The sequence below is a fragment of the Pseudomonas alkylphenolica genome, from assembly GCF_016009175.1.
Lineage (GTDB): Bacteria > Pseudomonadota > Gammaproteobacteria > Pseudomonadales > Pseudomonadaceae > Aquipseudomonas > Aquipseudomonas alkylphenolica_B.
This window is the reverse complement of the sequence record NZ_JADUCM010000013.1, coordinates 1-54,909: the sequence shown is the minus strand read 5'-3', so window position 1 is coordinate 54,909 and position 54,909 is coordinate 1. Positions and strand designations below refer to the sequence as shown.

57 protein-coding genes and 1 tRNA gene (1 of these 58 only partly in view) are annotated in these 54,909 nt (G+C 59.5%); 25 read left to right on the top strand and 33 right to left on the bottom strand.

Features of this window, described 5'->3' with window-relative positions; translation table 11 throughout:
• From I5S59_RS13555 to I5S59_RS13545, 3 genes are all read left to right on the top strand, one after another.
• A protein-coding gene (locus I5S59_RS13555) for a GDP-mannose 4,6-dehydratase (protein ID WP_197877063.1) crosses the window boundary here: on the top strand, positions 1–546 show its 3' portion. Its footprint begins 405 nt before the window's first position; only the last 546 of its 951 coding nucleotides appear in the window; its start codon lies beyond the left edge, outside the window; its stop codon occupies positions 544–546.
• Positions 543–1,721, top strand: a complete 1,179-nt coding sequence (locus I5S59_RS13550) for a glycosyltransferase family 4 protein (protein WP_197877062.1) — start codon at positions 543–545, stop codon at positions 1,719–1,721. Before I5S59_RS13555 ends, I5S59_RS13550 begins: the two co-directional genes overlap by 4 nt.
• Before the next feature lie 98 nt (positions 1,722–1,819).
• Entirely contained in the window at positions 1,820–2,926 is a 1,107-nt protein-coding gene (locus I5S59_RS13545; protein ID WP_197877061.1) for a glycosyltransferase, read from the top strand.
• Positions 2,927–3,056: 130 nt separating this feature from the next.
• Here I5S59_RS13545 and I5S59_RS13540 read toward each other — a convergent pair whose 3' ends face one another.
• From I5S59_RS13540 to I5S59_RS13500, 9 genes are read right to left on the bottom strand one after another with little or no spacing between them, the layout of a single operon-like run.
• A complete protein-coding gene (locus tag I5S59_RS13540; RefSeq protein WP_232239734.1) occupies positions 3,057–5,339 on the bottom strand; it encodes a DUF7024 domain-containing protein in 2,283 nt (760 codons plus the stop codon).
• A 24-nt stretch (positions 5,340–5,363) separates the two neighbouring features.
• Entirely contained in the window at positions 5,364–6,317 is a 954-nt protein-coding gene (locus I5S59_RS13535; RefSeq protein WP_197877060.1) for a glycosyltransferase family 2 protein, read from the bottom strand.
• Complete coding sequence (locus I5S59_RS13530; protein ID WP_197877059.1) at positions 6,310–6,687, bottom strand: GtrA family protein; 378 nt, start codon at positions 6,685–6,687, stop codon at positions 6,310–6,312. Before I5S59_RS13530 ends, I5S59_RS13535 begins: the two co-directional genes overlap by 8 nt.
• Before the next feature lie 12 nt (positions 6,688–6,699).
• On the bottom strand, positions 6,700–7,635 hold the full coding sequence (locus I5S59_RS13525; protein ID WP_197877058.1) for an NAD-dependent epimerase/dehydratase family protein: 936 nt from the start codon (positions 7,633–7,635) through the stop codon (positions 6,700–6,702).
• Positions 7,632–9,347, bottom strand: a complete 1,716-nt coding sequence (locus I5S59_RS13520) for a thiamine pyrophosphate-binding protein (protein ID WP_197877057.1) — start codon at positions 9,345–9,347, stop codon at positions 7,632–7,634. Before I5S59_RS13520 ends, I5S59_RS13525 begins: the two co-directional genes overlap by 4 nt.
• 3 nt (positions 9,348–9,350) lie before the next feature.
• On the bottom strand, positions 9,351–10,664 hold the full coding sequence (gene rfbH / locus I5S59_RS13515) for a lipopolysaccharide biosynthesis protein RfbH (RefSeq protein ID WP_128325920.1): 1,314 nt from the start codon (positions 10,662–10,664) through the stop codon (positions 9,351–9,353).
• Positions 10,665–10,693: 29 nt separating this feature from the next.
• Complete coding sequence (rfbG, locus tag I5S59_RS13510) at positions 10,694–11,776, bottom strand: CDP-glucose 4,6-dehydratase (RefSeq protein ID WP_197877056.1); 1,083 nt, start codon at positions 11,774–11,776, stop codon at positions 10,694–10,696.
• A gap of 1 nt (position 11,777) precedes the next feature.
• A complete protein-coding gene (gene rfbF, locus I5S59_RS13505) occupies positions 11,778–12,551 on the bottom strand; it encodes a glucose-1-phosphate cytidylyltransferase (protein ID WP_197877055.1) in 774 nt (257 codons plus the stop codon).
• Between the two features lie 12 nt (positions 12,552–12,563).
• On the bottom strand, positions 12,564–13,553 hold the full coding sequence (locus tag I5S59_RS13500) for an FAD-binding oxidoreductase (protein WP_197877054.1): 990 nt from the start codon (positions 13,551–13,553) through the stop codon (positions 12,564–12,566).
• A gap of 977 nt (positions 13,554–14,530) precedes the next feature.
• Here I5S59_RS13500 and I5S59_RS13495 point away from each other — a divergent pair.
• Positions 14,531–14,857 carry a ComEA family DNA-binding protein gene (locus I5S59_RS13495; RefSeq protein ID WP_197877053.1) on the top strand — a complete coding sequence of 109 codons (327 nt, stop codon included), beginning with the start codon at positions 14,531–14,533 and terminating at the stop codon, positions 14,855–14,857.
• Between the two features lie 54 nt (positions 14,858–14,911).
• On the opposite strand, the gene I5S59_RS13490 is transcribed toward I5S59_RS13495, so the two are convergent.
• Positions 14,912–15,079: a DUF2897 family protein gene (locus tag I5S59_RS13490; RefSeq protein WP_128325924.1), complete on the bottom strand. Its 168-nt coding sequence runs from the start codon at positions 15,077–15,079 to the stop codon at positions 14,912–14,914.
• Positions 15,080–15,258: 179 nt separating this feature from the next.
• Here I5S59_RS13490 and pyrF point away from each other — a divergent pair, with 179 nt between their 5' ends.
• Positions 15,259–15,960: an orotidine-5'-phosphate decarboxylase gene (gene pyrF / locus I5S59_RS13485; protein ID WP_197877052.1), complete on the top strand. Its 702-nt coding sequence runs from the start codon at positions 15,259–15,261 to the stop codon at positions 15,958–15,960.
• Here pyrF and I5S59_RS13480 read toward each other — a convergent pair.
• Entirely contained in the window at positions 15,950–16,954 is a 1,005-nt protein-coding gene (locus I5S59_RS13480) for an NADP-dependent oxidoreductase (RefSeq protein WP_197877051.1), read from the bottom strand. The genes pyrF and I5S59_RS13480 overlap by 11 nt on opposite strands.
• A 229-nt stretch (positions 16,955–17,183) precedes the next feature.
• On the opposite strand from I5S59_RS13480, the gene I5S59_RS13475 reads away from it, so the two are divergent.
• Positions 17,184–17,945 carry an SDR family oxidoreductase gene (locus I5S59_RS13475; protein WP_197877050.1) on the top strand — a complete coding sequence of 254 codons (762 nt, stop codon included), beginning with the start codon at positions 17,184–17,186 and terminating at the stop codon, positions 17,943–17,945.
• 1 nt (position 17,946) lies between these two features.
• On the opposite strand, the gene I5S59_RS13470 is transcribed toward I5S59_RS13475, so the two are convergent.
• Both I5S59_RS13470 and I5S59_RS13465 read right to left on the bottom strand, forming a co-directional pair.
• Positions 17,947–18,669 (bottom strand): lipopolysaccharide kinase InaA family protein, encoded by a 723-nt coding sequence (locus I5S59_RS13470; protein ID WP_232239733.1) that lies wholly within the window; start codon positions 18,667–18,669, stop codon positions 17,947–17,949.
• A 200-nt stretch (positions 18,670–18,869) separates the two neighbouring features.
• On the bottom strand, positions 18,870–20,054 hold the full coding sequence (locus I5S59_RS13465) for an MFS transporter (RefSeq protein ID WP_197877048.1): 1,185 nt from the start codon (positions 20,052–20,054) through the stop codon (positions 18,870–18,872).
• Positions 20,055–20,167: 113 nt separating this feature from the next.
• Between I5S59_RS13465 and I5S59_RS13460 the strand changes: the two genes are divergently transcribed.
• The gene (locus I5S59_RS13460) at positions 20,168–21,589 is read left to right on the top strand and encodes a PLP-dependent aminotransferase family protein (RefSeq protein WP_197877047.1); all 1,422 of its coding nucleotides are present in this window, start codon (positions 20,168–20,170) and stop codon (positions 21,587–21,589) included.
• Here the strand turns inward: I5S59_RS13460 and I5S59_RS13455 are convergent.
• Complete coding sequence (locus tag I5S59_RS13455; RefSeq protein WP_197877046.1) at positions 21,554–22,744, bottom strand: benzoate/H(+) symporter BenE family transporter; 1,191 nt, start codon at positions 22,742–22,744, stop codon at positions 21,554–21,556. The genes I5S59_RS13460 and I5S59_RS13455 overlap by 36 nt on opposite strands.
• Positions 22,745–22,890: 146 nt before the next feature.
• Between I5S59_RS13455 and I5S59_RS13450 the strand changes: the two genes are divergently transcribed.
• Entirely contained in the window at positions 22,891–23,493 is a 603-nt protein-coding gene (locus I5S59_RS13450; protein ID WP_197877045.1) for a glutathione S-transferase family protein, read from the top strand.
• 4 nt (positions 23,494–23,497) lie between these two features.
• On the opposite strand, the gene I5S59_RS13445 is transcribed toward I5S59_RS13450, so the two are convergent.
• The 5 genes from I5S59_RS13445 to I5S59_RS13425 all read right to left on the bottom strand — a co-directional run bounded on the left by I5S59_RS13445 (position 23,498) and on the right by I5S59_RS13425 (position 26,138).
• Entirely contained in the window at positions 23,498–23,866 is a 369-nt protein-coding gene (locus I5S59_RS13445; RefSeq protein WP_197877044.1) for a glutathione S-transferase N-terminal domain-containing protein, read from the bottom strand.
• A 58-nt stretch (positions 23,867–23,924) separates the two neighbouring features.
• On the bottom strand, positions 23,925–24,470 hold the full coding sequence (folE, locus tag I5S59_RS13440; protein WP_197877043.1) for a GTP cyclohydrolase I FolE: 546 nt from the start codon (positions 24,468–24,470) through the stop codon (positions 23,925–23,927).
• Positions 24,471–24,540: 70 nt separating this feature from the next.
• Complete coding sequence (locus tag I5S59_RS13435; RefSeq protein ID WP_128325934.1) at positions 24,541–25,098, bottom strand: Smr/MutS family protein; 558 nt, start codon at positions 25,096–25,098, stop codon at positions 24,541–24,543.
• 52 nt (positions 25,099–25,150) lie between these two features.
• Positions 25,151–25,471, bottom strand: a complete 321-nt coding sequence (locus tag I5S59_RS13430; RefSeq protein WP_197877042.1) for a hypothetical protein — start codon at positions 25,469–25,471, stop codon at positions 25,151–25,153.
• Positions 25,472–25,547: 76 nt separating this feature from the next.
• Complete coding sequence (locus I5S59_RS13425) at positions 25,548–26,138, bottom strand: cysteine hydrolase family protein (protein ID WP_128325936.1); 591 nt, start codon at positions 26,136–26,138, stop codon at positions 25,548–25,550.
• Between the two features lie 189 nt (positions 26,139–26,327).
• Between I5S59_RS13425 and prmB the strand changes: the two genes are divergently transcribed.
• Complete coding sequence (prmB, locus tag I5S59_RS13420) at positions 26,328–27,236, top strand: 50S ribosomal protein L3 N(5)-glutamine methyltransferase (RefSeq protein WP_128325937.1); 909 nt, start codon at positions 26,328–26,330, stop codon at positions 27,234–27,236.
• A gap of 56 nt (positions 27,237–27,292) precedes the next feature.
• On the opposite strand, the gene I5S59_RS13415 is transcribed toward prmB, so the two are convergent.
• Positions 27,293–28,084 (bottom strand): hypothetical protein, encoded by a 792-nt coding sequence (locus I5S59_RS13415; protein WP_197877041.1) that lies wholly within the window; start codon positions 28,082–28,084, stop codon positions 27,293–27,295.
• Between the two features lie 106 nt (positions 28,085–28,190).
• The gene (locus I5S59_RS13410; RefSeq protein WP_197877040.1) at positions 28,191–29,153 is read right to left on the bottom strand and encodes an alpha/beta hydrolase; all 963 of its coding nucleotides are present in this window, start codon (positions 29,151–29,153) and stop codon (positions 28,191–28,193) included.
• A 133-nt stretch (positions 29,154–29,286) separates the two neighbouring features.
• Here I5S59_RS13410 and aroC point away from each other — a divergent pair, with 133 nt between their 5' ends.
• Genes aroC through I5S59_RS13395 form a run of 3 tightly spaced genes read left to right on the top strand, consistent with a single transcriptional unit; the run spans position 29,287 to position 32,090 of the window.
• A complete protein-coding gene (gene aroC / locus I5S59_RS13405) occupies positions 29,287–30,378 on the top strand; it encodes a chorismate synthase (RefSeq protein WP_128325940.1) in 1,092 nt (363 codons plus the stop codon).
• 38 nt (positions 30,379–30,416) lie between these two features.
• The gene (locus I5S59_RS13400) at positions 30,417–31,562 is read left to right on the top strand and encodes an MFS transporter (RefSeq protein ID WP_197877039.1); all 1,146 of its coding nucleotides are present in this window, start codon (positions 30,417–30,419) and stop codon (positions 31,560–31,562) included.
• A gap of 9 nt (positions 31,563–31,571) precedes the next feature.
• Positions 31,572–32,090 (top strand): 1,2-dihydroxy-3-keto-5-methylthiopentene dioxygenase, encoded by a 519-nt coding sequence (locus I5S59_RS13395; RefSeq protein WP_197877038.1) that lies wholly within the window; start codon positions 31,572–31,574, stop codon positions 32,088–32,090.
• A gap of 115 nt (positions 32,091–32,205) precedes the next feature.
• Here I5S59_RS13395 and I5S59_RS13390 read toward each other — a convergent pair whose 3' ends face one another.
• The gene (locus tag I5S59_RS13390) at positions 32,206–32,478 is read right to left on the bottom strand and encodes a DUF3509 domain-containing protein (protein WP_197877037.1); all 273 of its coding nucleotides are present in this window, start codon (positions 32,476–32,478) and stop codon (positions 32,206–32,208) included.
• 274 nt (positions 32,479–32,752) lie between these two features.
• On the opposite strand from I5S59_RS13390, the gene I5S59_RS13385 reads away from it, so the two are divergent.
• The gene (locus I5S59_RS13385) at positions 32,753–33,277 is read left to right on the top strand and encodes an ankyrin repeat domain-containing protein (protein ID WP_197877036.1); all 525 of its coding nucleotides are present in this window, start codon (positions 32,753–32,755) and stop codon (positions 33,275–33,277) included.
• A 59-nt stretch (positions 33,278–33,336) separates the two neighbouring features.
• Positions 33,337–33,867: a hypothetical protein gene (locus tag I5S59_RS13380; RefSeq protein WP_197877035.1), complete on the top strand. Its 531-nt coding sequence runs from the start codon at positions 33,337–33,339 to the stop codon at positions 33,865–33,867.
• Here I5S59_RS13380 and I5S59_RS13375 read toward each other — a convergent pair.
• The gene (locus tag I5S59_RS13375; protein ID WP_197877034.1) at positions 33,864–34,805 is read right to left on the bottom strand and encodes a ZIP family metal transporter; all 942 of its coding nucleotides are present in this window, start codon (positions 34,803–34,805) and stop codon (positions 33,864–33,866) included. The two genes, I5S59_RS13380 and I5S59_RS13375, sit on opposite strands and share 4 nt — an antisense overlap.
• Positions 34,806–34,933: 128 nt before the next feature.
• On the opposite strand from I5S59_RS13375, the gene I5S59_RS13370 reads away from it, so the two are divergent.
• The gene (locus I5S59_RS13370) at positions 34,934–35,125 is read left to right on the top strand and encodes a PLDc N-terminal domain-containing protein (RefSeq protein WP_128325947.1); all 192 of its coding nucleotides are present in this window, start codon (positions 34,934–34,936) and stop codon (positions 35,123–35,125) included.
• A gap of 8 nt (positions 35,126–35,133) precedes the next feature.
• On the opposite strand, the gene I5S59_RS13365 is transcribed toward I5S59_RS13370, so the two are convergent.
• Positions 35,134–35,607, bottom strand: a complete 474-nt coding sequence (locus tag I5S59_RS13365) for a methylated-DNA--[protein]-cysteine S-methyltransferase (protein ID WP_197877033.1) — start codon at positions 35,605–35,607, stop codon at positions 35,134–35,136.
• A gap of 257 nt (positions 35,608–35,864) precedes the next feature.
• On the opposite strand from I5S59_RS13365, the gene I5S59_RS13360 reads away from it, so the two are divergent.
• From I5S59_RS13360 to I5S59_RS13335, 6 genes are all read left to right on the top strand, one after another.
• Positions 35,865–37,949: an LTA synthase family protein gene (locus I5S59_RS13360; RefSeq protein ID WP_197877032.1), complete on the top strand. Its 2,085-nt coding sequence runs from the start codon at positions 35,865–35,867 to the stop codon at positions 37,947–37,949.
• 155 nt (positions 37,950–38,104) lie between these two features.
• Positions 38,105–38,341, top strand: coding sequence for a hypothetical protein (locus tag I5S59_RS13355; RefSeq protein WP_128325950.1), 237 nt, complete (start codon positions 38,105–38,107; stop codon positions 38,339–38,341).
• 186 nt (positions 38,342–38,527) lie between these two features.
• Positions 38,528–38,860, top strand: a complete 333-nt coding sequence (locus I5S59_RS13350) for a ribonuclease E inhibitor RraB (protein ID WP_197877031.1) — start codon at positions 38,528–38,530, stop codon at positions 38,858–38,860.
• A 179-nt stretch (positions 38,861–39,039) separates the two neighbouring features.
• The gene (locus I5S59_RS13345) at positions 39,040–40,449 is read left to right on the top strand and encodes a circularly permuted type 2 ATP-grasp protein (protein ID WP_197877030.1); all 1,410 of its coding nucleotides are present in this window, start codon (positions 39,040–39,042) and stop codon (positions 40,447–40,449) included.
• Between the two features lie 3 nt (positions 40,450–40,452).
• Entirely contained in the window at positions 40,453–41,403 is a 951-nt protein-coding gene (locus I5S59_RS13340; protein ID WP_128325953.1) for an alpha-E domain-containing protein, read from the top strand.
• Entirely contained in the window at positions 41,400–42,197 is a 798-nt protein-coding gene (locus tag I5S59_RS13335; RefSeq protein ID WP_197877029.1) for a transglutaminase family protein, read from the top strand. Before I5S59_RS13340 ends, I5S59_RS13335 begins: the two co-directional genes overlap by 4 nt.
• A 3-nt stretch (positions 42,198–42,200) precedes the next feature.
• On the opposite strand, the gene I5S59_RS13330 is transcribed toward I5S59_RS13335, so the two are convergent.
• The gene (locus tag I5S59_RS13330) at positions 42,201–43,004 is read right to left on the bottom strand and encodes a cytochrome c (protein ID WP_197877028.1); all 804 of its coding nucleotides are present in this window, start codon (positions 43,002–43,004) and stop codon (positions 42,201–42,203) included.
• A 542-nt stretch (positions 43,005–43,546) separates the two neighbouring features.
• Here I5S59_RS13330 and I5S59_RS13325 point away from each other — a divergent pair.
• Complete coding sequence (locus I5S59_RS13325) at positions 43,547–44,284, top strand: amidotransferase (protein ID WP_197877027.1); 738 nt, start codon at positions 43,547–43,549, stop codon at positions 44,282–44,284.
• Here the strand turns inward: I5S59_RS13325 and I5S59_RS13320 are convergent.
• The 3 genes from I5S59_RS13320 to I5S59_RS13310 all read right to left on the bottom strand — a co-directional run bounded on the left by I5S59_RS13320 (position 44,262) and on the right by I5S59_RS13310 (position 46,831).
• On the bottom strand, positions 44,262–45,233 hold the full coding sequence (locus I5S59_RS13320) for a magnesium and cobalt transport protein CorA (protein WP_128325957.1): 972 nt from the start codon (positions 45,231–45,233) through the stop codon (positions 44,262–44,264). The two genes, I5S59_RS13325 and I5S59_RS13320, sit on opposite strands and share 23 nt — an antisense overlap.
• A gap of 64 nt (positions 45,234–45,297) precedes the next feature.
• On the bottom strand, positions 45,298–46,020 hold the full coding sequence (locus I5S59_RS13315) for a lysophospholipid acyltransferase family protein (RefSeq protein ID WP_128325958.1): 723 nt from the start codon (positions 46,018–46,020) through the stop codon (positions 45,298–45,300).
• Between the two features lie 121 nt (positions 46,021–46,141).
• Complete coding sequence (locus I5S59_RS13310) at positions 46,142–46,831, bottom strand: crotonase/enoyl-CoA hydratase family protein (RefSeq protein WP_197877026.1); 690 nt, start codon at positions 46,829–46,831, stop codon at positions 46,142–46,144.
• Positions 46,832–47,120: 289 nt separating this feature from the next.
• On the opposite strand from I5S59_RS13310, the gene I5S59_RS13305 reads away from it, so the two are divergent.
• Positions 47,121–47,210, top strand: a tRNA-Ser gene (locus I5S59_RS13305).
• A 166-nt stretch (positions 47,211–47,376) separates the two neighbouring features.
• On the opposite strand, the gene I5S59_RS13300 is transcribed toward I5S59_RS13305, so the two are convergent.
• The 3 genes from I5S59_RS13300 to I5S59_RS13290 form a co-directional block, all read right to left on the bottom strand.
• A complete protein-coding gene (locus tag I5S59_RS13300; protein WP_197877025.1) occupies positions 47,377–49,506 on the bottom strand; it encodes a TonB-dependent siderophore receptor in 2,130 nt (709 codons plus the stop codon).
• A gap of 209 nt (positions 49,507–49,715) precedes the next feature.
• Entirely contained in the window at positions 49,716–50,096 is a 381-nt protein-coding gene (locus tag I5S59_RS13295; RefSeq protein WP_197877024.1) for a hypothetical protein, read from the bottom strand.
• Between the two features lie 85 nt (positions 50,097–50,181).
• Complete coding sequence (locus I5S59_RS13290; RefSeq protein ID WP_197877023.1) at positions 50,182–51,375, bottom strand: MFS transporter; 1,194 nt, start codon at positions 51,373–51,375, stop codon at positions 50,182–50,184.
• Between the two features lie 105 nt (positions 51,376–51,480).
• On the opposite strand from I5S59_RS13290, the gene I5S59_RS13285 reads away from it, so the two are divergent.
• The gene (locus I5S59_RS13285; RefSeq protein ID WP_197877022.1) at positions 51,481–52,368 is read left to right on the top strand and encodes a LysR family transcriptional regulator; all 888 of its coding nucleotides are present in this window, start codon (positions 51,481–51,483) and stop codon (positions 52,366–52,368) included.
• Positions 52,369–52,373: 5 nt separating this feature from the next.
• On the opposite strand, the gene I5S59_RS13280 is transcribed toward I5S59_RS13285, so the two are convergent.
• The gene (locus I5S59_RS13280) at positions 52,374–53,123 is read right to left on the bottom strand and encodes a 3-oxoacyl-ACP reductase family protein (protein ID WP_197877021.1); all 750 of its coding nucleotides are present in this window, start codon (positions 53,121–53,123) and stop codon (positions 52,374–52,376) included.
• Positions 53,124–53,246: 123 nt separating this feature from the next.
• Here I5S59_RS13280 and I5S59_RS13275 point away from each other — a divergent pair, with 123 nt between their 5' ends.
• Positions 53,247–54,170 carry a LysR family transcriptional regulator gene (locus I5S59_RS13275; protein WP_197877020.1) on the top strand — a complete coding sequence of 308 codons (924 nt, stop codon included), beginning with the start codon at positions 53,247–53,249 and terminating at the stop codon, positions 54,168–54,170.
• 10 nt (positions 54,171–54,180) lie between these two features.
• On the opposite strand, the gene I5S59_RS13270 is transcribed toward I5S59_RS13275, so the two are convergent.
• Complete coding sequence (locus I5S59_RS13270) at positions 54,181–54,483, bottom strand: DUF6124 family protein (protein WP_197877019.1); 303 nt, start codon at positions 54,481–54,483, stop codon at positions 54,181–54,183.
• Positions 54,484–54,909: the final 426 nt, after the last annotated feature.

The window sequence follows — 54,909 nt, the reverse complement described above, 5'->3', positions numbered from 1 at the left end:
CCGATGAACCCCTACGCTGCGAGCAAGCTGGCTGCGGAACTGGCTTGCCAACAGCATTTCCGCCAGGGCTTTGCCGGTGCCATTGCGCGCCCCTTCAACCACATCGGCCCGGGGCAGTCGCCGGATTTCGTCACGGCTTCTTTCGCCCGGCAGATTGCGCAGATCGAGGCCGGCCAGCAAACGCCTGTGATGAAGGTCGGTAATCTTGAGGCCTGTCGGGACTTTCTTGACGTGCGTGATGTGTGTGATGCGTATGTTCAGTTGCTTGCGTTGGCCAATACGCCCATCGAAGGCCACGTATTCAATATTGCCTCGGGGCGTGCGCGCAAGATCCGCGATATCCTGGATGTAATGTTGCAACAGAGCGCAGTGGCGATTGAGGTTCAACTGGACCCAGAGCGCCTGCGTCCTTCAGACATTCCTTTTGCGGTCGGCGATAGCCAGTACATGACGCAGGTAACAGGCTGGCAGCCGCGCTATGAATTGAGCGACACATTATCGCAGTTGCTGACTGACTGGCGCGATCAGGTGAGTGTGGGGCAATGAGGCTGGTACTCAATACTGAATCGCTACGCCCGCCGCTTACCGGTATCGGAAACTACACGCTGAACTTGTTGGGACAACTGCACGCGCAGGTAACAGATTCAACCATTGATTGCTTTGACGGTGCGCGCTGGCTATCGGCTGCTGAAGTGCTCGCCGGGCATGGTCCGGTTCCTGTATCTGCTTCGGGTGAACCGCCAAGCGGTCGCGAACTGTCAACGCGTTTTCGCTCTTTCGTGCGCAGCCTGCCGCTGGCCTATCGGGCGCGCAGTGCTATTCGAAGTGCAGTTTTCCGCCGGGAGGCGAGCAAACGAAAGGGTTACATCTATCATGAGCCCAATTTTATTTTGAAGCCTCATGACGGGCCGTGTGTCGCGACCATACATGATCTTTCTTTTGTGCATTACCCGCATTTCCACCCTGCCGAACGGGTGGAGTGGTTAAACCGGGAATTGCCCCGTACTTTGGCGCGCGCGGACTACCTCATTACCGACTCCGAGATCGTCCGCCAGGAACTGATAGGGCGCTACAACCTCAGTGCCGATGCAGTGCGGGCGATCTACCTGGGGGCGGACAAGCGCTTCATCCCGCGCGATCGGCAACAAACGGCCAGCGTGCTGATGCAGCACGGGCTCGAGCATGGTCGCTATGTCGCCTTCGTTGGCACCCTGGAGCCTCGAAAGGGATTGGCCGTGCTGCTGGATGCCTGGTCGCAGTTGCCCGACGCGTTGCGTCGGGCGTTCCCGCTGGTCATAGCCGGGGCGCCGGGGTGGCGTAACTCGGATTTGCTTGAACGCATTCAGGCCATGCAGGCCCGGGGTGAGGTGAAATACTTGCGGTTTGTTTGCGCAGAAGAGCTGCCGTTGATTTATTCGGGCGCCGCGGTTTTTGCGTATCCCTCCGTGTATGAAGGGTTTGGCCTTCCTGTGCTGGAGGCGATGGCGAGCGGGGTACCGGTGCTTTGCACGAGTGGAACCTCCATGGCGGAGTTTGCGCAAGGCGCGGCGATGTTGCATGAGCCGGGAAGCAGTGAATCGCTTGCGCTCCAATTGGGTACGCTACTTGAAGATGAAAGCTTGCGTGGCGGATATGTTCGCAAAGGCCTGCTGCAAGCGCAGAAGTTCTCTTGGGAGCGCTGTGCACGCGAGACGTTGGAAGTTTACCGTTCCATCGGGTGATAGCCATTGAAAGTCAGTGGGTTATTAAGAGTGTGTAAGCCTATCGGGGTGAGTGTTCTGTTGTGGCCTACGCAGGGATGTAACCCTAGAGAATTCATTTGAAGATTTTACATTTTTACAAAACCTTTGCTGCCGATCAGCATGGCGGGGTTGAGCATTTTATCAGGCACCTGACACATGCCACCTCGTCGTTAGGCTGTGAAAATACGATACTGTCCCTGGCGCGTGAACCGAGTGCTCCTCTGGTTACCCCGGAATACCGGCTTTTTCAGGTCAAGGAAAGTGCAAACTTCGCCTCAACGGGAATGTCCGTGTCCGCGTTCTCGGCTTTTTCGAGCCTGGCGGCCGAAGCGGATATCATTCACTACCATTTCCCTTGGCCGTTCATGGACTTGGTGCACTTTGTCACGCGCGTCGGCAAACCGAGTGTTGTCACCTATCACTCCGATATTGTCCGCCAACGCCTGATGTTGCCTATCTACAGGCCGCTGATGAACATGTTCCTGCGTAGCGTGAGTGCCATTGCCGGAACGAGTCCAAATTACCTGCAAAGCTCTCGCGTGCTGAAACAGTTCCGAGACAAGTCGCTGGCGATTCCGATTGGTTTGCAAGAGTCCTTGTACCCGGCAGCACGTGCATCAACGACGGCTGAACTCAAGGCACGGTTTGGCGAGCGTTTCTTCTTGTTTGTTGGCGTGCTGCGTTATTACAAGGGACTGCATTTCCTCCTTCAGGCACTCAAAAACACCGACCTGCCGCTGGTTATCGTCGGTGCCGGGCCGATTGAACACGAGTTGCGCGAAGAGGCCACCCGCCTGGGCTTGACCCATGTCCACTTCATCGGCCAGGTAACCGAGCAGGAAAAGGTCGATCTGTTCAATGCCTGTTATGCCGTGGTGTTTCCGTCGCATCTGCGCTCAGAGGCCTTTGGCATCAGCTTGCTTGAGGGGGCGATGTTCGGCAAACCGATGATCTGTAGTGAGATCGGTACGGGCACAAGTTTTATCAATCAACACGAAGTGACAGGGCTGGTAGTTCCGCCTGCTGATGCGCAAGCACTCAAGGCTGCAATGCTGCGACTGTGGGAGGATGCAGGTGAGGCAGCACGCTTCGGTGTGGCGGCACGCCAACGGTTTCTACAGGTGTTTACGGCACAAGTGATGGGCGAGGCGTATAGGAGTCTCTATACGAGCCTGGTCCGCTGACTTGCTGGACCTGCCAGACATAGATGTCATCACCTGGGCTGTGGTGACAAAACATTTTTGAGTCACCGCGCTGCAAGTGCCAGCGCGATGACCGATCTCAACACTCAGAGACTGAGTGATTCTACTTTTTCTAGTTGGGCTCAATGCGCATCGAGATGAAGCCAATCCCTAGTTTCCGCGAATCTGTTCCCATTTTGAGCTTTTTGGGTGAAATGGGGTGCGCGGGAACAAAGGTAATGCTGTCTGCAGTCTCTCCTTGCAGGTCCACTTTTACGCGAACTTCGCTCGGCGTATTCGCCAGGCTCACCTCATGTTTCTGATTGCCAATTACTATATCAACGGGGCTGTTCGCATTCCGAGCAAAAGCTTGGGCAGAAAGAACTAACGTGAATTTTTGTGGCAAAGGGGAATATAGCTTCAGGGAAGGGCGAGATGAAATATTCTGGTCAGACCAGCGCCCCCACGGCTCATTGCCAGAAAAGCCAGTTGCGTCACGAATGAAATCAGGCCAGCCAGCGCGGGAGAAGTTGATGCCCTCGTTAATCGTTGAGTTGTACCGGCGACCAAGATGATCTGCATGGTAGCCCGAGATGTCCATGATTTGCTTCACGGACATGCCGTTGAGGTTCTGGTGCTTATCGGCATCGATTTTGAAAAATACCAACTGATTATTTTTGCTGACGAGCGTTGGTGGTGTCCCGAGCAATGCGGTTAAGCCGTCGATGAGACTTTTGGCGTCGTCTACGTAGCCGCGTCGGTCTATATAGATCCCATTGAAGCCGAGTCGACGTATCACCTCGAGTTGCTTCTCGATAGGTTCTTGAGACAGTGCTCGATAGAACATATCGCCATCGCGCCCTCGCATGCCACCAAAACTCCAGTTGAGGTGCGTTGAATGAAGCACCCCGGCTGTGAGCTGATAGTTTCTCAGGTTGTTTAGTAGCGGATTTTCTGGGAATGGCATATACGGTAGTTGATAAATTGCCGCATCTTTGGGGAGGGATTCCTCCATGCTGGCGACAAAAAATTTATCGTTTTCGTATGTGGTTTTGGTATTGGCGATGCAGGCTTCGCAACTGGAAGTCGTCTGGTCAAAAAAGCCTACTGCGGAGAGTAGTAGGGCAGCGAGAATGCTGTACGCAGTTTTCTTGCGGTGTTTTGCTAAAGCTGATTGAAGCACCAAAAAGAATACGAGGATAACGGCAAATGCGAGGAATACGCTGATGCGGTTCCACCCTCTGATTGATGACGATATGAGTGATGAGAAGACTACTCCCAGACCACCCGTAGTACCGAACATAAAAAGAATAAGTGCCGCTGAGGTTAAAAAGCCAATTCTTAGATCAAGTTTTTTTCCTGTGATTGATGCGAGGATAAAAAGGAAGCAGAGGATTAGGCCCGTGGCGCCTATTATCCCAAGGGTCGAAGTATAGTTTTCGTTTATAAGGGGGAAGTTTGAGCTGTAAAACTTTGTGTATGCGCCTATTTCAGATATTCGATGATCCGCTCGAGGCAGTAGTAATTGCATTAGCTTAAAGCCATATTGTTCTGCTTCAAGAGGGTGGCGTTGTGCTACCTCGGGGTTCGCGCCATTTACATATTTCCCAATCAGGTTGGGAGTTACGTTTGCAATCACCCCGCCTACGAGGATTGCAGCGATAAGAGTGGCACGCTTGATGCCTGCGAGTTTGCCGGTTCGCAGCCAGTTTAGCCCTCCGGCCAAAGCCACCAATATCAATCCAAACAGAGCGTAATAAACACCAAATGATGCAAGGATCAAAAGGCCAGTAATTTCGGCGAACCGGTTCAACCAAGAAGTTTTTTGTGGTTCTTCCGAAGTCTTGCGCTCCGGAGTTAGAAAAATGGAGTAAGCGATATAGAAGAATAGCGGGGCAACAAAGTACCAAGTGTAGAATAGGTGACCCAGGCGCATGAAGTGAAATGGCAGGAATGTATAAATCAGCGCACAAGAAGCCGACAGTGCTCGCCCCAGGCCAAAGCATCTAACAGTACAAAATGTTGCGGCGAAAGCTACCGGAAACCCAAATAAGTAAAATAGGTTGATCCCTGCAAAGCTACTTCCTGATAGCAGAGAGAGTACCTTGATAAGAAAGTGGTTGCCAAAGTCTGATCCAGGGTAGTCAAGGAAGTTCGAGCCAAAGGGGTAGCCACTGCGGGGGTTTTCGAATAACCATCCCTCAGTAACTCGTTGTGCCATCCATGCGTGAAAGACGCCATCACCACTATATGAAAAAGGGACGGACGTGTTTGGGATTAACCCGGCAGGCCACCCAGACATGAGAACGCTGGCCCCAAAGAAACAAAGGATACTGCCCGCAAGAGCCAATTTCCAGTCGCCTCTAAGGGCTATCCAGAGAGACATAAGTATTGAAGAGTGTGCTGGAGTTTTCATGATCTTCGATGCATTACCCGACATTTAGTTTTTATGCTGAACTGGTTCATCAAAGTTGACGCGTTCGGCCTCAACAACCAGCGGCATATTACGCATTTGGGTATGCACCGAGCCGAGGTATTCCCCAAGCATCCCGAGAAACAGTATCTGCACCGAACTAAAGAAGAATAGCGAGATCAGCAGGGGAGCGACGCCGAGCTGGAAGGAGTTCCAGAACACCAGTTTTGCCACGAGGAAGCCAAAGGCGATCAGCAGGCTGAGCATCGCCAGCAGCCCGCCGCCCATCACCATCAGGCGTAGCGGCACCTTGGAGTGATTGGTAATGCCCAGCATGGCAATATCGTAAAGGGTGTAAAAGTTATTTTTGGTAATACCGCGTTGACGCCGTGGCTGCTTGAAGGGAACCGTGGCAATCGGGAAACCGATTTCGCACAGCAGGCCGCGGAAGTAAGGATAGGGATCGTCGATCTTCCTGAGAATCTCCAGCACAACCCGGTCGAACAACCCGGCGCCGGTGGCGTTTTTTACCAGAGGCACTTCCGATATGCGAGTAATGAAGCGGTAGTAGGCCTTTCTGACGAGGAACATCAGGGCTGACTCTTCGCTCTCGGGTTTGACCGCGAGGACGGTCTTGAACCCTTCTTCCCATTTTTTGATGAACTCTTCAATCATTTCTGGCGGATCTTGAAGGTCGGAGGCAATCAAGACGCACGCATCGCCTTTGGCCTGGAGCAAGGCGTAATAAGGCGAGCGGATATGCCCAAAGTTGCGGGCGTTGAGAATGAGCTTGACCCGAGAGTCTTGCGCCGCCAGGCCACGCAGTTTTTCGATGCTGCCGTCGGTCGAACAGTTATCGATAAAAATATGTTCGTAGTCATAGTCGAGACGCGACATGACATCGACGATGCGCTGGTAGAGCTCATCGATGTTGGCTTCTTCGTTGTAGCAGGGCGTCACGATGCTTATAAGCTTACGCATAATTAAAAACGAACCTGTTATTAATAAAAAAAGAAAGTAGTGCCATGGGCAATATCAGCGCGATGCCGGCGAGGTAAGGATCTACACCAAACGTTTTCAGTCCGGCGATGCCCGCAACGTTGGCGCAATAGACAATGCCATACCCGGCAACGAATCTAAAAATCAGCTTGTTGTTCCGGGAGCCAAAAACCAGAGCGCCCGTGCTCTTGAAATTGAATGCAATACCCAGCAGTGTGGCCAGGAACAACGCCGCGCTGTAGTGCAGGCCGAGGTAGAGAAAAGCAGCAAAACAGCCATAGCCGAACGCTGCGTTCATCAAGCCGACCAACAAAAATCTGACAAGCTTCACCTTCAATAGCGTGTGCAGCATCGAAGAGACCTTTTATTGTATTGGGTTCAAGTACCGTTTGATTTCACTCACTATGCCGCTGGACGATGTGTTGCCGGGGGCATAGCCAAAAAGGCGCTCGGCCTTGCGGTTCAGCGAGTAATAATTGGCCTTTGGACCCGTTGCGTTAACTTTCGCCTGGTCACCCACGATGGTGTATTTCAGGCCAAACTCGTCGTGGAGCGCCGATAGCAAGTCGAACTTGTTGACAGGTGCCAGTGTGTAGCAGTCGACGACATCGTTGACGGCGGGTGCTTGCAGGATCTTGTCTATCAACTGCAGGAAGTCAGCGGGTACCAGATAGTCCCTGATCATGTCGTCTGGTGATACTTCGAGTACCGTACCGGACTGCAACGCGCGAAGGATGTCACTAAGGAAGAATCGTGCACCGGTTGCCTGGCGATGGCTGAAGTAACTGAATACCCTGACGTCGACAATGGCCGAACCAGGCAACGTCCGATGACGGCACTCTGCCAGGAGTTTTGCCGTGCCATACCAGTCCTGTGGCTGTGACGCATTGATGGCAAAGGTAGATTTCGAGGCTTCGGTAATGGGCGTTTCGAAATTACTCCCATAGGCTGCACCGCTGCTCAGGTAGATATACTTGCAGTCCGGTTTGTGCTCCAGGTACGACAAGGCGAGCTTGTCGTACTGCTCGGTGACGGAAAATATCGCCTCGCCCATCTGGATGGCGCGTGCCGGATCGCCCACACCGACAAAATTGATGATTGCATCAAAGTGGAGGGTGCAATCGAAGCTGGCATAGTCCAGTACCGGAAAGGACTTTTGCTCGGCAATCGCCTGAATGCCGGCGTCTAGCCTGCCGGGTTCCCTCATGAACAGGGAGCAGTGGTATGCAGTGTGTTCGGCGATGCTGGCAACCAGGTCTTTCGCGATATGGCTGGTTGCCCCCAGCAATGCAATTTTCATTGGTTCAGGTCCAGCAGTGGCGACTGCTCGTGGATCGGACGACCGAACTCCAGTCGTGGTCGGCATTCCCGCGCATCGGGCATGAGCACCTCGATGAGCATCGGCTTGCCGTCTTTGAGGAACTCGTCGACTGCTGCCTTGAACTGGCGCAGGTCGCTTGTGCTGCGTGATGCAACGCCATAGGCAGTGCCAATCGCCTGGAACTGCGAGGTATAGCCATTCCAGTAGGTCGAGGAGTTACGCCCTTCGAAATACATCTCCTGAAAACCGCGGACCATACCGAGTGAGTGGTTGTTCATCACGATGGTCAGGATTGGCAGCTGATCCCGGGCGATGATGTCCAGCTCTTGAATGTTGAGCTGTGCGCCACCGTCACCGGTGATGACAATGACCGGCTTGTTGCCGGCGTAGCACACCCCGACGGCTGCCGGGATGGCAAAGCCCATGGTGCCCAGGCCGCCAGAATGGTGCATGGATTGTTCCGCGCCCAACCGCAGGGTGTGCGCTGCCCACATCTGGTTATTGCCGACGTCGGCCACGTAGTCGAGTGCTCGCGTACTGCAAAGCTCGTTCAGCGTGCTCATCAGGTCGAAAGGGCTGACGCCCCAACCTGCGTATTCATCAACGAATGTCTGTTCGAAAATCTGCGCAAGCTGTTTGCGCCAGGCTGCAGGTGCCGGGCTCAGTTGTTGCGCATGCTCGATAAAATCGGAAAACACCGGGGCCAGCTCGGTAGTGAAGGCGTGCTGGGTGGTGACGCGATTGTTCAGTTGCGCAGGATCCAGATCGAACTGGACGATTTCTGCGTGTGGTGCAAATGATTCTGGTTTGGCGCCGGTCTGCCGGACGTCCATCCGGCTGCCAAACACCAGTAGCAGGTCGCAATGCTGTACAGCGTAATTTGCTGCGCGGGTGCCATAGGCCCCAAGCATGCCGAGGTAGTTGTCGCCAGCAGTGAGCTTCTCTGCCCCTTTCAGGCTTGCAACGTGAGGAATCCCCAGTTGCTCGACCCATGCTAGCCACTGGGAAAAACCAGGGGTGTTGACCGCGCCGCCGCCAATCAGGAATACCGGCTTTTGGGCCTTTTCCAGCAATGCCCAAATGTTGCTGAATTCGTCGTGTTGCTGTGCTGCAGGTACTGTTTTGCCCGCCCAGCCACTCAGCAGTTCGGCGACGACGGTATCGTCGATTTCGGCGCGCTGGATGTCCATGGGGATATCCAGGAGTACAGGCCCCGGGCGTCCTTCCCGGGCAATGGCAATCGCTTTCAGGAGGCAGGGGATCAGCTCATCGACATGTGTTACCTGGTAGGCATACTTGGTGATGCTGCTGACCAGGGCAACACTGTCGAGCTCCTGGAAGCCTTGCTGGCGAATCGGCCTGTCGCCTTTGAGTTCATACGTATTGACCTGGCCGGTCAGGAACAGGCACGGGTGGCTGTCCAGCCAGCAGTCAGCGATTCCGGTGATCAGGTTGGTGGCGCCCGGTCCGCTGGTACCCAGTGCCACCCCCATGATCTTGTGATGTGTCGCACGTGCGACAGCAGATGCAGCAAAGGCAGCGCCTTGCTCATGGTGCATGGATACCAACTTGGTTTTACCGAGCAAGTTAATGCTGTCCACCAGATGGGTAATCATTCCACCGATGAGCTCAAAACCATACAGGACGTTTGTGTCTGCAAGTACTTTTGCTACTGCATCTGAAGCTTTCATAAGTTAGAAACCGATCCCGAAGAACTCTTCCAGTTTTTCACCGACGTAGTCAAAGTGCTCTTGGCCCAGCGAAGGCTGAACGCCCAGCCAGAAGGTCTGGTTCATGGTCCGGTCAGTGTTGGTCAGCTCGCCAACGACGCGGTACTCCACATTGTGGAAGTACGGCTGACGGATCAGGTTGCCGGCAAACAGCAGGCGGGTACCAATCTTGTTTTGATCCAGGAACTTGAGCAGATCGACACGCTTGACTCCGGCACTCTCTTTCAGGGTTACCGGGAAACCAAACCAGGACGGGTCGCTGTTGGGGGTGGCTTCGGCGATTTCCAGGAAGTCGTTCAGGCTGGACAGACGCTCTTTGAGCAGCTTGAAATTGCGCTTGCGGGTTTCGATGAACTCTGGCGCGCGGTCGAGTTGCGCAAGTCCGCAGGCGGCCTGCATGTCGGTGATCTTCAGGTTGTAGCCCAAGTGGGCATACACGTACTTGTGATCGTAACCTTGTGGCAAGCTGCCGAATTGCTGGCCGAAGCGATTGCCGCAGGTATCATCGCAACCCGGTGCGCAGTAGCAGTCACGCCCCCAGTCACGGAACGATTCGGCAATCAGCTTCAGCTGGGCATTGTTGGTGAACACTGCACCGCCTTCACCCATGGTGATGTGGTGAGCGGGGTAGAAACTCAAGGTGGCGATGTCACCAAAGGTGCCGACCAGCTTGCCGTCATAGGTCGCACCGAGTGCGTCGCAGCAATCTTCGACCAGCCAGAGGTTGTACTTTTCACACAGCGCTTTGACTTTACCCAGGTTGAATGGGTTGCCAAGGGTGTGGGCGAGCATGATCGCCTTGGTCTTGGGGGTGATGGCTGCTTCAATCAGCTCAGGGTCAATGTTGTGGGTGGCCATGTCGACATCGACAAAGACCGGGATCGCCCCGAACTGAACGATAGGGTTGACGGTGGTGGGGAAGCCTGCCGCCACACCAATGACTTCGTCGCCTTTCTTGATGGCGCGGTCGCCCAGCTTGGGCGAGGTTAGCGTGCTGAACGCCACCAGGTTGGCCGAGGAGCCGGAGTTGACGGTGATGAGGTATTTGACGCCAAGAAACTCCGCCAGCTTCTTTTCGAACTCAGCATTGAAACGGCCGGTAGTCAGCCAGCCATCAAGGGATGCTTCAACCATCAGTTGCAGTTCGCGCGCGCCAATCACCTTGCCCGAAGGTGGAATGACAGTCTCGCCGCCTACAAAAGGTTTGGCTGCCAGGGCAGTCTGAGCGTAACGCTCGACGAGCTGGCTGATTTCCTGGCGGAGCATATCGGGGGTCATAGTATTTCCTGCTTAAAGCTTTTGGTTGTTTAGGCGTCAGCAGCCATGGCTGCCATATAGCTGTTGATTTCTTCCACGCAATGGGCGTGCATATCCTCGCCTCGCAACCAGGCGTGATGCCAGGTGACGATTCGGGTCAGTGTGGTTTCCAGGTTCCAGGTCGGCTCCCACTTCAGGTGGGATCGGGCTTTGGAGATATCGAGCTTCAGGTAGCGCGCCTCGTGGGGCTGCGGGTCGTTATCCAGTTGCCAGCTCGCGCCGGCGCCCCAGGCCTTGACCATATGGTCGAGTATCCATTCGACTGGGCGCGCGTCTTCATCCCGAGGACCGAAGTTCCAGCCTTGCGCAAAGGTGTTGCCCTGCTCCCACAGGTGCTGGGCGAGGACAAGGTAACCGCTGAGCGGCTCGAGGGCATGCTGCCAGGGGCGCGTCGCTTTCGGGTTGCGAACGACTACCGGCTCCCCTTTTTCAACGGCGCGCAGAATGTCGGGAACAAGGCGGTCTTCGGCCCAGTCACCGCCACCGATCACATTGCCGGCACGGGCCGAGGCCAGTGCTGCCGCGCCATCAACGTTGAAGAAGGAATTGCGGTAGGCGGAAGTGATCAGCTCTACACAACCCTTGCTGTTGCTGTAAGGATCGTGACCACCCATGGGCTCGTTTTCACGATAGCCCCATTCCCATTCCTGGTTTTCGTAGCACTTGTCTGTCGTGACATTGACGATTGCGCGCAGGCTTGGGCATTGGCGTGCAGCCTCCAGCACATGGACAGTGCCCATGACATTGGTGGCATAGGTCTCGACCGGCTCGCGGTAAGACAACCTGACCAGAGGCTGAGCGGCCATGTGGATCAGAATGTCCGGATCAAAAGCCGTCATGCTCTCGGTAATGGCGTGCAGGTCGCGAATATCTCCGATCTGCGAAGTCATGGCGTCTTCAACGCGCGCCTGCTCAAAGAGCGATGGCGTTGTCGGAGGTGCCAGTGCGAACCCTTTGACGTGCGCGCCCATGCCTTGCAGCCACAGGGACAGCCAGCTGCCCTTGAACCCGGTATGGCCTGTGACGAATACCTTCTTTCCTTTCCAGAAGGCAGCTGAAACAGTCGCTTTCATATTAATCCCAGGTTTTCCAAGGTGCCTTGCCATTGAGCCACAGTTTTTCCAGCAGGTTTTTATCGTGCAGGGTGTCCATTGGCTGCCAGAATCCAGGGTGTTCGTGAGCCATCAGCTGGCCGGCTGCTGCCAGACCCATCAATGGCTCTTGTTCCCAAACGGTGCTGTCGTCGGTCAGGTATTCGAGTACCTGAGGGGACAAAACAAAGAAGCCGCCGTTAATCATGGCGCCGTCGCCTTTGGGCTTTTCCTTGAAGTTGAGAACCTGGCCTTGCTTGATGTCCAGTGCGCCAAAGCGTCCAGGGGGGTAGGTAGCAGTGAGTGTCGCAGCTTTGCCATGGCGCTTGTGGAAGGCAATAGTGGCACCAATGTCCATGTCGCCCACGCCGTCACCGTAGGTGAAGCAGAAGGCTTCTTCATTCCGGACATAATCTGCCACGCGGCGCAGGCGGCCGCCGGTCATCGACGAGTCGCCGGTGTCAACCAGGGTGACATTCCAGTCTTCGGCGCGCTTGTCGTGAACTTTCATGGTGTTTTCACGCATGTTGAAAGTTACATCCGACGTGTGCAGGAAGTAGTTAGCGAAGTATTCTTTGATCAGATAGCCTTTGTAGCCACAGCAGATAATGAAGTCATTGATGCCGTGCGAGGAATACATCTTCATGATGTGCCAGAGGATTGGTTTTCCACCGATCTCTACCATCGGCTTTGGCCGCACACTGGTTTCCTCACTCAGGCGTGTCCCCAAACCGCCTGCCAGAATGACCGCTTTCATGATTACTCCTTATCAATTTGAACTTACAAATGCATCTGAATAAAAGTGTTTGGCAGGCAATCCCGCAGCAGTCAGTACATCGCGAGCGGAATGAATCATGTCTTCCGAACCGCAGGCGTAGACGACCGATCGGGTGAGATCGATGTCATCATTGATCAGTGCCGACTGGACATAACCGGTTCGTCCCGCCCAATGGGTGTCTGCCCGTGACAATACCGGTATGAACGTGGCGTCCAATCCCTGGAGTTGTGGCGTCCAGTAGATGTCGTTGGTTGTACGCCCCCCCCAATAGATGAAGACCCTTTTTCCTGTGGCCATCGAAGGGTTGCCAAGCAACTGCTCGAGCATGGCCTTGACGGGGGCTATGCCGGTACCTGTGGCCAGGAAAATGATGTTGCTAACGTCTTTTTCGCGCAGGCTGAAGGTGCCCAGCGGGCCTTCAAGTCGCAGCAGGTCGTTGGTTTTTGCACGGTCGAACCAGTACGCCGACATCATACCGTTCTCGACTTCACGGATCTGCAGTTCGAGTTTTCCGTCATCACGCTGGGCATTGGCTATGGAATAACTACGACGCAGGCCCGCTTCGCCGATTATGTCGAGATACTGTCCGGGCAGATACGCGAACTTGCTGTTAGGGGGGACCCTGAGGGTGACTTCCACGACATTGTCGGCAAGCTTTTTGATCGTGTCGACACGGCAGGGGAGGGTCTTCACAACAATGTCGCCGAGTGCACCGATGTCTTCGGCATCGATCTCCACATCGGTCACGGCGCGACGGCAGCACGTCAGGATCAGGCCCTCTGCGCACTCGTCGGGAGTCAGCGAGGTTTCGTCCTTGAGCGTTTCTGTTTCACCGGAGAGCACTTTGGTCTTGCAAACCCCACAGCGCCCGGTCCTGCAGCTGTACTCGAGGGTGATGCCAGCTTGTCTGGCACTGTCGAGCATTGATATGCCAGCCTCGGAACTGAAGGTTTTCCCGTTGTGAAGTTTTACTGAAGCCATAGTGGTTACCGGATTTTAATATTCTATACGGGCAGCAAATGTTGCCGTCACCTCGCTCCAGATCTGTAGATTCCAAGGCTATAAAAAGACCGCGGCCTAATGTAGACGAGGAACAGCATGGGGCAAGACGACGCGTGAACAGGCAGTTGGCACGAAAAAAACAGCGAAGCGTTGAAGCGTGCTTTTGCTGTTGGTCGTGTTCACCGTGACGCTGGGCACAGGGCAGGAGTTGCTAAGTGACGCAATAGGGGTGACGGGCGAAGACTGCCCGTGGTGACCCGATAGGCGTGCAACCAGAGGGCTACTGGCTAGGCAATAGCGCTTTGGCGGCATCTCTGGTGTTGCTTTTTGCGCTCGTTCAACAACGGGGCAAAAGACTACTGCTGCAGGAGCAGCCCCCAGAGTCTCTTGATGACATCCATTATCCATGCTCAAAGCTCACATCCATGTCGGGTTAGAAGTAGCGCCGCCAGAGAAATGAGCATTACGCCTTCAAGGGGCGGGAGGATATCCTAGATCCCGGTTTTGCGCATCACTTGTCGCAGCCCCGGGAGGGCTGATGGCGTGAACGGTCGTCCAGGTTGTGTAGGGTCAGTGTTGGGAGTCACTTATGCCCACTGTTGCGTTTAACCGGTGGTCATTATGGATCGAAAGTGAGTGTGCTTTATTCCTTCGCCAGCAATGCGCGTCTGAAGTAGGAGTGTGTTGAAAATACTGCGATTTGATTGTAATGCAGGTCTTGTTGCGAGTGCCCTCTACATAACTTATGTATGGGAATCTAGAAGGTGAGTTCGTGGAACTAAGTTTGTAAGAGTTTTCTTTGGTCTAGGTTTTTACGAGAAGCGAAAGGTGGGCCTTTGACTGATTCAGTAATGATTCCTTCTGGTTAAGTCGTTTGAACTCTTTCTCCTGCCGTTCTACGGTTCAACGGCAGCCAAGGAAAAGCTGCCTTTGCAATCACCGAAGGAGTCTTCACCATGCGCAACACCGTCCTGTCCTACCTGTTACTCCCGTTGTTCGCCAGCGCATCCTTTACGCTAAGCGCAGCACCCGCCAGCCAACCAGCAACACCCCCGGTAGCTATCGTTGCTGCGCAACAGCCCACCGCGCAACTGGACCTCAATACGGCTGACGCGCTCACCTTGCAGACCGCCCTGGCCGGCATCGGCAAAACCAAGGCTGAATCCATCGTCGCCTACCGCGAAGCGCATGGTGCGTTCGCGTCCGTGGACGAGCTGTTGGAGATCAAAGGCATCGGCAAGGCGTTGCTTGATCGCAACCGCGACAAGCTCACTGTGAACTAGTGCTGCACCGGGCCGGTCGATGACCGGCCTTCCTCGCGGTTTTCAATGCGTATTTCACCGATCCTGCGCATCCTTGGCATCCATCTCCGCATTGCGCTCATGCACACGCTTTAGCTGCTCCTCTGTCAACGGCAGTTTCTTGGCCGTATCGCGCAGCAACATCAGGCCGCCGACAATCGAGCCGAGCGCTATCACCAGTATCAACCAGGCATACCAAGGCATGGACTTCTCCTTTGAGCGGCGAATGGCGCTGCTTCTAGAATTTGGATCGAACAGATCCTTCATTGGTTCAAAGTATAGGAACTGGCTACTACAAGAGCCAATTCACGATCATCGGGCCCCCACGGGCCGTCGCTTCGTTTACAATGCGCGCCGTTCAAGACTTGCCAAGAGACCAGCCCATGTCCGCCTGCCAGACGCCCATCATCGTCGCCCTGGATTTCCCTACCCGTGACGCCGCCCTGAAGCTGGCCGATCAGCTCGATCCCGCCCTGTGCCGGGTCAAGGTCGGCAAGGAGCTGTTCACCAGCAGCGCATCGGGCATTGTCGAAACCCTGGTAGAGAAGGGCTTCGAGGTGTTCCTCGACCTGAAATTCCATGACATCCCCAACACCACTGCCATGGCGGTAAAAGCCGCTGCGGAAATGGGTGTGTGGATGGTCAATGTGCACTGCTCCGGTGGCCTGCGCATGATGTCCGCCTGCCGTGAGGTGCTGGCCAAGCGCAGCGGCCCGCAGCCACTGCTGATCGGTGTGACCGTGCTGACCAGCATGGAGCGTGAAGACCTCGCCGGTATCGGCCTGGATATCGAGCCGCAAGAGCAGGTGCTGCGTCTGGCTGCACTGGCCGAGAAGGCCGGTATGGACGGCCTGGTGTGTTCTGCGCTGGAGGCGCCGGCACTGAAGTCGGCGCATCCTTCGCTGCAACTGGTAACTCCTGGTATCCGCCCTGCAGGCAGCGCCCAGGATGACCAGCGCCGAATCCTGACGCCGCGCCAGGCACTGGACGCAGGCTCCGACTACCTGGTGATCGGTCGCCCGATCAGCCAGGCGGCCGACCCTGCCCAGGCACTGGCGGCAGTGGTTGCCGAGATCAGGGCTTAAGCACCAGCTTGCCGAAGTTTTCCCCGCTGAACAGCTTCAACAGCGTCTCGGGGAAGGTTTCCAGCCCCTCGACCACATCTTCCTTGCTCTGCACTTTGCCGGTTGCCAGCCAGCCGGCAATTTCCTGTGCTGCCTTGCCATAGTTGGCGGCATGGTCCATCACCACGAAGCCTTCCATTCGCGCGCGGTTCACCAGCAATGACAGATAGTTGGCCGGGCCTTTGACTGCCTGCTTGTTGTTGTACTGGCTGATGGCGCCACAGATCACTACCCGCGCCTTGAAGTTCAGGCGGCTGAGCACGGCATCGAGGATGTCGCCACCGACGTTGTCGAAGTAGACGTCCACACCTTTCGGGCATTCACGTTTCAGGCCTTCAAGCACGTCTTCGGCCTTGTAGTCGATGACGCCGTCAAAGCCCAGTTCGTCTTTCAGGTACCGGCACTTTTCTGTTCCGCCGGCGATACCTACCACCCGGCATCCTTTGATTTTGGCGATCTGCCCGGCAATGCTGCCCACCGCGCCCGCAGCACCGGAGATCACCACTGTCTCACCGGCTTTCGGCGCACCGACTTCAAGCAGCGCGAAGTAGGCAGTCATGCCGGTCATGCCCAGAGCCGACAGGAAGCGCGGTAGCGGTGCGAGTTTCGGGTCGATCTTGTAAAAGCCCTGCGGCTCTCCGAGAAAGTAGTCCTGCACGCCCAAGGGGCCGTTGACGTGATCGCCGACGGCAAAGCCCGCGTGTTTTGAGGCGATCACTTCGCCCACGCCCAAGGCACGCATGACCTGACCGAGCGCGACCGGCGGAATATAGGATTTGCCTTCGTTCATCCAGCCACGCATGGCAGGGTCGAGGGACAGGTAGAGGTTTTTCACCAGTACCTGGCCTTCGCCGGGCTCGCCAACCGGAACTTGTTCAAAGGTGAAGTCGTCTCGGCTGACGGCGCCGATCGGTCGTTTGGCGAGCAGAAAACGGCGGTTGGTCTGGGCGGTCATGGCAGGCTCTCGGATGGAAGACAAAGATTGTTGATAGACCCTCTGCGGCCATCCGGCAAGGTTCTCGGTTGTGGCGAATGCAGTGCAATCGATGACGGTGATCTACTGCCTGGTTGACAATCACCCGCGCCGATAACCCTTCAACCGGCCCCTTGATGATGCTGCCAATCGTTGCGTTCTGCTGCCTAGACTCCAAGGCACAAACCTCACGTTGCTACAGGAGCCCATGATGACGATGACTTTTTCCGGCCAGGTAGCTCTGGTCACTGGCGGTGCGGCGGGTATTGGCCGGGCCACGGCGCTGGCTTTTGCTGCCGAAGGCTTGAAGGTGGTGGTAGCCGACCTGGATGCCGTCGGTGGCGAAGCAACCGCTGCGCTGATTCGCGCCGCCGGTGGCGAGGCGTTGTTCGTTGCCTGCAACGTGACCCGCGAAGCCGAGGTACAGCAACTGCTGGCGACCACGATCGAGGCCTACGGTCGCCTCGATTATGCGTTCAACAATGCGGGTATCGAGATCGAACAGGGACGCCTGGCGGAGGGCAGTGAGGCCGAGTTCGATGCAATCATGGGGGTCAACGTCAAAGGCGTGTGGCTGTGCATGAAGCACCAGTTGCCATTGTTGCTGGCCCAGGGTGGCGGTGCCATCGTCAACACCGCCTCGGTAGCAGGCCTGGGTGCGGCGCCGAAGATGAGCATCTACAGCGCGTCCAAGCATGCGGTAATCGGCCTGACCAAATCAGCCGCCATCGAGTACGCCAAGAAGAAGATTCGCGTCAACGCTGTGTGCCCGGCCGTCATCGATACCGATATGTTTCGACGCGCTTACGAGGCTGACCCGCGCAAGGCCGAGTTTGCTGCAGCGATGCACCCGGTAGGGCGTATCGGCAAGGTTGAAGAGATTGCCAGCGCGGTGCTTTACCTGTGCAGCGACGGCGCGGCGTTCACCACGGGCCAGGCGCTGGCAGTGGATGGCGGCGCCACGGCGATCTGATTCACCAGCGCGACTGCAATGCGCCTTCGAGAAACACGGCACGTCGGTCTTTACGGCCGATCTGCTCGTGCTTGCTGATCTGGTAGCAATGATCGAAGCGTGCGCGGTCGATATCCGGGTATTTCGTCAGCGCTGCCTCGACGAGTTGGTCGTAATGGGCTTCGGTGATGAACCGGTAAATCTCGCGGAAATAGAAAAAGCCGAACTGAAAGCCCAGGGTCTCGGCAAGGTAGGCCGTGGGCCGGCAAAAGCAGTTTTCCAGGTCGATGGCTTTGGCGGCGCCGGGCATGCGGTCAGGGATCATGATATTGGCGGCCCACAAGTCCATGTGGCTGATGCCTTGCTGATGCAGTGAATGCAGTAGCTCAAAGGCGCTGGTAATCAAGGTTTCGACCTGCTCGGGCCTGGCGTTGACCCACTCCCAGCCGTCGGTGTGACCGGTCAGCAAGCCGGTGATGATGAAGAAGTCCTCCATCAGGCCAAAGCGATCTTTGGAATAACCGAAGCCTACCAGCGGCGCGACCCGCGCACCGCGTTTGTGGGCTTCTGCGGTGTTGACCAGTTCCTCAACCACCCAGTCGTTCAAGTCCGGGCGTTTGGCGCCGCCAAACGCGACGCGCAGTTTTTTGCGCAACGAGTCCAGCGGTTGGCGTTTGGTAAACAGGGCGGTATGCGTGCAATCCAGCGGTGCGCTGACACGTTTGCTCGTGCCTTTCTGTTCCATCAGGCGTTGCAGGGCCCGGGTGGTGGGGCAGGCCGGAGGCGTCTTGAAGTGTAAGGTGGCTCTGCGGTGGTTGAGCGTATAAGAAAACTCTTTGACCAAATCCTTGCATCCACCCGTCACCGCACACATCCCTATGTCAAAATGCCATCGTCAAAATAATATTAACGCCGATTAACAAATTTTAACATTTATTTCACAATTTATTCATATTTGACCCTGTGCTCGGGGTGAAGAGGCAGCCGTTTGCAACGATGGAGGTGCCGCGCAATACACGAACCAGCCAGCAAACAGCCAAGCATCAGGCCGGTTCCAAATACCAGCAGCGCGATGCGTGGTCCCAGGCTGTCAGCCAGCAGTCCGGTGAAAATCACCGGCAGGCTGAAGCCCAGGTAGGCGAGGAGAAAAAAGCCGGCGCTGGCGCGCGCTTTCTCGGTACCCGCCAGCGCAGTGACGGCCGACAGTCCCCCCAGGTAGATGAACCCGTAGCAGGCACTGCTGGCTGCCACGGCACCAAGCAGTACGGCAAACAATTGACCACGATCGGCGCCCCAGGCGAGCAGCGCATAACTGCAGGGCAGTACGATCAAGCCAAGCAAGGTTGACCGCGCTGGCGCCATGCGCCGGGCCAGTGGCTGAAACAGCAATCCGCAGCTGATGACGCAAAAGGTTGAGAAGCCCGACCAGTTGGCCAGGCCATGCTGTTTGAGGATCGACGGCAACAAGGCAATCACCAGGCCGACGCAGGCCCAGGCCAGCAAGATCGCCATGCCATACACCAGGCTGCCAGTCGGGTAACACGGCAGGCGTAGCCATGGGCTTTGTGTATTGCCCCGCGGATCGGGCAGTTTCCAGACGGCCAGCAGCGCCAGGCAGGCCAACACCAGGTGCAGGTAGAAACTGCCAGGTGTCAGGGTTGATTCCCGCAACAGGTACAGACTGGTAATCGCCGCGCCCAGGCCAAAGCCCAGGGAGGTGCTGGCGGTCACCCAGGTAGCGGCGTGTCGGCTTTCGCCCTCCTGCATCAGTTCGCTCATGTAGGCGGTCCCGGTTGCGGAGGCCAATGCCGTACCGACTCCCAGTAACAGGCGTGCCACACCAAGGGTTTCCAGGCCCGGCGCAACCAGCATCAGTGTGGTAGCCAGCATCGACAGGGCCAGGGCGACGATGATCAGCGGTCGCCGCCCGACGCGATCCGCCAGGCCGCCCAGCAGTAACAGCACCGGTACCACGCCTGCCACGTAGGCAGAAAACGCCACCGCCGTGGCGGCGATGCCTTTGCCGGACAGTTCGGCGTAGGCGGTGTACAGGGGCGCCTGCAGGTTGACCGCAAAGGTAATCAGGCACAGCGCGAAGGCCAGTCGGGCAGGGGAACGCTGAAGCGTCATGGAGGCATCCTTTTGAATGCCGTGACTATCAGGCGATCCCTCATGGCTCACAATGCACACTGCTTCGGGATTTGTGATTAACTGTTCGTACAAAATTCGCGAACACTTTGGCCATGAATCTGACGCTCGACCGCCAATCCACTACGCCGCTGGTGCAACAGTTGGTGGAGCAATTGCAGGCCTGGATCGAACACCGGCGCTTGCGTCCAGGCAGCCGCCTGCCTTCGATCCGCCAGCTGGCAGAGGAGCAGGATGTCAGTCGCTCGTGTGTGATCGAAGCTTACGACCGGCTGGTCGCCGCGGGTGTGCTGGAAGCGCGGCATGGCGCTGGCTTCTTCGTCGCCGAGCAACGCTTCAGCGAGCCGCTGCAGGACCTGCCTGTTCGCGATGAGTCCTTTGACAACCGCTGGCAACAGTTCGCTGACGACCAGAGCGACTTGCTCAATCTCTGTTGCGGCTGGGTACCTTCCAGTTGGCGCCCCAGCGAGGCTATTGCCCAGGCGGTGCGTCAGGTCAGTCGCGGGCCGGTACAGGACCTGATCGACTACAGCCCGCCCCTGGGGCTGGCCAGCTTGCGCAGCCAGTTGTACAAGGCGCTGGGGCAGATTGGCATCCAGGTCAGCCCGCAACAGATTCTCACCACCCAGGGCGCCAGCCATGCCCTCGATCTGCTGGTGCGCGCACTGCTCAAACCGGGCGACAAGGTGCTGGTGGAAAGCCCCGGGTACTACAACCTGTATAACCTGCTGCGCCAGCATGGCGTCGAGATGGTGCAGGTACCGCGTACTGCCAGCGGGCCCGACCTGGATGTACTCGAGGCGATGCTCAGGCAGCATCGGCCGCGCTGCCTGTACATCAACAGCCTGTACCACAACCCTACGGGCAGCAGCCTTACCCCCAAGGTCGCTTATCGTTTGCTTGAGCTTGCCCGTGAATATGACGTGCAGATCATCGAAGACGATATCTATGCCGACTTCCAGGACGGTGCGGTCACACGTCTGGCAACGCTGGATGCCGAGCAGCGGGTGATTTACCTCGCGAGCTTTTCGAAAACCCTGAGCAGCTCGTTGCGCATCGGTTACCTGGTGGCAGCGCCTGCTCTGGTTGCACGCCTGGCCGAGCTGAAGATGGTCACCGGGCTGGGTAATTCGCGCTTTACCGAGCAGGTGGTCGCACAGTTGCTGGCGACGGGGGCATACCGCAAGAGTGTCGCACGCTTGCGCCCGCGCCTGGCGCAACACATGGCCAAGGCGCTGGGGCAGCTGGAGGCTGGCGGGTGGCAGGTGTTTACCGAGCCTTACGGGGGCATGTTCGTTTGGGCACGTTGCCCCGGTTGGGATTTTGCTTCGCTCAATCGTCAGGCACTGGCCTGCTCGGTGCTGTTGGCACCGGGCAGCGCATTTGATCCACAGGGCCGCGAAAGTGACTGGTTACGCATCAATGTCGCCTATGCCCAGGACCAGCGGGCCCAGGCATTTTTCCAGCGTACGCGGCGAGCCTCAGGCCTTGCGCCAGTTGAGGATCATCAGGGTTAGCACCCCGGCGACAATTCCCCAGAACGCCGAGCCGATCGAGAACAGCGTGAAGCCTGAGGCAGTGACCATGAAAGTGATCAACGCCGCTTCCCGTTCTCTGGATTCACTCATGGCGACGGTCAGGCCGTTCATGATCGAGCCGAACAGGGCCAGGGCGGCAATCGACAGCACCAGTTCTTTGGGCAGTGCCGCGAAGAGCGCGGCCAGGGTGGCGCCAAAGACGCCGGCGATGCCGTAGAAAATCCCGCACCAGACCGCCGCCGTATAACGCTTGTTCGGGTCTTCATGGGCATGTGGCCCGGTGCAGATGGCCGCGCTGATTGCCGCCAGGTTGATACCGTGCGAGCCAAAGGGTGCCAGTACCAGCGAGGCCAGACCGGTTACCGAGATCAGTGGTGAAGCTGGCACCTGGTAGCCATCGGCGCGCAGCACGGCAACACCCGGCATGTTCTGCGAGGTCATGGCCACGACGAACAACGGAATGCCGATGCTGATGGTCGCGGCCAGGGAAAAGCTCGGCGTGGTCCATACCGGCGTTGCCACCTCCAGGCTGAAGCCACTGAAGTCCAGCAGGCCCATGGCGCCGGACAGGGCGGTGCCCACCAGCAAAGCGGCGAGCACCGCATAACGTGGTGACAGGCGTTTGATGATCAGGTAGCTGAAGAACATGCCCAGCACCAGTGCCGTGCGGTGCTGGGCGGCGATGAAAATCTCGCTGCCGATCTTGAACAGAATGCCTGCCAGCAGGGCGGACGCAAGGGAGGCGGGAATGCGTTTGACCAGGCGTTCGAAGCTGCCGGTCATCCCGCAGATCACCACCAGCACGGCGCAGGTAATGTAGGCGCCAATGGCCTCGCCGTAGCTGACACCGCCAAGGCTGGTGATCAGCAGGGCGGCACCTGGCGTCGACCAGGCCACCGTCACCGGTGTGCGATAACGAAGCGACAGACCGATGCTGCACACTGCCATGCCAATCGACAGCGCCCAGATCCACGATGAAATCTGCGCAGTGGTCAGGCCGGCTGCCTGGCCAGCCTGAAACATCAGTACCAGCGAGCTGGTGTAGCCGGTGAGCATGGCAATGAAGCCTGCGACCACGGCAGAGGGCGAAGAGTCGGCCAAAGGGCGCAAGTGCGCGGACGTGGCGTCGGGCATGGGTCAATCCTTGTTCTAGGTGTAAGCAGTTTTTTCAGACTAACGCGCAGGACCTTAATTCATGCCATACAGCAGGCATTGCATTTAGCCGTACAGTCGCCAACTATGAGTGCAGGCAGGTTTGCGTCATTGAACGGGGAGGGGAGATGTACAAGGTTTACGGTGATTACCAGTCGGGCAACTGCTACAAGGTCAAGCTGATGCTGCATCTGCTGGACCTGCCATACGAGTGGCAGTCGGTGGATATCCTCAACGGCGAGACAGAAACCCCGGAATTTCTGGCCATGAACCCCAACGGCAAAGTGCCGGTGCTGGCGCTTGAAGATGGCACGTACCTGTGGGAGTCCAACGCGATTCTCAACTTCCTCGCCGATGGCAGCGCGTTTCTGCCCACCGAACCACGGTTGCGCACCCAGGTGCTGCAGTGGCAGTTTTTCGAGCAATACAGCCATGAGCCGTACATCGCTGTGGCGCGCTTCATCCAGTTTTACCTGGGGCTGCCGCAAGAGCGCCTGGAGGAATACAAAACCCTGCACAAGGGCGGCTACAAAGCCCTGAAGGTTATGGAAAAGCAGTTGCAGCTAACCCCGTATCTGGTGGGGGACAGCTACTCGATCGCCGACGTCGCCTTGTACGCCTACACCCATGTCGCCCATCAGGGCGGCTTTGACCTGGAAGCGTACCCGGCAATCCAGGCATGGCTGGAACGCGTTGCCAGCCACCCCCGTCATGTGACCATGACCGGTTGAGCGATCAGGCGGCAAAACGCTTGTTGAGGTAGTCGATGATCACCTTGGACTCGTACATCCAGGTGGTCTTGCCGTCTTCGTCGATGCGCAGGCACGGCACTTTGATTTTGCCGCCCTCGTTGAGCAGGGTCTGGCGGTCCTGATCGTTGTTCTTCGCGTCGCGCAAGGCCACCGGCACGTTAAGGCGGTGCAGGGTGCGGCGGGTTTTCACGCAGAACGGGCAGGCATGGAACTGATACAGGCTCAGGCCCTTGGCCTGTTGTTCGACCTTGGCCTGGGCGGCGGGGTCGCGCTTGAGCTTGGCCGGGCGGCTGATCCAGTCACCGAAAACAATCAATTGGCCCAGGCCCACACGCAGTGCTTTGACGATCATGGCAACTCCTCGGAATAAAAAAGCCGACCACGAGAGGTCGGCTTGCAGGCGGGCCTGATTACTTGATCAGGCTGAGAAACTCGCTGCGGGTGGCGGAATTTTCGCGGAACTCGCCGAGCATCACCGACGTGATCATGGTGGAGTTCTGCTTTTCGACGCCGCGCATCATCATGCACATGTGCTTGGCTTCGATGACCACCGCGACGCCCAGGGCGCCGGTGACCTTCTGGATCGCCTCGGCAACCTGACGGCTGAGGTTCTCCTGGATCTGCAGGCGACGTGCGTACATGTCGACGATCCGTGCAACCTTGGACAGGCCCAGGACCTTGCCATCGGGAATGTAGGCGACGTGGGCCTTGCCGATGAATGGCAGCATGTGGTGCTCGCACAGCGAGTACAGCTCGATGTCCTTGACCAGGACCATTTCGCTGTTATCGGAGCTGAACAGTGCGCCGTTGGTCACTTCTTCCAGGGTTTGTTCATAACCGCGGCAAAGGTACTGCATGGCCTTCGCAGCCCGCTTGGGCGTGTCGAGCAGGCCCTCGCGGGAGACGTCCTCGCCAATCTGGCCGAGGATAGCGGTGTAGTTCTGTTCCAGGGACATGGATCTACCTGTGGGGAATTATCGCAAACGCGAAGGGTACGGCGGCTGTGGCGGCGCTGCAAGCGCGGCGTTACTCGTCGCGGCCTTCGAGCATGGTTCGTTTGAGCATCACGTACACCGCCCCGGTGCCGCCGTGACGGGCCTGGCACGAGGTAAACCCCAGTACTTGCGGGTGTTGGCGCAGCCAGGTGTTGACGTGGCTCTTGATCATTGGCTTCTTGCCGTCCAGGCGTACCGCCTTGCCATGGGTAACCCGCACGCAACGTACTTCGAAGCGGGTGGCCTCGGCGAGGAAGGCCCACAGCGTTTCGCGGGCTTTTTCCACATTCATGCCGTGCAGGTCGAGGCTGCCTTCGAAACCGATCTGGCCGAGCTTGAGCTTGCGCATCTGGCTTTCCTGGACGCCGTCACGGCTCCAGTGCAGGTCGTCTTCCGGGCCAACATCGATGACAAACTGGTCCGACAGGCCATCGACCACGGTCTGGTCGCTACGCACGGTGGCGGCCTGGCGCAGGCTTGCCAGCTTCTTGCGGTCGGCTTTGGGTTTGCCAACTTCGGCGCGATCATGCGTGATCGGCTTGACGCCGCGCATCTCGCTTTTGAACAGGGAAAAATCGTCGTCTTGCATGTAAGCCTCCGCCTGGGCGGCGTAGTTTACGCGACTCCCCCGCAGGTTGCAGTCAATCGTGTTTTTTCATCAGGTGCGGCGAAAGGTTCAACTCGCGGCTGCGGCGCAGGCGCAAACGGCTGCGACGCCAGAACCAGATGCCCAGGTACAGCAATAGCAAGCCGACAACGATTATGACCACTGCACCTGCCCGATTGGCATTGAGCTCAGCCAATGCCTCGGGGTTGCCCAGCAGGCTGGCGGCGCCGGCCATGGCCAGCAGCACGCCCAGGGTTGCCAGCAGCGCCGAGAAGGCTGCCGCCAGGCGCGCGCCCCAATTGCGTGGCTCACGCTGGCGCAAGCGTTTGGCATCGAAACCATCGGACAACTTCATGCCGATTTCCTCTATGGATATCCGGTTTAAGACCGAAAACCCGCAAGGTGGTTCCGCCAGCCCGTCGGATGGTCCGTCAGATCAGGCTGCTGGTCGGCGCCACACATGCAAAGTTGTCAGCCATGATTGCCATTTCACTCTGCTGGATCTGAGCTGCAGGAATCACCCCGTCCTTGAACGGCAGGTCACGGGTGGCGCAGGCATCCTCGATCAGGGTGCAACGGTAACCATAGTCCTTGGCCCGGCGTACGGTGGTACTTACGCTCGAATGGCTCATGAAACCGCAGACAATCAGGTCCAGGTGACCATATTTCTGCAGGGTTTCGTGCAAGGTGGTGTTCTTGAAGGCATTGGGCATGCGCTTTTCGATGATCACCTCATCGCCCTGGGGCTCAAGCCCGGGAATGAACTCGCCGCGTGGCCCCTGGGGGTCGAACATGCCACCCACGGTACCCAGGTGGCGCACGTGGATGATCGGCCGGCCGGCCTTGCGGGCCGCGTCGAGCATTTTCGCGATGTTCTTGACCGCTTCGTCCATGCCTGACAACGCCAGTGGACCGCTGAGGTACTCTTTTTGCGCGTCGATAATGACCAGACTGGCGTTGTTCAGCTTGGCCGGTGGATAACCACGACCGCTGAGGTGGAACATCGTCATTGGAACAGACATCAAGGGCTCCTTTGGAGGGGGCTTTTCACCTATTCTCCCCTGCCTGAGCACTTATGTGAATCGCTTCGCGTACAAGCGGCGTGGTTAGTGGCCTGCAGCCATGTCGGCAAAATGCTTACACGGCGTTTTCGCCGACCTTTTCTCGAATCGGGCTGTTAGAATTACGCCTCGTCTTTCAAGGAGTCTGTTGTGATCACTTCTCGCCTGCGCACCCTGCGCGATCATATCCGTTGGGCTGTCAGCCGTTTCCACGAACATGGCCTGTTTTTCGGACACGGTGCCGACAACGCCTGGGATGAAGCACGATTGCTGGTACTGGGTTCGGTCCACCTGCCGTGGGAAGTCGCCGACAGCTACCTGGATTGCCAGCTGGAAGACGACGAACTGGTGCACCTGCAGCGCCTGCTCAAGCGCCGCATCGAAGACCGCGTGCCAACGGCCTACCTGCTGGGTGAGGCGTGGTTTTGTGGCCTGGCCTTCATCGTCGACGAGCGCGTACTGATTCCGCGTTCCCCCATCGGTGAGCTGATCGAAAAACGGTTTGAGCCGTGGCTGGCCGCTGAGCCGGCGCGCATTCTCGACCTGTGCACCGGCTCGGGCTGCATCGGCATTGTCAGTGCCGAAGTGTTCCCGGAGGCCGAAGTGGTGCTGGCCGACCTGTCGTTCGAAGCACTGGAAGTGGCTAACCAGAATATCGAGCGCCATGGCCTGGAAGAGCGCGTGTACACCGTGCAGGGCGACGGTTTTGACGGTTTGCCTGGCCAGCGCTTTGACCTGATCCTGTCCAACCCACCGTATGTCGATGCCGAAGATTTCGCCGATATGCCGGATGAATACCACCATGAACCGGAGCTGGGCCTGGCCTGTGGCAACGACGGCCTGGACCTGGTGCGGCGCATGCTGGCCGAAGCGGCAGATCACCTGACCGAGAAGGGCCTGCTGATCGTTGAAGTCGGCAACAGCCAGGTACACGTCGAAGCGCTGTACCCGGAAGTGGACTTTGCCTGGCTTGAATTCGAGCGTGGCGGGCACGGCGTGTTCATGCTCACCGCCGAGCAGTGCCGTCAGCACCAGGCGCTGTTTGCTTCGAAGGTGTAACGCTCAGCGCCGGGCCGCGTAGCGGCCTGGTCTGATTCAGCTGGATCGCCACCGCCTTAGCGGTGCGTGGCGATCCAGATCAGCAAGCCGGCCTGGAACACGGCGAAGGCCACCAGGCAGGTGATGGTGAAGCGCAAGCCGCTGTCTTCGCGGCGATACTTGCTCACGCGTTCATCGCGCTCGCGCAACTGCGCTTCTTTTTCCTGCAGGTTCTGCTCAGCCTGCTGGAGCATCTGCGCGGCATCGAGAATCTCAACGCGCTGCAGTTTGTCGGTGCTCCAACCGGCCTTGAGTTCACCGACCTGCACCTCGACGTAACGCCCCTTGAGGTGTTGCGCATCGGCATATTCGACTTCCAGGCCATGGCTGTGCAGCACATGATCGCGGCGCAGGCGGGTGTCTTCGTTGAGGGCGTCCTTGTTGGCCAGGGCAGCGCCTTCGACTCGGTAGTGCGACCATTTGCGCTGGGCCCAGCCCACGGCCTGCGCCAGCATGAAGCGGCCGATGCCGCGGTTCAGCGGCTCGATCTGCAGACCGCTGTCGGGGCCGATGTGTACGCGCTTTTCCTGGTGGTCGACCCAGATATCCAGATGATTCTGCTCTTTGCGTACTTTTTGCCCCGGCAGCTGGATGGCCATGCGCAACAGGCTGGTGTCCTTGCTGTGACGCTCGGCGTAGCCGTACTGGACGAAGCGCAGTGGTCGTGCGCCACTGTTGCGGTCGGTAGGCAGCGGCGCCAGGCGCAGCATCTGGAAGTGTTCCGGCGCTACGTCGGCCCAGGGCAGTGGAGCCGGTTCCGGCGCGGCTTCTGGGGTTTCGGGGGCGTCCTGGTGGGCGGCTTCAGTCATCACGGCAATCCTCTTGTGCACAGCAAGCTGGACACAATCACGATGCCAGCACCGGCTTATCGGCAGAATCGTCCGGGACTGGAGGCCGAATGTACGCGAAATTCGTTCAAGCGGCGGGAAGCCTGTGGATAAAGTCGACCACGCGCTCACCCAGTTCACTGGCTTGCGGCAATTTCGGGTTCAGGTAGCTCTCGCGCTGCTGGTTGGCAGCGGTCGGGGCAATGCGCAGCATGTGGTTCATGCCTTGGATCAGCGCGAGTTCGGCATCGGGTTTGGCCGCCTTGAGCCGTTCGGCGTTGCTGACGTCGACCTGGATGTCATGGGTGCCCTGAATGATCAGCGCCGGAACTTTTATCTTTGCAAAGGCTGCGGCCGGATCCTGGCGCAACAAGGAAATCAGGTACGGCTGTACCGACGGACGAAACGCGTCCTGCAAGGGGCGAGGGATATCGGTTGCGGGGCGACCGGCCTTGAGCGTGTCGAGTATTTGCGTGACCTGCTGGTTGTAGCGGCTGGGTAACTGGCCTGCCAGTTGTGCGCGAAACACCTCATCGATCGGCCGGCCCGTCCCCGCCACGCTGATGACCGCGCTGGCGCCACTGGAAGGGGCCGCGAGGCTGGCGATCAGGGCGCCCTCGCTGTGCCCGAGCAAAATCAGCGGGCCGAAGCGCGGGTCAGCAGAGAGCTGTTGGCTCCAGGCCACGACATCGGCGACATAACGCTCGACGCTGAGGTTGCGCTCGTTGGGCGTTGCTGCCCGACTGGCGGCCACGCCGCGCTTGTCGTAGCGCACGCTGGCGATGCGGTTTTTTGCCAGCACCAGAGCCAGTTGCCTGAGGTTGTCAGTGTGAGCGCCGTCGGGGTTATTGCCGTTGCGGTCGGTGGGGCCGGAGCCGGGGATGATCAACACCACCGGCGGCGGTTGTTCGGTGCGCGGCAACAGCAGGCTGCCGTAGAGCACACCGCTCCCGGTATCGAGGCTGATCGGGCGTTGGAGCACCGTGGGGGCAGCGGCCTGGGCCAGGCTGCTGAACAGCAGGACGATTACCGCGAGAACGCGCAACATCATGAGGCCACTATCGAGGAGATGGCAGTTTGACCGGTGCTCAAGCAGAAGGTTCGCTGTCAGGGATGAACTGATTGGTTAGCCTGCGTATACTGGCGGCCTTGTTCAAATCAGGCTGATTCGCGGAGCGTCCTGCATGTCCGGCAATACCTACGGCAAGCTGTTCACTGTCACCACCGCTGGCGAAAGCCATGGTCCGGCGTTGGTCGCCATTGTCGACGGCTGTCCGCCGGGCCTGGAGATTTCCCTGGCCGACCTGCAGCACGATCTCGACCGGCGCAAGCCAGGCACCAGCCGGCACACTACCCAGCGTCAGGAAGCCGACGAAGTCGAAATTCTCTCGGGCGTATTCGAAGGGCGCACCACCGGCTGTGCCATTGGCCTGCTGATCCGCAATACCGACCAGAAGTCCAAGGACTACTCGGCGATCAAGGATCTGTTCCGCCCGGCGCATGCCGACTACACCTACCACCACAAGTACGGTGAGCGTGACTACCGTGGCGGTGGCCGCAGCTCGGCGCGTGAAACTGCCATGCGCGTAGCCGCAGGTGCCATTGCCAAGAAATACCTGGCCAGCCAGGGCATTCGCATTCGTGGCTACATGAGCCAGCTGGGGCCGATCGAAATTCCGTTCAAGACCTGGGAGTCGGTGGAGCAGAACGCATTCTTCAGCCCTGATCCGGACAAAGTGCCGGAGCTTGAGGCGTACATGGACCAGCTGCGCCGTGACCAGGATTCGGTCGGGGCAAAAATCACCGTGGTCGCCGAGGGCGTGATGCCGGGGCTGGGGGAGCCGATTTTCGATCGCCTCGATGCCGAACTGGCCCATGCGCTGATGAGCATCAATGCCGTCAAGGGTGTGGAGATCGGCGCAGGGTTTGCCAGCGTCGCCCAGCGCGGTACCGAGCATCGTGACGAAATGACCCCGGAAGGTTTCCTCAGCAACAACGCCGGTGGCATTCTCGGCGGGATTTCCTCTGGCCAACCGATCGTTGCCCACCTGGCGTTGAAGCCGACCTCCAGTATCACCACCCCCGGCCGCTCGATCGATGTCGATGGCAACCCGGTCGAAGTGATCACCAAGGGCCGTCACGACCCGTGCGTGGGCATCCGTGCCACGCCGATCGCCGAGGCGATGATGGCCATCGTGCTGATGGACCACCTGCTGCGCCACCGCGGCCAGAATGCCGATGTACGGGTGAACACGCCGGTGCTGGGCCAGCTGTAATGCCCGCATTCGGCCCCTGTGCCGCGGCGTGTTGAGCCGTGGCACCGATTCCCTATTGGCGGTTGTCCAGCTTCTACCTGTTCTATTTCGCCTTGCTCGGTGCTACAGCGCCTTTCCTGGCGCTGTATTTTCATCACTTGGGGTTCTCCAGCGCACGCATCGGTGAGCTGGTCGCCATCCCTATGCTGATGCGCTGCATCGCACCCAATGTGTGGGGCTGGCTCGGTGACCGCAGTGGTCAGCGCTTGTTGATCGTGCGGGTGGGGGCGATGGCCACCCTGGCGAGCTTTTCGCTGATTTTCTTCGATAAGAGCTACGCCTGGCTCGCGTTGGTCATGGCCCTGCATGCCTTCTTCTGGCACGCGGTACTGCCGCAGTTCGAGGTCATCACCCTGGCGCACCTGCAAGGGCAGACGGCTCGCTACAGCCAGATCCGCTTGTGGGGTTCCATCGGTTTCATTCTCACCGTTGTCGGCCTGGGCCGCCTGTTTGATGCCTTGAGCCTGGACGTTTATCCACAGGCGCTGGTGATTATCCTGGCGGGTATCGTGCTGGCCAGCTTCTGGGTGCCCAATGCCCAGCCACCGGGGTTGAACGAGCGCAGTCCGGGCGGTTTTCTCAAGCAGCTGGCGAGCCCGGGGGTGGCGGCGTTCTATGTCTGCGTCGCGTTGATGCAGCTCAGTCACGGGCCGTATTACACCTTCCTGACCTTGCACCTGGAACAGCTGGGCTACAGCCGCGGCACCATCGGTCTGCTCTGGGCCCTGGGGGTGATTGCCGAGGTGTTGATGTTCCTGGGCATGAGCCGGATCCTGGCGCGCTTCACGCTGCGCCGGGTGCTGATGGCCAGTTTTATCCTGGCGGCGCTGCGCTGGTTGCTGCTGGGTAATTTTGCCGAGCATGTGGGCGTGCTGTTGTTCGCGCAGGTGCTGCATGCGGCCACCTTTGGCAGCTTTCATGCGGCCTCCATCGCCTTTGTACAATGCAGTTTCGCTGCCCGTCAGCAGGGGCAGGGGCAAGCCCTGTACGCTGCATTGGCGGGTACCGGCGGCGCGCTCGGCGCCCTGTATTCCGGTTACAGCTGGAACCTGCTGGGCGCCGCTACCACCTTTAGTATTGCCAGCGTCGCAGCCATGGCTGCAGCCGTTATCATTGCCACCCGAATGAAAGATGCCCAGTTATAGGAATTGCCCATGAGCAGTCTGACCGTCTACCACCAGTCCACTGCGGACATTCCGAACAAGGTGCTTACCCACCTTGAGGACATTGCCGCGACCCTGGCCGAGCAGGGCGTACGCTTCGAGCGCTGGGAGGCCAGTGTGCCCCTGCAGCCGGGTGCGAGTGAGCAGGAGATCATTGCAGCTTACCGGCAGGACCTCGACAGGCTGATGGCTGAAAAGGGCTACAGCCAGGTCGATGTGAGCCGCGAGGCGGATGCAAGTTTGCACGACGAGCACACCTGCACAGAAGACCTGCTGCGCTTTTTCGCGGCAGGGCGCGGGCTGTTCAGCCTGCGCATCGAGGATTACGTGTACGCCGTGTTGTGCGAGAAGGGCGACATGATCAGTGTGCCGGCAGGCACGCGGCTGTGGGTCGATATGGGTGATGACCCGCGTTTTGTCGCTCTTCGGGTGTTCAATACAGTTGAGGGGCAAGCGGCCAGGTTTACCGGTGACAAGGTTGCAGAGTCATTCCCGCGGCTCGACGACTGACCGAAAGTGGGAGCTGGCGAAGCCTGCGATGGCTGCGCTGCAGTGCCATTATTTGCGACCGCTTCGCGCTCGATCGCAGGCTACGCCAGCTCCCACAGGTGATAGCGGGTTTACCTTAGCGATAAGTCGGCAGCGCAAACCGCTGCTGGCTCTGCAGCCGTGATATCACCGGCAGTTCACTGGCTTGTTCGGCCAGGTCGCGGCGCAGGGCACTGATCGCCCAGGTCAGTTGCTCAGCACTGTGCAGTTGGTTGTAGGAAATCGACCGTCTGGTCACTTTGCCGTCTGCAGCACGCAAGGTCAGCAAAATGCCGCCATCGGGGCGCGCCTGGGTGGTGACGGCGTAGGCGGAGAATACCGAGGCGAATTTTTCCTGGATGAGGTCCATATCAGCTCCTGACTGTGAGTGGCAGACATGGAGTGAAGGGTGCAGCGACTGTGCCAGGCTGTGCAGTTAATTTAAATTGTTTAAAAACAACGACTTAGGTAATTATTTTGTAAGCTGGACCGTGCATTGTGCATGGCCGTGCAATTTGCATCGTGCATTTTGCACAGCGCTGCGGCCAATAGATTTCTTATGTCGTGGCGATCGCTTATCCACAATTGACCGCATCGGCTTACTGACCAAGACTTGAGGCTTTCCACTAGCCAGGAGGTTCCCCATGTCCGACCAACGTAGCCCCGTGAGCATGAGCGACGACGAAGCCGCCGCCTTCGCAGAGGAAGTGTTCGACCGGGCGCGCCAGGGCGATGCGGTTATGCTCGGGCGCTTGCTGGACAAGGGCCTGCCCGCCAATCTGCGCAACCACAAGGGTGACACCTTGCTCATGCTCGCGGCCTATCACGGGCATGTAGAGGCCGTGCAGACCCTGCTGGAAAAGGGCGCTGATGCGCTGATCGCCAATGACAATGGTCAGCTGCCGTTAGCGGGCGCAGCCTTCAAAGGCGACCTGGCGATGGTACAAGTACTGATTGAACACGGCGTGCCGGTGGATGCCAGCGCCGTTGACGGGCGTACTGCCCTGATGATGGCCGCCATGTTCAACCGCACCGCCATCGTCGATTACCTGCTCGCCAAGGGCGCCGATCCGCGCCAGCAGGATGCCAAGGGCATGAACGCCCTTGATGCTGCCCATGCGATGGGCGCCAGCGACACGGCTGTGCAACTGCAAGCGCTGCGCGGTTAACCCAAAGGGGCCTTTTGCGGCTATCCTTGGCGACTTTTTTACCGTCGCAGGGCCCCTTCATGAAATCCCAACTGGTCGAACTCATCGGCAAAATCAGCGCTGGCTGCATGCGCGAAGACGACATCGAGCGCATCGCCGACGAAGCCGCCCAGGCCGCTGCCGACCCGCAGGCCTTTCTCGCCGCCAACCCGGATATCAACTACGACGACAGCTTCCCGATCCCTTTGTGGGAGTGGATCGTCGTTGGCAGCCTGCCCGACACCGTGCTGTTCCAGGCCGATACTTATCAGGACCTGTTCGCCCAGATCGTCGACTCTTTCGACAAGAGCGTGGCCTTTACTCTCAAGCCCAAACAACTGGCCAAGGTTGAGCCACTGACCGCGCTTAACCGTATCCAGGTGCAGATGGGCGCGATGAACAAAGAGGCGGGGGGCTATGTGCTGATGAACTTCAGCCAGTTGCTCGATGACGAACTGCAGGTGGTATTGGTCGGCAACAACGACCTCGAGCGTGTGCTGGCGCTGTCTGCCGAGGTCGGTATTGCCGCAGCGCCGTCACTGGAAGCGCTGCGGGTTGCTGTGCACGTTTAACCGAGGGCGGTATCGAGGAACATCATGACTGCAAAGCCACCCATCAAGCCCAGGGTGGCCGAGGTTTGATGGCCGTTGCGGTGGGTTTCCGGGATCACCTCGTGGGACACCACAAAGATCATCGCCCCGGCAGCCAGGCCCATGCTCACCGGGTAGGCGATGGCAAAGCCGGTGGAGATGCCCAGGCCGATCACTGCCCCGATCGGCTCCATCAAGCCCGAGCCAATCGCAACCAGCGCCGCTTTCAAGGCGGATAGACCGGTAGCGCGCAATGCCAGCGCCACTGCCAAGCCTTCGGGAATGTCCTGGATGGCGATGGCACTGGCCAACGGCAAGCCGACATTGAGGTCGCCATTGGCGAAGCTGACGCCGATGGCCATGCCTTCAGGCAGGTTGTGCAGGGTGATGGCCAACACGAACAACCACACCCGGTTGATCCGGTCCGCCTGGGGGCCGCAAGGCCCGGTGCTTTCGTGTTCGTGCGGGGTGAAACGGTCGAGACCGAGCATCAGCAGCACGCCCAGGCCCATGCCGACCACCACCGTCAGTGCAGCGAACGGGCCGTTTCCGGTAATTTCGCGGGCGGCATCCAGCCCCGGCAGAATCAATGAAAACGAACTGGCGGCAAGCATCATCCCGGCCGCGAAGCCGAGCATCACGTCCTGGCTGCGTGCGCTGACCTCGCGCAACAGCACCGCCATGATTGCCCCCAACGCGGTGGCGCAAAAGCCGGCCAGCCCCCCGAGCATGGCCAAGTGCAGGTTTTCCTGGTGGTCACCATTCACCGCATTCCAGGCGCTGGCGATCAACAGTCCGCATACAGCCAGCAGGCTCAAGGCCAGGCCAGCACTGAGCCAGGGCGTGGATTGCGCCTGTTGCAGCCAGGCACTGCGTAACGACACGGGCACTGGGCTGCTGGAGCTTTCGGCGCTGGGCATGATCATCTCTTTCTATAGCAGTGGATGCCTCGAGTGTAACCAGTGCATTGCCGGCCCGGCCAACGATTCACCTCTATCAGCGCCATAGGCAACTATCCTTTGGGCACACTGCATACGAGGGAAACACCATGGGTTCTACATTTAACGGCCTGGTGGGCCTGATCATCCTGGCGCTGGACATCTGGGCGATCATCAATGTGCTTAAAAGTGGCGCGAGCGTTGGCATCAAGATCGTCTGGATTCTGTTGATCCTGCTGCTGCCGGTACTCGGCTTGATCATCTGGGCCATCGCCGGCCCGCGAGGGAACGTACGGATGTAGGGGAGGGCTCAGAGCAACCACGAGCCTTCAAGCTCCAGCAACAGTTGCTTGCGCTCCACCCCGCCGGCATACCCGGTCAGCGTGCCATTGCTGCCGATTACCCGGTGGCAGGGCACGATGATCGCGATCGGGTTGGCGCCGTTGGCGGTGCCGACGGCCCGAACGGCGCGGGGGCGGCCGATTTCGTGGGCCAGATCACCGTAGCTGCAGGTGGTGCCGTAGGGGATGCGTTGCAAGGCTTGCCAGACTTCGTGCTGAAACGGCGTGCCCTGGGCCGCCAGTTTCACCTGGAACTGCTCGCGCTTGCCGGCAAAATACTCCTCCAGCTGGCGCGCCACTTCATCCAGCCGATTGCCGGCCGGTTGCCAGGCATCTGGCAATGCCCACGGCTGCGCAGCGTCCATGTGCAGCAGGTGCAGGCCCTGTTCATCGCCGGCCAGCAGCAGCGGGCCGAGCGGGCTGGGCAAATAGCGGTAATACATGGAGCTAGACCTGGACGGAAAATGAACGCTAACGATACCGCCACAGGTGCTCGGTCGACGATGGAATTGTTTCTTGCTGCTACAGCACGGCGGTGAGGCGACCCCTCTAAACGAAATTTTCACATTCGATTATGGAAAATCCGCGCGCGCAATTATTCGTTCGCAGAATGGCCGTGCATTACCCTCGGGTTTAGTGCACATTTGCCGACTCGATTTTTCCGCCTTCTTGAACCTGCATTCTAGGGATCTTCCAACCCATGGCTAACACGGACGCCTTGAGTGATCAGCGGGCTGCGTCGCGCCCGCTGCAACCAACGCTAAAATCGCACCTGGCCTACACCTTCTTGTGTGGCCTGGTGATCATGCTGATGCTCAGCCTGGTGCGCCTGGCGTTGCTGGTCTACAACAGCGACATGATCGGCGAGACGCCGATGTCGACCGTGGCCGAGGGTTTCCTCAATGGCCTGCGCTTCGACCTGCGCGTTGTTGTCTACCTGAGCATTCCACTGCTGCTGGCGACCCTCAGCGCCCGCGCAATGGCAGCTCGCGGCCTGTTCCGGGTGTGGTTGACCCTGGCCTCCAGCGTGGTGATGTTCCTCGGCCTGATGGAGATGGACTTCTACCGCGAGTTCCACCAGCGCCTCAACGGCCTGGTGTTCCAGTACGTCAAGGAAGACCCCAAGACTGTACTGAGCATGCTCTGGTACGGCTTCCCGGTGGTGCGCTACCTGCTGGCGTGGGTTGTCGGCACCTGGTTGCTGAGCCTGATTTTCAAAGGCATTGACCGCCTGACCCGCCCACGCGGCGCCTACCAGAACCAGACGGCCGGCACCCGCGCCGTGGCCCCGTGGTACGTGCGTGGCGTGGTGTTCTTCATGATCCTGCTGGTGGCCGTGGTTGCCGCCCGTGGCACCCTGCGTCAGGGCCCGCCGATGCGTTGGGGCGATGCCTTTACCACCGACTCGAACTTCGTCAACCAGTTGGGCCTCAACGGCACGCTGACCTTGATCGATGCTGCCAAGAGCCGTTTTGGTGAAGACCGCGCCAACATCTGGAAGTCGACCATCGAGCAAACGTTGGCGACCCAGACCGTGCGCGACATGCTGCTGACCGACAACGACAAACTGGTCGATGCCGACAGCGCCGCCGTGCGCCGTGATTTCACTCCGCCGGCCGCCAATACCCTGCCGATCAAGAACGTCGTGGTGATCCTGATGGAGAGCTTCGCCGGTCACTCGGTAGGTGCGCTGGGCAGCCCGAACAACATCACCCCGTACTTCGACAAGCTGGCCAAAGAAGGTCTGCTGTTCGACCGTTTCTTCTCCAATGGCACCCATACCCACCAGGGCATGTTCGCCACCATGGCCTGCTTCCCGAACCTGCCGGGCTTCGAATACCTGATGCAGACGCCGGAAGGCGGCCACAAGCTGTCTGGCCTGCCAGCGCTGCTCAGCGCCCGCGACTATGACGATGTCTACGTCTACAACGGCGACTTTGCCTGGGACAACCAGTCGGGCTTCTTCGGCAACCAGGGCATGACCACCTTCATTGGCCGCAATGACTTCGTCAACCCGGTGTTCTCCGATCCGACCTGGGGCGTGTCTGACCAGGACATGTTCGACCGCGGCGCCGAAGAGCTGGCCAAGAACTACGGCAAGAAGCCGTTCTATGCCCTGCTGCAGACCCTCTCCAACCACACCCCGTATGCCTTGCCTGCCAACCTGCCGGTTGAGCCGGTCACCGGCCAGGGCCGCCTGGACCAGCACCTGACGGCGATGCGCTACTCCGACTGGGCGTTGGGGCAGTTCTTCGAGAAGGCGCGTAAAGAGCCGTACTTCAAGGAAACCCTGTTCGTAATCGTTGGCGACCATGGTTTTGGCAACCATGAGCAGGTCACCGAACTCGACCTCGGTCGTTTCAACGTGCCACTGTTGCTGATCGCCCCGGGGATCCAGGAGAAGTTCGGTGCGGTGAGCCATACCGTAGGCACCCAGATCGACATCGTACCGACCATCATGGGCCGCCTGGGCGGCGAAACCCGTCACCAGTGCTGGGGGCGTGACCTGCTCAACCTGCCGGCTGGCGACCAGGGCTTTGGCATGATCAAGCCGTCGGGCAGTGAGCAAATTGTTGGTCTGGTCAAGGGAGATCGCATCCTGATCGAGTCCAAGGACATGTCGCCACGCATGTACCGCTACGAGCTGGGCGCCAAGTTCAAGGCCGAGCTGATCGAAAGCCCGGACCAGACCGAGCTGACCCACAAGCTTGAGTCGTTTATCCAGACCGCGACCAAGAGCTTGCTGGATAACACCGCAGGCGTTGTCCACGGCACGCCGAAGTAAGCACAGCGCGGCATTACGCTGAACCGCTCAAAAAGAGGCCTTCGGGCCTCTTTTTTTATGTGCACGCCGGTGGCTGTACTGAACATCGCTCCGGCCGTGTGGTCAACGGGAAGTAGGGCCGATCGACCCTGAGCATCCGTACAAAGGAGAGTCCAATGAAAGCGTGGGTCATTACCTTTGTTGATCAGAAAGGCGAGTGCACGTCGCTGCCCTACAGCGGCGATCAAATGCCCAGTATCGAAGAGGCTGCACGGCGCATTCGCGCGCACTTGTATCCGGTCATGGACGAACTGGATCTCACCGACTACCAGGACCGCGCCTCCATGCCGACGGCCAAATGGCTGAAGGAACAGAGTGGCGTGGAAATCACCGCCATCACCGAGGCGCCTTGAGCCTGCCTATTGGCGCGCCGGGCAACTAGGCGCTACGCTGCAATCGAGGTCGGTCGGTTTTTTCCGAACGCCCGGTCTTGTCGATCCACGTCATGCATCAGCTCGAATTGCCCCCGCACGCTCTGTGTGGCGGGCAGGTGCGTTTTGCACTGAAAGTCTATCCATCGGTAATGAGGAGGACGATTCATGAGCAGCCAATACGAGGATATCAGCAGCACTGTGCTGCGCCAGATGAAAGAGGGCGGCTTCAACTTTGCCCAGATTCATCCCATTGAGTTCTACGCGGTTTTCCCCGATGAGGCACGGGCACGACGGGCAGCAGGGCAGTTTCGCGGGGAATCACTCAGTGCCCAGGTGCATGAGCGCGATGATGGCGCCTGGAATCTGGAACTGAGCAAGGTGATGTACGCCACCTACGGCGGCATCGGAGAGTTCGAGCAGGATTTTGAAGCAGTGATTGCCCCGTTGGGCGGAGAAATCGAAGGCTGGGGCGTGAAACACGAGCGCCAGTCGGCCTGAGTGCTGCAACACAGGCCAACGCTTCGCAATGAAGCGTTGGCCACTCGCCAGCTTGAAGCATTGCACACATCTGGTGCGATCGTTCTTTTTGCTAAATACAACCTGTTGAAATTAAAGGAATTATGCCGCTGGCACGAGGCTTGCGAAGGCTCGGGTGCACGGGTGACAAGGAGTTCGGCATGATCCGCACCTTTTATGACGAGATGTACAGCGCAGACGGCCAGGTCCGTCCGCATTACCGGGAGTTTGCCCGCTGGTTGGCCGACACCCCGCCGGAGTTGCTGGCCCAGCGTCGGCGCGAAGCCGATCTGCTGTTTCATCGCGCCGGTATCACCTTCACCCTGTATGGCGACGAGCAGGGCACTGAACGCCTGATCCCGTTCGACACCATTCCGCGCAGCATCCCGGCCAGTGAATGGCGAATGGTCGAGCGCGGGTGTATTCAGCGGGTCAAGGCGCTGAACCTGTTTCTGGCCGACCTCTACCATGAGCAACGGATTATTCGCGCCGGGATCATTCCGGCCGAACAGGTGCTGGCCAACGAGCAGTATCAACTGGCAATGCAGGGGCTGGACCTGCACCGCGATATCTATTCGCATGTGTCCGGTGTTGACCTGGTGCGTGACGGCGATGGCAGCTACTACGTGCTTGAAGACAACCTGCGCACGCCCAGTGGTGTCAGCTACATGCTCGAAGACCGCAAGATGATGATGCGCCTGTTCCCGGAGCTGTTCGCCGCCCAGCGTATTGCGCCGATCGATCATTATCCCAACCTGTTGCTCGACACCCTGAAAAGCTCCAGCCCCCTGGATGACCCCAGTGTTGTGGTGCTGACCCCGGGTCGCTTCAACAGTGCCTTCTTTGAACATGCCTTCCTGGCGCGAGAAATGGGCGTCGAGCTGGTCGAAGGGGCGGACCTGTTCGTGCGTGACGAGCGGGTATTCATGCGTACCACAGGCGGCCCGAAGCCCGTGGATGTGATCTACCGTCGCCTGGACGATGCTTTTCTCGATCCATTGGCCTTCAACCCCGAGTCCATGCTCGGGGTGCCCGGGCTGCTGTCAGCTTACCGCTGTGGCAACGTCGTGCTGGCCAATGCCATCGGCACCGGGGTCGCCGACGACAAGTCGATCTACCCCTATGTCACCGACATGATCCGCTTTTACCTGGATGAGGAGCCGATCCTCAAGAATGTGCCGACCTGGCAGTGCCGCAAACCGGAAGAGCTTTCGCATGTGCTGGCTCACCTGCCAGAACTGGTGGTCAAGGAAACCCAGGGTTCGGGCGGCTACGGCATGCTGGTGGGCCCGGCCGCGACCCGTGCCGAAATCGAAGCCTTTGCTGCCCGGATCAAGGCCCGCCCTGCCGCGTATATCGCCCAGCCGACCCTGTGCCTGTCGACATGCCCGACCTTCGTGGAAAACGGCATTGCCCCGCGCCATATCGATTTGCGCCCCTTTGTGCTGTCCGGGCGGGAAACCCGGGTAGTGCCCGGCGGCCTTACCCGGGTGGCGCTGCGCGAAGGTTCGCTGGTGGTCAACTCGTCCCAGGGCGGCGGTACCAAGGACACCTGGGTGGTCGAGGATTAAGCCATGTTGAGTAGAACAGCCTCAGATTTGTACTGGATGTCGCGTTATCTGGAGCGTGCGGAAAACCTCGCGCGGATGCTGGATGTGAGTTACTCGCTGTCGTTGATGCCTCAGGATGGTCGCGGTGATGGCCTGGATGAAATGGCCATGCCGCTGTTGATCACTGGCACCCTGGATGACTACCTGGAGCGTCACGGCCAGTTGCATGCCGAGCGCTTGCTGCACTTTTTTGCCCTGGACCCGGAAAACCCGGCGAGCATCTACAGCTGCCTGGGTGCGGCGCGGGCCAGTGCCCATGCGGTGCGTGGGCGGATTACCGCCGACATGTGGGAAAACATCAATGCCACCTGGCTGGAAATCCGTGGCATTGCCGAGCAGGGCCTGGGCCGTTACGGCATGAGCCGCTTTTGTGAATGGATCAAAGAGCGTTCGCACCTGTTCCGTGGTGCCACCTACGGCACCATCATGCGCAACGATGCCTTCCGTTTCATCCGCCTGGGTACCTTTATAGAACGCGCCGACAACACGCTGCGCCTGCTCGATGCACGCTACGAGATGCTCGGCGAGGAGGCCGAGGCCGTGAGTGACAGTTCGGCCCGTGGCTATTACCAGTGGAGTGCCTTGTTGCGGGCGTTGTCCTCGTTCGAGGCCTACACCGAGATCTACCGTGATGCCCCCGCCGCCCGGCATGTCGCCGAGCTGCTGTTGCTGCGGGCCGACGTACCGCGCTCGCTGCGTGCCTGCACCGAAGAGATCGACCAGATTCTCGCCAGCCTGCCAGGCGCCAACGGCCGGGCTGCACAGCGCCTGGCCGCTGAAGTGGATGCGCGGCTGCGTTACACGGCCATCGACGAAATCCTTGCCGAAGGCCTGCACCCCTGGCTGACCCACTACATCCCGTTGGTGCGCCAGTTGGGCAACGCCATCCACAGTGCTTACCTGGAGGCCGTATGAGACTGACCATTAGCCATGAAACTGCCTACCACTACGAAGACCAGGTGCGCGCCAGTATCCAGTACTTGCGCCTGACGCCCCATGACAGTGAGCGTCAGCAGATACTGGCCTGGCAACTGGAGCTGCCGCGACCGGCGCGGGCGCAGCTGGACCCGTTCGGCAATATCTTGCATGTGTTGAGCCTGGAGGAGCCGCATTCGGACCTGGTCATTGCTGCCCGTGGCTTGGTAGAAATCGACGAAACCCGCGAAGCTGAACACGAGGCGCAGTCGCCACTGCCATTCTTGCGGTTTACCCGCCTGACCGAAGCCGATGAGGCCTTGCGCGCGTTCGCCAGCGAGCAATGCCGCCAGCGTCGCGACCGTTCTGCGCTGATTGAACTGATGAACGCCCTCAACCAGCGCATGGCCTACAAGCCCGGCAGCACGGCGGTCGACACCAGTGCTGCGCAGGCCTTTGCCGGCGCGGCAGGCGTCTGTCAGGACCATACACACGCCTTCCTGGCCTGCGCACGCAGCCTGGGGGTGCCGGCGCGCTATGTGTCGGGGTACCTGTTCGACAACCAAAGCCAGCAGATGGCCAGTCATGCCTGGGCTGAAGCCTGGCTCGACGATGCCTGGTACAGCTTCGATGTGACCAATCAACTGGCCCGGCCCGAGCGCCACCTCAAGCTGGCCGTTGGCCTGGACTACCTGGATGCCTGCCCGGTGCGGGGTATGCGTCGTGGCGGCGGTTTCGAACAGATGCATGCCAAAGTCCTGGTATTGCCGAGCGTGACCGCCCAGCAACAATGAGGCTCAAGGCTGTTTGCGCGTGGCCATGTGCCCGAGGTAGGCGAGCAGGGCATCCAGTTCCGGGTCGCTGAGCACCGCACTGCTGAACCCGGGCATTTTCGCCTGTGGCCATTGCCGCAGGCTTTGCGGGTCACGGATCAAGCGGCGCAGAAAGGCAGGCTGGAAGTACTCGGTGGGGTTGTACGGCAGGTTCAGGTCGGGGCCGAACTGCGCATCGCCCGCACCATTGAGCCGGTGACAGGCCAGGCAGTTTTTCTCGAACAGGGCAAAGCCCCGCCTGACCGGGTCATCGCCGGGCAGTGTCGCGGCGGGCAGCAGCGCCGGGAAGCGTTCGGCGACCGGGGGCAAGCGGCGGATGCTGGCCACCTGGAACGGCCATTGTTCCGGGCTGATGCGACCGGCCTGTGGGTTTGTCCAGACCAGATAGAAGGGACCTGCGCTGGGTTTGCCGTTACCCAGGGGCGGCCAGGGCTTGTCCGGGTCCTCGATGGCCAGCCAGGCTTGTGCAGGGCCACTGGCGAGCAGCGGCGCAGCCGGCATCTCGGCGGCAAAACCATCTTCGGCGACCGCCTGCAGGTGATCACCGGGCTTGATCCCGACCAGCAGTGCGGCCAACGGCACCGCCCGGTAGTGCATGGTTTTCTTGTAGGAGACATCGTCGTCAATGCGGATATCCCGCGCTGCCGGATGGCTGAGCAGTTCGGCGCTTTGCCAATTGCGGCTGGTATTGCCCAGCTCCAGGGTCAATTGCGCCGCGTGCAGCGACGGACACAGCAGCGATAACAGCAGGATGAGGTAAGGGCGCACAGGCAATCTCCAGCAGTTCAAGGCTGGCAGATTACCTGCGCAGGGCCGAAGCGGACCATAGGGTTATTCAGGCAGACAGCCGCTAGCCGAACAGCCGTGAAAGATTCGGCAGGATCAACAGCAGTGTCGTGGCAAAGAGAATGAGCCCGGCTTGACGTACTTTGGATTGTTTGAACATGGCTGACCGCCTTCTTGTTGTTATTCCTGAGTGCCTTATGGCTTCCTTGTCGTCGATCCGGCAAACATGGGTAACGCGGTTTGACGTCCAGACGTGAACCTTTACGAATTGATATACAGCTAACCTTAGGGTCAATGTCAGCGTTGTTTTAGAACGCTTTCATCTTTGGATATTACAAAATGTGTATTTTCGCTATGAGGCCTTGTGCCATCAGCTAAATTTTTCCCTTGCTAGACACCTGTGCACCCGTTGATGAAGGCAGTTGTGCCATTGACCGTTCGTCAGTGCATCCTACTTGCTTGCAAGCCTTATTCGGGGCAGGCTCTAGGGGGCAATCCCGCCTTTGTCGTTCAGGACTATTTTTATGTCGTTACGCATCTGCATCCTGGAAACCGACGTCCTGCGACCCGAGCTGATCGGGCAGTATCAGGGCTACGGACGGATGTTCGAGCAGCTGTTCGCCAGTCAACCCATCGCCGCGCAATTCGACGTGTATAACGTGATGAATGGCGAGTACCCCGATGATGACAAAAAATTCGACGCCTACCTTGTAACCGGCAGCAAAGCCGACTCTTTTGGCACCGATCCGTGGATCGAGACGCTCAAGGCGTTTTTGCTCGACCGCTACAACCGTGGCGACAAGTTGCTGGGTGTGTGCTTCGGCCATCAGGTGCTGGCGCTGGTACTTGGCGGCAAGACTGAACGTTCGTCACAAGGGTGGGGCGTGGGCATCCATCGCTACCAGCTGGCCGCCAAGGCGCCGTGGATGGACCCGACCGTGTCCGAGCTGACCCTGCTGATCAGCCACCAGGACCAGGTCACGGCATTGCCCGAAAACGCCACGGTGATCGCTTCCAGCGATTTCTGCCCGTATGCCGCCTACCACATCGCCGACCAGGTGCTGTGCTTCCAGGGCCACCCCGAGTTCGTCCACGACTATTCCCGGGCACTGCTGGAGCTGCGTCAGCAGAGCCTTGGCCAGGAGGTCTACCAGAAGGCCGTGGCCAGCCTGGTCGAAGAACACCAGGGCGGCATGGTCGGTGAGTGGATGATGCGCTTTGTCGCGCAGCAACCTGAAGCTAAAGCCATCCGGAGCGCTTGAAGCTGGCGAACAGCGCCGTGCAGCCGAGCACAATGCCGCCGAGCACGGCGAAGTAGCCGTAATGCCAGCTCAGCTCCGGCATGTTCTGAAAGTTCATGCCGTAGATGCCGGCAATCGCCGTGGGGAACGCCAGAATCGCCGCCCAGGCGGCGAACTTGCGCTGCACGATGCTCTGGCGTGACGACTCCAGCAGCATGCCGATCTCGATGGTCTGGCTGGCGATGTCACGGATCCCGGCCAGGTCTTCCATCTGCCGGGTGACGTGAATCTGCACATCACGAAAGTACGGGCGCATGTTCTTGTCGATAAACGGGAAGGTCAGGCGCTGCAGTTCTTCGCTGACCTCGACCATCGGCGCCACGTAGCGGCGCAGGCGCAGGATGTCGCGGCGCAGGCTGTGCAGGCGGCGGATGTCGTCTTCCTGCAGCGAGCTGCTCAGCACCGTCTGTTCCAGCTCTTCGATCTCGCCATGAATGGCTTCGCCGATGGGCTGGTAGTTTTCCGTGACGAAGTCGAGCAGGGCGTACAGCACGAAATCTTCGCCGTGTTCCAGCAACAGTGGCCGCGCTTCGCAGCGCTGGCGCACCAGGGCGTAGGACTTGGAGTGGCCATTGCGGCAGGTGATGATGTAGCCGTTGCCGGCAAAGATGTGGGTTTCGATGAACTCCAGCTTGCCTTCATGGCGCACCGGCGAGTAAGTCACGATGAACAGCGCGTCGCCGAAGGTTTCCAGCTTCGGCCGGCTGTGCTTTTCCAGGGCGTCTTCGATGGCCAGTTCATGCAGGTTGAACTGGCGCTGAAGGTTGGCCAGCTCCTGGGCGTTGGGTTCTTCCAGGCCGATCCAGACAAAATGCCCGGGTTTACTGGCCCACTGGCTGCCTTCATCGATATTGATATTGGTGACTTTTCTGCCGGCGCTGTACACCGCCGCTGCAACAACTCGTCCCATGGTGGTTCGCTTCTTCTGATTACCGTGCCAACAGCTTGGGCTGACACACGGCATTCGGCAACCTTCAGGCCTGTTGCAGTTCTGCCTCCATCAGGTCGATGCAGCGCTGCATCTGCGCCTGGCACTGCGCAGCCAGGGCGGGCACGTCCTGTTGGGTCAGGCCGCTGGTGGCAATCGGCGGCAGCGAGCGGATGATGACCTTGCTGCGTCGCCAGCTGTTCAGGCGCATGCGCCCGGTATAGCGGCTGACACACACTGGCACGATCGGCACACCGGCCTCGACTGCCATGTGAAAGGCGCCTTTCTTGAATGGCACCAGTTGCTCGCCGGCGTTGCGTGTACCTTCGGGGAACACCCAGATCGACGTGTCGTCTTCGCACAGGGTGCGCGTGGTGGTCTGCATCGCGCGGCGCGCCTGGTAGGCGTTGCCACGGTCAATCAGCACATTGCCGCTAAGCCAGAACAGCTGACCGAACAGGGGCACCCACTTGAGGCTCTTTTTGCCGATGCACACGGTGCGCGGAGGCACCACGTGGCCGAGCACGAACAGGTCGTGGTTGGATTGATGGTTGGCAACGATCACGCAGCCCGGCGGCTGGTCGAACAGCGGGCCGACTTCGGCCTTGATATCCATACGCATCAGCCAGGTTGCCGGCAGCCCGTAAAGACGCGCACAAATACGGCTGTTGTCGGGGTTGAAGGGGCGGCACAGGCCGACCAGTACACCGAGAACACCGACCACAACAAAGTGCAGCCCCAACAGGAGCATGCGGATTAGGAAAAGCATCGTACGACTCACACCAGGCAAACGCGGCGCAGTGTACGGGTGTGCACTTGTGCGGGCAAACGCTCAATGCAGTTGTAACAGCCTGATTGCGTAAATAATCGCAATCAGGCCTTGGTAGGGGTCAGCCCAGGTGTTCCTGGTCGCGAATGATCGCGTCGTCGAGGGTCTCGAGCAGGGCTTTGCGCACCTTGAGTTTGGTGTGCTTGTGCGCGTTCATGTTGATCTTCTTCAACTGCCGGGCGGCACTCAGGGCGGCTTCCTGCAATTGCTCGAGCGGCACGACCTTGTCGAGGAAACCGGCGTCTACGGCGCTGACCGGGTCGAACATCTCGGCGTTGATCACCGAACGGTGGAAGGCCGAGCGACGCAGACGGTCACGGGCCAGTTCGATACCGGCGTGGTGCATGGTCATGCCGATCTGCACTTCGTTCAGGCCGATGCTGAACGGCCCTTCGACACCGATGCGGTAGTCGGCCGACAGCAGCAGGAATGCACCTTTGGCCACGGCATGGCCCGGGCAGGCGACAATGATCGGGAAGGGGTGCGAGAGCATGCGCCGGGCCAGGGTCGAGCCGGCGGTGACCAGGCTGACGGCTTCTTTCGGGCCTGCGGTCATCACTTTAAGGTCATAGCCACCGGAAAGGATGCCCGGCTGGCCGGTGATGATCACCACCGCACGGTCCTGCACCGCTTGATCGAGCGCGGCATTGAAGGCCGCAATCACGTCTGGGGAGATGGCGTTGACCTTGCCGTTGTTCAGGGTCAGGGTCGCGATGCCGTCTTCAAGGTGGTAGGAAATCAGCTCACTCATGACAGGGTTCCTAAAAGGGGAGTGCAGCAGACGTTACTCAGCCCGGCCAGCGAGGTAAAGCGCTGTGACTGACTGATCAGTCAGCCCTTGGCCGCTTTGCCGTGCAATGTGGGGGTGGGTGATTACCGGCTGCCGAAGCACTCCAGAGATTGGCGGCTATGCCCTGTAGCCCGGGGCTTTTTGGCGGATTGGCTTAAGCGCATGAAAATTCTGAAAAAAACCTTTGCCATCAGAACCTGTTTCGACTACATTAGCGCGCCTCGACAGGCTGAACAGCTTGAAGAGAAACGGTGAAGTGTCCGAGTGGCTGAAGGAGCACGCCTGGAAAGTGTGTATACAGGAAACTGTATCAAGGGTTCGAATCCCTTCTTCACCGCCACATTTAGAAAAGCCCCTGATCTGCGAAGATCAGGGGCTTTTTGTTTTGGGCTGGTTTTTGCGTTGGCACGCGCAGCCCGTAGGAGCTGGCTTGCCAGCGATTCAGGCGGCGGGGATTATCGCCAGCAAGCCGGCTCCTACAGGACAGCAGGAGCCGGAAAACGGGCTTAGAAATTTAGCGATGCCGATACCCGCGCTGTCCTCGGGGCACCCTGGAACAGATACGCATCGCCCAGGTATTCCCCGGCATCACGCCAGTAGCGTTTGTCGAAGACGTTATCCACCATCAGCCGCAGCGTTGTGTCGTAGCCGCCGATGGTTGTGCTGTAGCGGCTGCCCAGGTCAAACACGGCATAGCTGCCCACCTCCACCGTGCCGGCCTGATTGGCGTATTTGCTCGCGCTGTAGCGTGCGCCGCCGAGCAGGGCCAGGCCATTTATCGGCAGGCTGTAGTCGGCCTGGATGGCCGCGCGAAAATTCGGCACGTTGATCGCCTGATGATCTTCATAGTCGGCCGTACCACTGTGTTTCACCCGCGCGCGTATGGCCGCCGCGCTAGCATTGACCTGCAGGCGCTCGGTAAGCCAGCCGCTGGCGCCCAGTTCCAGGCCGATGTTTTTCTGCTGGCCTTGCTGCACGTAGGTAAAGCCGCCAACACCGTCTGGTTGCGAATACTGATAGGCCTGGCGCAATTGAAACAGCGCCGCGCTCAGGCTCAGACGCTGCCAGTCACGCTTGATCCCGACTTCCAGTTGATGGGAGAGCGTCGGCGCCAGGATCTCGGCAGCATTGCCGGTGAACCAGGGCGCCGTACCGCCCGAGGAAATACCCTTGCTGTAGCTGGTGTACAGGGAAATATCCGTGCGCGGTTTGTAGATCAAGGCGGCGTTGGGCAGCAGTTGATAATCGCGGGTATGGCGGCCGGGTGTGCCCTGTTCATCGAAGGTCTTTTCGTCCAGGCGTACCAGGCGTGCGCCGAGCACGGTCTGCCAGTGTTCGTTGAAACTGATGCGGTCGCTGGCGAATACGCCGTACTGACGGCTGTCCAGGCGGCGGGTGCTGTGGCCGACGCTTTTGTCGGAAGGCTCCAGGCCCGGTGCTGGCTGGTAGATGTTGCCGCTGCCAATCCATTCATTGAAGTAAGGGCGTTGATCCAGCGTGCGACGCTGCGCACTGGTGCCCAGGGTCAGTTCATGACCCAGGCCCAGGGCATCGAAATGGCCATTGAGCGCCGCCTGTGCTTCGTCGGTACGGCGGGTGTCGTCGGGGCTGCGGTAGTCATAGATGTCGTAGTCACCCGCCTGGCTGAAGTAGGCGCCTTCGCTTGAGCCCCAGGCGAAGGCGCTGTAATCGTCGATGATCACTTTGCTGCGCGACGCACTGAGCGTGCCGGTCCAGGTGTCGTCGAAGCGGTATTCGAAGCGCCCGCCGAGGTTCAGCGAGTCGATGGTCACAGGCTTTGCCCACGGCTGGTAAGCCAGGCGGTCATGCGGGTCTATGCCGTGGGGCAGGCTGTTGCCACCGAGCAATTGATAGCCCGGTACCGAGCGCTGCTCGCGTTGCTGGTATTCGGCATCCAGTTGCAGCACCGCGTCCGGGTTGATCTGCCAGTCGAAGGCCAGGGCGGCGAAGTCGCGCTTGCCGTCGGCGTGGTCGACGTAAGAGCGGATGTCTTCGTGCGCAAGGTTGGCGCGCAGGCCGAACTGGCGTTCGCTGCCGAACCAGCCGCCGAGGTCGGTGGCGATGTAACGCTCGCCTTGTTCATTGCTCGAAACCGTAACCGAACGGACTTCCTCCGGGCGCTTGGTCACGTAGTTGATCAACCCGCCGGGTTCGGCAACGCCGCTCTGCAACCCGGACAGGCCCTTGAGCAGTTCAACTTGCTGCTTGTTCTCCAGCGCAACGTTCTGCTCGCCGGCAATGGTCTGGCCGTTGATCTTGTAACTGCTGGCGGCATTGAGTTCAAAGCCGCGCACGTTGAAGTTTTCGTAATAGCCGATGGGGGCGTAGCTTTCGCCTACCGAGGCATCGCTTTGCAACACTTCGCTAAGTTTGCGCACTTGCCGGTCGGTCAGCAGTTGATTGCTGAACACCGCCACCGATGCGGGTGTGTCGAGCAAGGGGGCAGGCGCAAACCCTGCCACAGACGTGTCCTGTACCTGATAGCCCTCGGTGTAGACCTGCGATACGTTGACCGGCGCCAGGGTGATACTGTTCTCGGCAAGGCTGTGCGGGGCGGGCAAGGCCAGGCTCAAGCCAAGCAGGCTCAAGGGGAGGCGCGGGCGGGGCAGGGTCATGCAAAGCTCCTTGAAAGCATGCAGCAGACACACCGTCAGCGATGGGGCGCTGGTCCGGGGCGGTCGTCCAGTAAAGTGCGGAGGGCGGAAGCTTGCCGGCGTTGCGCCAGGCAAGAGGGCGCGCATAGTAGCAGGGGCGGCCGGTTCACGGTGCCCCTGTAACTACCTGCATGGATTCAAAGCATGAAGCGAATCAGCGCCGTGCCGGCTCAGCGATTGGCGGCAGGCAGTGCATGGCGGCGCCACTGGCCGTTGAGCCTGGTCCAGGTTTTGCTGTCGGTGATTGCCATCAGCTTGCGGCCGTCTTCGAAGGTGGCCAGGAAGGTGATTTCTTCCTCTTTGCCGCCAAGCCACAACCCGGCGATCAGGCCGACCGGCCCGGCCACCAGAGCACCGGCCACACCCCAGCCCAAAGTGCTGCCAAGGCTGCGATAGGATTCCTGGTTGGCGACGATCAGTTCACTGATGCGCGAGAGTGCGATTTTTTCCCCAGGGGAGGGGCTTCGGGCGGTCTTGAGGATAAGCGATCCGTTGCGATACTCGGCTTCACCTTGCAAGAAATCACCGGACTGAACCTTGAGTCTTGTCATAGCGTCATCCAGGTTGAAAGGGGCGTTGTCCATCCGCAACTGAAGGCCAGGTACCGTTACAAGTCAATTGTCGGGCGACGGAGGGTCAGGCCGTACGCGCACGTACGCTGCGCTGGCGCTCGGCCAGTCCCCAGACCAGCAGCGCCAGGCTGCCGATTGCAAAGCCGGCGATGACGATGCCGTGCCAACCATACGTTTGAAACAACTGGGTGCCGAGCAGTGATCCCAGCGCGCCACCGATGAAGTAGCAGGTGATGTAGCCGGCGTTCAGACGATTGCGTGCTTCCGGGCGCAGGGCGATCACCGCGTTCTGGTTGCTCACATGCACCAGCTGTACGGCCAGGTCCAGCAGCAGCACGCCAATCAACAGTGCCACCAGCGACGACTGCGCAAAGCCCAGTGGTACCCACGACAACAGCAGCGCCAGCAACCCGACGGTGGTGCCCATGGCGCTCCTGCCGCGATCGGCCAGGCGACCGGCCCAGTTGGCCGACAGCGCGCCCGCGGCACCCGCCAGGCCGAACAGGCCGATGATCGCGTCTGAGTACTGGTAGGGCTCAGCGGCCAGAAGGAATGCCAGCGGTGTCCAGAACAAGGCGAACAAACAGAATGACAGCAAGCCGAGCAGTGAGCGCAGGCGCAATACCGGCTCATCCACGAACAGGCGAAACACCGAGCCGATCAACGCCGGATAACGCAGCCCGGCATGTTGATGACGCTCTGGCAGGGCGCGTGCCAGGGCAATGGCACACACCGCCATCAGTGCGGCCGCCAGCAGGTAAATGCTGCGCCAGCCGCCCAGCTCGGCCATGAAACCGGCTGCAGTGCGCGCCAGCAGGATACCCAGCAGCAGCCCGCTCATCAGTGTGCCGACTACCCGCCCGCGCTGGCCCGGGTCGCTCAGGCCGGCGGCCATGGGCACCAGAATCTGCGCCACCACCGAGAACAGCCCGGTCAGGGTAGTGCCCAGCAACAACCAATGCAGGCTGGGTGAAAAGGCACTTATCAACAGGCCCAGGGTGCTGATGCCGATCATGCTGACGATCAACCGGCGTTGCTCGAACAGGTCACCCAGTGGTGCCAGCAGCAACAGGCCGGCGCCATAGCTGAGCTGCGCGGCAATCACGATGGCCCCGGCGCTGGCAGTGTTCAGGCCGAAATGTTCAGCGATGCTGTGCAGCAGCGGCTGGGCGTAATAGTTGCTGGCCACGGCCAGACCCGTGGCAGTGGCCATCAGCAGGATCAGGCCGCGGCTTAAGGGTGAAGTGGAGGAGGTCATGGGCCGTCTCGATCAGGGGCAGTTGAAAGTAGCAGTATCGGAAATGCGCTAGTATGACGCCAATGTATCGTTTTCATTTTATCCATCTTGAAAATAGATCAATCCATGAACCTCAAACAGATCGAATACGCTCTGGCCGTGGCAGAAGCCGGCAGTTTTACCCGGGCTGCCGAGCGCTGCCATGTGGTGCAGTCGGCGTTGAGTCACCAGATTGCCAAGCTGGAAGAGACGCTCGGTGCCAGCCTGTTCGAGCGTAGCTCGCGACGGGTACGCCTGACGCCTGCAGGGGAAGCTTTCGTACAGAGTGCCGTGCCGGCGCTGGAAGCCACCCGGCGTATTGCCGACGACGTAGCCGCTGCGTGTGGCGTGGTGCGTGGTCAATTGTCCATCGGTGAGATTACTTCGCTGACCGAACTGGATCTGGTTGATCTTTTGGCTGGGTTTCATCACCAGCACCCGCAGGTGGACATTCGCTGGACGATGGCCAAAAGCGAGCTGCTGATCGCCGACGTGCGTGAGCGACGGCTGGACGTGGGCTTTATTGGTGTGTGGCCGGGGGAACAACTGGCAGGCGTCGATTACCGCCTGCTCGCCGAAGAAGAGCTGGTGGCGGTATTGCCGCCCGACCACCCGCTGACCCGGGTTGACGCGTTGACACTGGCGCACCTGGAGGGCCAGCCGTTGGTGGACTTTCCCGCCGGCACTGGCGCCCGTCGCCAAACCGATGAAGCCTTTGCTGCTGCCGGAGTACACCACCGCGTACAGTTCGAGGTAAGCAACATCCGCCTGGTGGAAAAATTCGTCCAGCGCGCGCTGGCAGTGGGGCTGGTACCCGCGCGCATTGCCAGCAGCTTCAGCGCGGTGGCCACGGCGACCCTGCGTGATGCGCCGCGGCGGCACCTCTACGTCATCTGGTCGAAGAGCCCGACGCCGGCGGCCAAGGCGTTTGTTCGCATGATCGAACAGCACCTGGCCAGCCGGGACGGAGGCTGAGGGCCTCAGGCCGCGAAGCCACCGTCGATGGTCAGGCTGGCGCCGGTTATATAGGCGGCTTCCGGGCTGGCCAGGTAGGCGACAAAGCCGGCGATTTCTTCCACTTCGCCATAGCGTCCTACCGCCATGTAGCCCATCAGGCTTTCGGCGAAATCACCCTTGGCCGGGTTCATTTCGGTGTCCACCGGGCCCGGCTGCACATTATTGATGGTGATACCCAGGGGGCCGAGGTCCCGCGCCAGGCCGCGGGTCAGGCCCACCAGTGCCGACTTGCTCATGGCATACGGGCCGCCACCGGCGAAGGGCATGCGCTCGGCGTTGGTGCTGCCGATGTTGATGATGCGCCCACCTTGGCCCATGTGCCGGGCGGCCGCCTGGCTTGCGACGAACACCGAACGCACGTTAACGGCCAGGGTACGGTCGAAGTCGTCGAGGTCGAACTCAAGCAACGGCGCGACGGCCAGAACTCCGGCGTTGTTGACCAGAATGTCCAGGCCTCCGAAGGCCTCGACGGTGCGTTGCACGGCGCCTTGTACCGCCTTGGCATCGGCGCTGTCGGCCTTGATCGCCAGGGCTTTGCCGCCGCTTTCGACGATGCTGTTCTGCAGCGCCTGGGCCTGCTCGGTGGCGTTGGCATAGGTGAACGCGACCTGCGCGCCTTCAGCGGCCAGGCGTTTGACGATGGCGGCGCCGATACCGCGTGATCCACCCTGGACCAAGGCTACTTTGCCGGTGAGGCGGGTTTGAGTCGACATGATGTGCTCCCGAAAGATCAAGGCTGAATGCCCTGGATGAGGCTCAGTATCGATGGCCGATTACCCTCTGAGTAGCCGGTAATCGCTATAGTCTGTGTAAACCATCAGTTGGGAATCGGACCTGTGGAAACCTTCAGCAGTATCGAATGCTTTGTGCGCAGTGCCGAAGTCGGCAGCTTTGCCGAGGCCGCCCGGCGCCTGAGCCTGACGCCTGCGGCGGTGGGCAAGAACGTCGCCGGCCTGGAGGCACGCCTGGGCGTAAGACTGTTCCAGCGTAGCACCCGCCGGCTGACCCTGACGGAGGCCGGCCAGCGCTTTCTCGATGAGGTGGCGGGCAGCTTTCAGACCATCCAGCATGCATTGGCCAACCTCGCCAGTGCCCAGGGGCAGCCGGCCGGCACCTTGAAGGTGAGTATGGGCACGGTGTTCGGGCGCTTGTACATCGTGCCGCTACTGGCCGAGTTTCTGCAGCGGTACCCGGCGATCGTTCCGGATTGGCATTTTGATAACCGCCAGGTCGATCTGATTGGTCAGGGCTTCGATGCGGCCATCGGCGGCGGTTTCGAGCTGCCGCAAGGGGTAGTCGCGCGCAAACTCACCCCGGCGCACCGGGTGCTGGTGGCCGCACCGCGGTTTTTGGCGCGTCACCCGCTGATCGGCACGCCGGCAGACCTGCAGGAAATAGACGGGATTTTGATCCGTTCGCCCCAGACCGGGCGTGTGCGTGCCTGGCCGCTGACCCACCGTGATCAGTCGCAAAGCCCGCTGAGTTTGCGGGTGCGCATGACCATGAGCGATTCGGAGGCGGCGTGTGCAGCGGCAGAGCAGGGCCTGGGGGTGGCCTTGGTGAGCCTGCCGTTCGCCGTGCCCTATTTGCAGGCCGGCAGCCTGGTGCGGGTGCTGCCGGACTGGTACGTGGATGACGGCAATATTTCGTTGTACTACGCCGAGCACAAACTGATGCCGGGCAAAACGCGGGCCTTCGTTGATTTCATCATCGAACAGTTTGCCCGGCAGGGTTTGGCGCAGCGGTTCAGTGCGGTGTGATGCAGCGGGTCTAATCCACGTAGATCCGTTGCTCGATGCCATCGAGCAAGGCATCGATCAGGCCGCTGGCCAGTTCAAGTGAGTGCTGGGTGGACCAGGCAAACTCCCTTCCGGCTTGTGAGGTGTGTTGCACCGCCTCAGCAGCAGTGGCGCGTGCGCATTTGAGGTAGAGCAAGGCATGCACCAGTGCGTCTTCGGCACTGACGCCGGCACGTACATTGAACAAGGGCGGGTGTTCGGGGCAACTGATGACAGGGGTTTCGCTGGTTTGAACGAGGTAGAGTTCTGGTGGATCGGGGACGATTTTTTTCATGGTCAGCTCCGAGTGCAGGAAAGGGGCTGCCACGCATTTGTCGCCAAACATAGGGTGGCAGCTGTACGCAGGTTGGCGAACCGGAACACTCGGAAACCCGGCAGGGTCGAAACCCTCCCGCGCACAGCCGCCATAACAGAATGGCCACGTCAAAACGAGTGCTTGCCGGATCGCCAAATCCGCCCACTGAAAAATCCAGTGAACGAACGAGCCTAAAGTGCAGGCTTTCCCCGGGCAAGCTACTGAGGTCGACAGACCGCGTAGGATAGGTCGTAGGACCTAACGATGGCTAGTAGCACGGGCTGCTGTGCAGCCCATCGCCGGCGTCGCCGGCTCCCACAATGAATGTGGAGCCACGCTCCGGTAGGGGCAACTGGCTTTGGGCGGGGGGGTATACACCAGGGGCGCGGGCCGCGGAAAGAGGGG

Excerpts from the sequence above, each read along its gene's own strand:
- I5S59_RS13345 (WP_197877030.1), top strand. The coding sequence starts at position 39,040 with ATGATCCGCACCTTTTATGACGAGATGTACAGCGCAGACGGCCAGGTC.
- I5S59_RS13280 (WP_197877021.1), bottom strand. The coding sequence starts at position 53,123 with ATGTCGACTCAAACCCGCCTCACCGGCAAAGTAGCCTTGGTCCAGGGT.
- I5S59_RS13365 (WP_197877033.1), bottom strand. The coding sequence starts at position 35,607 with ATGTATTACCGCTATTTGCCCAGCCCGCTCGGCCCGCTGCTGCTGGCC.
- I5S59_RS13285 (WP_197877022.1), top strand. The coding sequence starts at position 51,481 with ATGAACCTCAAACAGATCGAATACGCTCTGGCCGTGGCAGAAGCCGGC.
- I5S59_RS13290 (WP_197877023.1), bottom strand. The coding sequence starts at position 51,375 with ATGACCTCCTCCACTTCACCCTTAAGCCGCGGCCTGATCCTGCTGATG.
- I5S59_RS13520 (WP_197877057.1), bottom strand. The coding sequence starts at position 9,347 with ATGAAAGCTTCAGATGCAGTAGCAAAAGTACTTGCAGACACAAACGTC.
- I5S59_RS13325 (WP_197877027.1), top strand. The coding sequence starts at position 43,547 with ATGTCGTTACGCATCTGCATCCTGGAAACCGACGTCCTGCGACCCGAG.
- I5S59_RS13490 (WP_128325924.1), bottom strand. The coding sequence starts at position 15,079 with ATGCCTTGGTATGCCTGGTTGATACTGGTGATAGCGCTCGGCTCGATT.
- I5S59_RS13360 (WP_197877032.1), top strand. The coding sequence starts at position 35,865 with ATGGCTAACACGGACGCCTTGAGTGATCAGCGGGCTGCGTCGCGCCCG.
- I5S59_RS13315 (WP_128325958.1), bottom strand. The coding sequence starts at position 46,020 with ATGCTTTTCCTAATCCGCATGCTCCTGTTGGGGCTGCACTTTGTTGTG.
- I5S59_RS13480 (WP_197877051.1), bottom strand. The coding sequence starts at position 16,954 with ATGACCGCCCAGACCAACCGCCGTTTTCTGCTCGCCAAACGACCGATC.
- I5S59_RS13495 (WP_197877053.1), top strand. The coding sequence starts at position 14,531 with ATGCGCAACACCGTCCTGTCCTACCTGTTACTCCCGTTGTTCGCCAGC.
- I5S59_RS13340 (WP_128325953.1), top strand. The coding sequence starts at position 40,453 with ATGTTGAGTAGAACAGCCTCAGATTTGTACTGGATGTCGCGTTATCTG.
- I5S59_RS13415 (WP_197877041.1), bottom strand. The coding sequence starts at position 28,084 with ATGACTGAAGCCGCCCACCAGGACGCCCCCGAAACCCCAGAAGCCGCG.
- I5S59_RS13425 (WP_128325936.1), bottom strand. The coding sequence starts at position 26,138 with ATGTCTGTTCCAATGACGATGTTCCACCTCAGCGGTCGTGGTTATCCA.
- I5S59_RS13335 (WP_197877029.1), top strand. The coding sequence starts at position 41,400 with ATGAGACTGACCATTAGCCATGAAACTGCCTACCACTACGAAGACCAG.
- I5S59_RS13320 (WP_128325957.1), bottom strand. The coding sequence starts at position 45,233 with ATGGGACGAGTTGTTGCAGCGGCGGTGTACAGCGCCGGCAGAAAAGTC.
- I5S59_RS13530 (WP_197877059.1), bottom strand. The coding sequence starts at position 6,687 with ATGCTGCACACGCTATTGAAGGTGAAGCTTGTCAGATTTTTGTTGGTC.
- I5S59_RS13380 (WP_197877035.1), top strand. The coding sequence starts at position 33,337 with ATGAAATCCCAACTGGTCGAACTCATCGGCAAAATCAGCGCTGGCTGC.
- I5S59_RS13390 (WP_197877037.1), bottom strand. The coding sequence starts at position 32,478 with ATGGACCTCATCCAGGAAAAATTCGCCTCGGTATTCTCCGCCTACGCC.
- I5S59_RS13540 (WP_232239734.1), bottom strand. The coding sequence starts at position 5,339 with ATGAAAACTCCAGCACACTCTTCAATACTTATGTCTCTCTGGATAGCC.
- I5S59_RS13350 (WP_197877031.1), top strand. The coding sequence starts at position 38,528 with ATGAGCAGCCAATACGAGGATATCAGCAGCACTGTGCTGCGCCAGATG.
- I5S59_RS13435 (WP_128325934.1), bottom strand. The coding sequence starts at position 25,098 with ATGCAAGACGACGATTTTTCCCTGTTCAAAAGCGAGATGCGCGGCGTC.
- I5S59_RS13300 (WP_197877025.1), bottom strand. The coding sequence starts at position 49,506 with ATGACCCTGCCCCGCCCGCGCCTCCCCTTGAGCCTGCTTGGCTTGAGC.
- I5S59_RS13370 (WP_128325947.1), top strand. The coding sequence starts at position 34,934 with ATGGGTTCTACATTTAACGGCCTGGTGGGCCTGATCATCCTGGCGCTG.
- I5S59_RS13550 (WP_197877062.1), top strand. The coding sequence starts at position 543 with ATGAGGCTGGTACTCAATACTGAATCGCTACGCCCGCCGCTTACCGGT.
- rfbH (WP_128325920.1), bottom strand. The coding sequence starts at position 10,664 with ATGACCCCCGATATGCTCCGCCAGGAAATCAGCCAGCTCGTCGAGCGT.
- I5S59_RS13525 (WP_197877058.1), bottom strand. The coding sequence starts at position 7,635 with ATGAAAATTGCATTGCTGGGGGCAACCAGCCATATCGCGAAAGACCTG.
- I5S59_RS13450 (WP_197877045.1), top strand. The coding sequence starts at position 22,891 with ATGTACAAGGTTTACGGTGATTACCAGTCGGGCAACTGCTACAAGGTC.
- I5S59_RS13445 (WP_197877044.1), bottom strand. The coding sequence starts at position 23,866 with ATGATCGTCAAAGCACTGCGTGTGGGCCTGGGCCAATTGATTGTTTTC.
- I5S59_RS13475 (WP_197877050.1), top strand. The coding sequence starts at position 17,184 with ATGACGATGACTTTTTCCGGCCAGGTAGCTCTGGTCACTGGCGGTGCG.
- I5S59_RS13500 (WP_197877054.1), bottom strand. The coding sequence starts at position 13,553 with ATGGCTTCAGTAAAACTTCACAACGGGAAAACCTTCAGTTCCGAGGCT.
- I5S59_RS13295 (WP_197877024.1), bottom strand. The coding sequence starts at position 50,096 with ATGACAAGACTCAAGGTTCAGTCCGGTGATTTCTTGCAAGGTGAAGCC.
- rfbF (WP_197877055.1), bottom strand. The coding sequence starts at position 12,551 with ATGAAAGCGGTCATTCTGGCAGGCGGTTTGGGGACACGCCTGAGTGAG.
- I5S59_RS13310 (WP_197877026.1), bottom strand. The coding sequence starts at position 46,831 with ATGAGTGAGCTGATTTCCTACCACCTTGAAGACGGCATCGCGACCCTG.
- rfbG (WP_197877056.1), bottom strand. The coding sequence starts at position 11,776 with ATGAAAGCGACTGTTTCAGCTGCCTTCTGGAAAGGAAAGAAGGTATTC.
- I5S59_RS13465 (WP_197877048.1), bottom strand. The coding sequence starts at position 20,054 with ATGACGCTTCAGCGTTCCCCTGCCCGACTGGCCTTCGCGCTGTGCCTG.
- I5S59_RS13395 (WP_197877038.1), top strand. The coding sequence starts at position 31,572 with ATGAGCAGTCTGACCGTCTACCACCAGTCCACTGCGGACATTCCGAAC.
- aroC (WP_128325940.1), top strand. The coding sequence starts at position 29,287 with ATGTCCGGCAATACCTACGGCAAGCTGTTCACTGTCACCACCGCTGGC.
- I5S59_RS13455 (WP_197877046.1), bottom strand. The coding sequence starts at position 22,744 with ATGCCCGACGCCACGTCCGCGCACTTGCGCCCTTTGGCCGACTCTTCG.
- pyrF (WP_197877052.1), top strand. The coding sequence starts at position 15,259 with ATGTCCGCCTGCCAGACGCCCATCATCGTCGCCCTGGATTTCCCTACC.
- I5S59_RS13375 (WP_197877034.1), bottom strand. The coding sequence starts at position 34,805 with ATGCCCAGCGCCGAAAGCTCCAGCAGCCCAGTGCCCGTGTCGTTACGC.
- folE (WP_197877043.1), bottom strand. The coding sequence starts at position 24,470 with ATGTCCCTGGAACAGAACTACACCGCTATCCTCGGCCAGATTGGCGAG.
- I5S59_RS13430 (WP_197877042.1), bottom strand. The coding sequence starts at position 25,471 with ATGAAGTTGTCCGATGGTTTCGATGCCAAACGCTTGCGCCAGCGTGAG.
- I5S59_RS13385 (WP_197877036.1), top strand. The coding sequence starts at position 32,753 with ATGTCCGACCAACGTAGCCCCGTGAGCATGAGCGACGACGAAGCCGCC.
- I5S59_RS13270 (WP_197877019.1), bottom strand. The coding sequence starts at position 54,483 with ATGAAAAAAATCGTCCCCGATCCACCAGAACTCTACCTCGTTCAAACC.
- I5S59_RS13355 (WP_128325950.1), top strand. The coding sequence starts at position 38,105 with ATGAAAGCGTGGGTCATTACCTTTGTTGATCAGAAAGGCGAGTGCACG.
- I5S59_RS13535 (WP_197877060.1), bottom strand. The coding sequence starts at position 6,317 with ATGCGTAAGCTTATAAGCATCGTGACGCCCTGCTACAACGAAGAAGCC.
- I5S59_RS13470 (WP_232239733.1), bottom strand. The coding sequence starts at position 18,669 with ATGGAACAGAAAGGCACGAGCAAACGTGTCAGCGCACCGCTGGATTGC.
- I5S59_RS13410 (WP_197877040.1), bottom strand. The coding sequence starts at position 29,153 with ATGATGTTGCGCGTTCTCGCGGTAATCGTCCTGCTGTTCAGCAGCCTG.
- I5S59_RS13460 (WP_197877047.1), top strand. The coding sequence starts at position 20,168 with ATGAATCTGACGCTCGACCGCCAATCCACTACGCCGCTGGTGCAACAG.